We start from the raw sequence: 57,671 nt of genomic DNA, 5'->3' as shown, positions 1-57,671 counted from the left end.
TCACACATATTCATGATAATAAATAAAATAGTAAAGGAACTAGGTATTGCTGATTCAGGTTATAGAATTGTAAATAACTGCGGAGCTGATGGAGGTCAAACAGTAAATCATATACATTTTCATATATTAGGTGCAAGAGAATTAAAATGGCCACCGGGTTAATAGAAAAATAGTATAAATAATATTGACATTTTTGTGACCATTATTGTATAATACAATATGTGTTATTAAGCCCGTAGCTGAGTTAAAGATACTAATTTGAGCTAGCGGAGGGAGGGATAATAGATGTCAGAAATCAAAGTTGGAGAAAACGAAACACTAGAAAGTGCATTAAGAAGATTTAAGAGAAAATGCGCAAGAGCTGGGGTTCTTTCAGAAGTTAGAAAGAGAGAACATTACGAAAAGCCAAGCGTAAAGAGAAAGAAAAAATCAGAAGCTGCAAGAAAGAGAAAATTCAAGTAGTTTTTAATTTTTGAAAGAAGGTATTTAAGTATGCCAACAATAAAAGAAAGACTACAAGAGGACTGGAAAGAAGCATTAAAATCTAAAGATAAATTTAGAGCTAATGTATTAAGCAGTGCTAAGTCTGCTATATTGCTAGTAGAAAAAACCGATGGTGTTACGCTTGAGGACGATAAGGTTATAGAAATATTAGCAAAAGAAGTCAAGCAGCGTAAAGAAGCGATGCTTGAATTTGAAAAGGGAAATAGACAGGATTTGGTTGATCAGAATAAATCTGAGATCGAAATCTTGCTAGGTTACCTTCCTCAGCAATTAAGTGAAGAAGAAATTTTACAAATTGTAAAAGAAACAGCTACAGAAGTGGGTGCCGATAACATGAAAGACATGGGTAAGCTTATGTCAGCAGTTAGACCAAAGGTTGTAGGTAAAGCAGACGGAAAACTTGTTAGTCAGATTGTTAAAGAGTATTTAAATAGTAAATAATTAAAAGAACTCAATGTAAATTGAGTTCTTTTTTTATTTTTGTGATTTTCTTTAAAATAAAATCATAAAGTACATTGAGAGAGTATTATTTAAAGGAGAGAAACTATGGAAAGTAAAATTAATAGAGGTAAAGAAGTTTTAGTTGAAAAGCTGGATCTCCCTAAAGATGTAATATTAGATGTACCTAAGATTATTGTTATAGGAAGAAATGAAGTAACTATAGAAAATCATAAAGGGATAATGTTATTTGAGAGAGAAAAGATAAAGATAAATACAAATATGTCACCAATAGAAATAAAAGGGCGTGAATTTGAAATACTATATATCGCCGCATCAACTATAACTATTAAAGGTTATTTTGATTCAATTGAGTATGTGGGGTGAATAAAAAATGGCTTTTAATAAGATGAAAAAAGGAAAAATATTAGTTGAAATTAAAATATTAAATACTGAGAAGTTATTAAATTTATTTTGGACAAAGAACATAAGAGTCTATAAAGTTAAGAAAAGAGATTTCGCAACGTTAATATTAGAGATTGATTATTTAAATTATGCAGAAGTAAAAGATTGTGTAGAAGCTTTAGGTGGCAGAATAAATATTATAAAAAGCGCGGGGATTGTATTCTTCTTAGGTAATGTTAAAAAGAAATTATCATTAGTTGTTGGTGGATTTATATTTTTATGTATTATATATTATTTATCTACTTACATATGGGCTGTAGAGGTAGATGTTCAACAAAATATACCACCTTTTGAAATAAGAAAGCAACTAAATAGTATAGGTATTAAACCAGGAATTGCAAAAAAATCTATAGATGTAAAAGAAGTAGAGAAGCAGTTAGAAAATATGAGTTCTGAAATATTGTGGTTAAGGGTTAGAATTGAGGGGTCTACTTTAAAGGTTGTAGTAGAAGAAAAAATAAATCCACCACAAGAACAGAGTTATGAGTATGGAAATTTAGTTGCTACTATGGAAGGAGAAGTAAAGAGAATATATACCTTTGCAGGTAGAGCAAAAGTTAAGAGCGGGCAGTTAGTTAAAGCAGGTGATGTTGTAATAGAAGGAATAGATGGAAGTGAAGGAGGAGAATATATTTTACCACCAAGAGGAATAGTTATAGCCAATACATTTTATGAGAAATCTATGAATGTAAAAGTTAATGGAACTACACTTGAGAGAAGTGGAGAAAAGGATAGTGATATTTATATAAGTATTTTTGGTAAAAAAATTTATCTAAAAAAGGCTATAAAAGATTTTGAACATTATGATAAAATAGAAATGAGTGGCAAAATATTTAATAAGGTGTTATATTATGAAAGAGTAGAAAAAGATATAAATTTATCGGAAGATGATGCTATAGAAAATGCAGTTAATGATTTAGAAAAGTCTTTATTAAATGAGTTAAGTAGAGATGCAAAAATAGTTGATAAATTAGTTGATAAAGAAATGAAAGATCAAGAAAATATGTTAATAAATGTCGTGTTTGTTGTAGAACAAAATATAGTAAGTGAGGATACTGTAAGCTATTAGAGAATTAGGGTAAGATGAGAAGGTGAACAATATGAAAGATAAAAATGGTATAGATAAAAAGACACAAAAAGATAAATGGAAAAGAATATTTTTATTTACTGTAACAGCGTTCTTAGTCTATTTTATAATAATGACTGTAGTAACTCCTAAAAGATATAATTTCATTGAAGGGGACATTGCTAGCGTTGATATAAAGGCACCTAGAGATATTATTGATGAGGAAGCAACTAATGCAAAGGAACAAGAAGTAGCTGCTAAGGTAGAAAAAAAATTTACTTTAAAAAATGAAGTGAAAATTGAAGCAAGTCAGAATATAAAAACATTTTTTGATAAGTTAATTAATTTAAAGAGTAGTGAAATAGAAGAGAAAGATAAAATTAATGAGTTAAAAAAGATAGAGGCCTTTAAGCTTTCAGATAGTCAATATAAAATATTATTAGATCTGACTGTTGATAAAGATACGGAATTACAATGGATAGCACTAGCAGCAATTGATAAGGCATATGAAAATCAAATAGAAGAAGGAAATAATGAAGAAATAGAAGAAGCAAAGACTACTGTAGAAGATTATTTAGAAAGCCAGAATTTAGATAGTAATATTGAAGCTATTTTAAAGGATATGTGTGATAGTCAGGTACAGCCTAATTACTTTTTTGACCAAACAAAAACAGATGAAGCTGTTAAGGAAGCCTTAAAAAGTGTTTCAAAGGTTATGATAAAGAAAAATCAAACTATAGTAAAAGAAGGGGAACCAATTACACAAAAACAAATAACTATACTTACAGAGCTAGGGCTAGTAGGAGAAGGAATAAGTAAGGATTATATATATACTTATATAATAATAGCATTTTACGTATTATTTGTATTGATTTTGCAGTATATGTATTTGAAAAAAGAGAAAAAGGAAGTTCTGCATAATACTAAACTTGTATTTTTAATATTATTATTAAACTTACTATCGTTAGTAACAACGAGAATTTTTGCATTTGTATCGTTATTTTTAATTCCGATAGCATGCTCACCAATACTTATTACTGTGTTTTTAGATTATAAAGTTTCGGTTATAATTAGTTCTTTAAATTTAATGCTTATAGCAGTTATAGCAGGTTTTGATCCGCAAATTATTTTAGTAGGGATAGTTGGAACTATTGTAGCGTCGACTTCATTAAAGAAAGTTACCCAAAGAAATGATATATTATATTCAACTCTTTATGTTGCAATTTCTGTTTCTATTGTAGTTTTATCAAGTGGAATACTTCTGTCAAATAATGTGAAAAAGATATTATTTGATATGGCTTTAGCTGCATTAGGAGCTTTTATTTCAGGAATATTAGCTATGGGGTTATTACCATTTCTAGAATCTAGTTTTAGTTTAGTTACTAATATGAAATTATTAGAACTTTCAAATCCTAATAGTCCATTATTGAAAAGATTATTAATGGAAGCTCCAGGAACATATCATCATAGTGTTATGGTTGCAAATTTAGCTGAGGTTGCAGCAGAAGAGGTTGGAGCTAATCCTATGTTAGTTAGAGTTGGAGCTTATTACCATGATGCAGGTAAGATAAAAAGACCTTTTTTCTTTGGAGAGAATCAGTTAGGTGGAGTTAATCCTCATGATAAAATTTCGCCAGGTTTAAGTGCATCTATAATAATATCTCATGTTAAAGATGGATTGGAATTAGCGAAAGAATATGATATACCTAGTGCAATAAGTGATATGATGATTCAACATCATGGAACAACATTAGTTAAATATTTTTATTATACTTTAAAAAATAATAGTGATGATCCAGATAGTATAAAAGAAGAAGACTTTAGATATCCTGGGCCTAAACCTCAAAGCAAGGAAGCGGCTATAATTATGATGGCAGATAGTGTTGAAGCAGCTGTAAGATCTATTCAAGATCCTACATTCGATAAGATTGAAAATATGGTAAATAATATAGTAAAAGATAAGTTGAATTCAGATCAATTAAATGAATGTGATTTAACTTTTAGAGATTTAGAAACCATAAAGAGTTGTTTCTTGAAGGTTTTAAAGGGGATTTATCATCATAGAATAGAATATCCGAAAGAAAAGGGTAAAGAATAAAAAGGGAGGGCTACCTCCTTTTTTATCTAAATTGCGAAGTTTAAGAAAAAGCATTATAATTAATAAACGCTAATTTAAAATATACATAATTTAAATTATGAAAAAATGAAAGGAGAAATTATGTTATATACTGATAATAGACAGAATAAAATAGAAGTGAATGAGGAACTTATTAATATTATAAATGAAGTTTGTGAAAAAGCTTTAAAGGCTGAAGAGGTAAATATTCCTTATCAAATATCACTTTTATTTGTAGATAATGAAGAAATAAGAGATATAAATAGAGAAACTAGAGGAATAGATAAGGCCACTGATGTACTATCATTTCCTATGTTAGACTATCCTAAAGATAAGGTTTTTAAAGAGGTTTATAAGGAAACTAAATTTAATGAGATATATTTAGATGGTGAAGAGCTAGTATTAGGTGATATGGTTTTATCTTTAGAAAGAGCAAAAGAGCAAAGTATAGAATATAATCATTCCTTTAATAGAGAGGTATGCTACTTAGTAGTTCATTCTATTCTTCACTTATTAGGATATGATCATATGGAAGATGAAGAAAAGAAAAGGATGAGAAAAAGAGAAGAGGAAATATTGGGGGATTTAAATATAACTAGATAAATGTAGAGAGGGTGAGTAATTTATGGAGATGAAAAAATTATTAGAGAGCTTTAATCATGCAATTAATGGTGTAGTTGATGCTGTAAGAACTCAAAGGAATATGAAAATTCATATATTAGCATCTATTGGAGTTTTAATTGCTTGTTTTTTCTTTGATGTATCAAAGGCAGAATTTCTGGCATTGGCAATAACAATTACAATGGTAATAAGTGCTGAATTGGTTAATACAGCTGTAGAAGCAGCAGTAGATTTAAATACTAATTATTATCATCCTTTAGCAAAGGTAGCTAAAAATACAGCAGCGGGAGCAGTACTTGTAACAGCAATAAATGCAATATTAGTAGGATATATTGTATTTTGGGATAAACTTTCTAACTTTTCATTTGAAGTAGTTTATAAAATCAAACATTCAGAACCATATATGATATTAATAGCGTTAGTTATAGTTGTTTTGGCTGTTGTTATAATAAAAGCTATTTTTGGTGAAGGAACACCTCTAAAGGGTGGTATGCCTAGTGGACATAGTGCATTAGCTTTTTCTATTTCCACGGCTATAGCATTAATAACTGAAAAGCCTATTTGTATAATATTAGCTTATCTAATGGCTTTTATTACTGCTCAAAGTAGAGTTGACTCAGAGGTTCATACTGTATTTGAAGTTATAGTAGGAGGAATATTAGGAATATTATTAACCTTATTAATCTTTACTATATTTAAATTATAAAATTAATTAATGCTAAAAATTTAAGTAAGAGTCTATTTAATAAATAGATAGAGATTAATAATATAAGTTAAATCAACATTTTGAATTTTACTTATATGTGATATACTATTTAGATGGAGGAATTGAGAAGGGAATACAAAAAATTAATTATAGAAAAAACTTTTGAAGAAATATTGCCAGGTGTTTTTTCAAAAAAAAGACTTAAAAGGCTAGGAGGCTAATATGTATAAATCAGGATTTGTAACAATAGTAGGAAGACCAAATGTAGGAAAATCAACATTAACTAATCAAATAATGGGAGAAAAATTATCAATAGTTTCAAATAAACCGCAAACTACAAGAAACAACATACAAACAATATTAACTGGAGATGATTATCAATTAGTATTTGTTGATACTCCAGGAATACATAAACCAAAGAATAAATTAGGAGACTATATGGTTAATGCAGCAACTAGTTCTATAAAAGAAGTAGATTTAGTTGTATTTATAATTAATCCTTGTGATGAAATTGGAAGAGGAGATAAATTTATATTAGAAGCATTAAAGACACAAAAAGCACCAGTATTCTTGGTTGTTAATAAAGTTGACGAAAATAGTCATGAGAAGGTAGCTAAAACACTTGCTATGTATTCAAAGGAATATGATTTTGCAGAAATAGTACCAATATCAGCATTAAAAGGCAAAAATGTAGATACTCTTGTGAAATTAATGGTAGAAAAAATGCCAGAAGGGCCACAATATTATCCAGAGGATATGATTACAGACGTTAATGAAAGATTTATTGTTGCAGAGATAGTAAGAGAAAAAACATTAAAGAATTTAAGAGATGAAATTCCACATGGAATAGCTGTTGATGTTATTCAAATGAAACAAAAAGAAAATGGAACATATCACATTGAAGTAGATTTAATATGTGAAAAAGACTCACATAAAGGAATAATAATTGGAAAAAATGGAGCGTCTTTAAAGAAAATTGGAGAGACTGCAAGATACGAAATAGAAAGATTTTTAAAAGCTAAAGTTAATTTAAAGATATGGGTAAAAGTAAGAAAAGAGTGGAGAGATAATGGACTTTTACTTAAGGAATTAGGATATAAAAAGACAAAGTAGATAGGAGTTGAGTATTCTGTCTATTGAGAAGACTAAAGCAATAATAATTAAGGCTATAGATTATAAAGAGAATGATAAACTTATATGGGCTTATTGTGAAGAGCTAGGAAAAATAACCTTTATAGCTAGGGGGTCAAAGAAGAGTAAAAGTAAAAATTTAAGCTTGACTTTACCCCTATGCTTTGGGGAATATATATTTTTTAAAGGCAGAAATTTGTATAACCTTCAAGAAGGAAAAATTATAAACTCATTTCAGGGATTATTAAATAATTTAGATAAACTTACATATTCTTCATATGTGTGTGAATTAATAGATATATGTGTACAAGATGCTGAGGTAAACAAGACGTTATTTAGAGATTTTATAACTTGTTTATACTTGTTAAATACAGATGCTATGGATTATGAATTATTAATAAGAGCTTTTGAATTAAGGTTGTTGAATGCAACAGGATATGGGTTGGAGTTTGATAAATGTTCTATTTGTAAAAAAGCAATAGGAACAAGTGATTATATTTCATTATCACACTTTGGCGGTGTATGTGTAGAGTGTAATAAGGAACATGGCATTTACATTTCTAGAGCAGGATATAATGCTTTAAGATTTTTAAATAATACACCAATGGATAAAATTTATCGATTAAATGTAAATAAAGAAGTTAAAAAGCAAATAGAAAAAGTAACAACATTTATAATAAATTCAAATTATTCAAGAAAGCCAAAAAGTTTAGAAATGTTAAATTATATAAAGGAGTAGAGGTAATATGGATATTACATTGGAAAAAGTTGATCAAGTAAGAGAAAGAACTGGAGTAAGTTATGCAGAAGCAAAACAGGCATTAGAAGCGTCAAATGGAGATGTCTTAAATGCAATTATATTACTTGAAGAAAAATCAAAATATAATAACGTAAATGAAACTAAGCAATCTGAAACTATCGATGAGTTTAAGGTTTGGTTAAAAGATTTAATAAATAAAGGGAATATTACTAGAATCAAAATAACTAAAGATGGTAAAAAGTTAGTTGATGTTCCTGTTAATGCTGGAATAGCTGCAGGTGTTATAGCTGTAATAATTCCACCTATATTAGCATTTGTTGTAGTAGCAGCGGTAGTAACCCAAGTTACAATTGAAATAACAAAAGCAGATGGTACGGTAGAAGTTGTTAATAAGTATATATCAGCTGCTGTTAACGAAGCAAAGGATAAAGCAAGCGATTTTGCAGATAAGGTTAAGGAAAAAGTTCAAGATGTAAATTTAGATGGAATAAAAATGCCAAATAAATTTAAGGACAAAGAAGATGATGAAAATAATACTTTTACTTATACTGTAAATTTTGATGATGAATATGGTAAAAATTAGAAAATAAAAGAAAAACAAGGATATAACCTAGAAAAAAAAGGAAGAATGGGAATATTCAGCTGATATGAAGGATTTTTCAAAAAAATAAGTATAGTCAAAAAATGAGAAAATGTTATAATTATACTGTAAATAGAAAATATTCTTAATTGTCTGAATATTCCTTTAATAGTCGAAAAGAGGGGTAGCATTGAAGTTTACAAAAAGACAAGAGGCAATAATTAAGATAGTTAAAAATGAGCAGCCAATAACAAGTGAAGCAATAGCAGAAAAGCTTGGAGTTACAAGAGCTGCTTTAAGAGCAGACCTAGCAATACTTACAATGACTGGTACTTTAGATGCTAGACCTAAAGTAGGTTATGTGTATTTAGGGAAAAAGATTGACGGAGAAATTTTGGAAAATCTATCCAAGATAAAGGTTGGGGATATTATGTCTAAGCCTGTAACCGTTAACGATGATACTACTGTATATGATGCAATTGTTCATTTATTTTTACATGATGTAGGAACATTGTTTGTTGAAAACAATGGGAATTTAGTTGGGGCAGCCTCAAGAAAGGATTTTCTTAAGATAGCAATTGGAGGAACAGATATACATAGAGTTCCAGTAGGAGTTATCATGACAAGAATGCCTAATATAATTTATGGGTATCCAGAGGATAGTGCATATTCACTAGCTAAAAAAATAATAGAACATGAAATTGATAGTATACCGATAGTAGAAAAATCCTGCGAATCAGACAATGGAAAAGTTAATTTAAAGATAGTTGGCAAAATTTCTAAGACTAACATAACAAAACTATTTGTTAATCTTGGAGAAGCAAATTAAGGGTAATTTAAAGGGTAACTAGGGTAACTACGAGACAGAGTCTTGTTAGTATATATTATTGTATGAACGGAGGAGTATTGAGATGGAGAAGAAAAAGTATGTTTACCTTTTTAGTGAAGGTGATGGGTCAATGAGAAACCTTCTTGGAGGTAAAGGGGCAAATTTAGCAGAAATGACTAGAATAGGGATTCCTGTTCCTCAAGGATTTATAGTTACAACTGAAGCTTGTAACAAGTATTATGAGGATGGAAAACAAATTACAAATTCAGTTGTAGAAGAAATCCATGCAAACATTAAAGAATTAGAAAGAATAACAGGAAAAGAATTTGGAAGCAACACAAATCCATTGTTAGTTTCTGTAAGATCAGGGGCAAGAGTTTCAATGCCTGGTATGATGGATACAATATTGAATCTTGGTTTAAATGATGTTGCAGTAGAAGCTGTTGCAGCATCAACAGGAAATCCAAGATTTGCTTATGATTCATATAGAAGATTTATTCAAATGTTCTCAGATGTTGTTATGGGAATAGAAAAGAGATTATTTGAAAATTTGATAGATGAAGCAAAGGAAGCAAAAGGTGTTAAATATGACACAGATTTAGATGAGAATGACTTAAAGGAATTAGTTGTAAAGTATAAAGAATTATACAAAAAAGAAAAGGGAGAAGAATTCCCACAAGATCCAACAGCACAATTAACTGAAGCTATTACAGCTGTATTTAGATCATGGGACAACCCAAGAGCTATCGTTTATAGAAGATTAAATGATATTCCAGGTAAATGGGGAACAGCTGTTAATGTTCAAGAAATGGTATTTGGTAATAAAGGAAATACTTCAGGAACAGGTGTTGCATTCTCAAGAAATGCTGCAACTGGAGAAAAAGAAATTTATGGTGAGTATTTAATGAATGCACAAGGTGAAGACGTTGTTGCTGGTATTAGAACACCACTTCCAATAGCTAAATTAGAAGAACAAAATCCAGCTATCTATAAACAATTTATAGATATAGTTAATACTCTTGAAAATCATTATAGGGACATGCAAGATATGGAATTTACTATTGAAGAAGGTAAATTATATTTCTTACAAACAAGAAATGGTAAGAGAACAGCTCAAGCTGCTCTAAAAATTGCTGTTGATTTAGTTGAAGAAGGTATGTTAACAAAGGAAGAGGCAATTCTTAAAGTTGAACCTAAGCAATTAGATTCTTTATTACATCCAACATTCGATTTAACAGAGATGAAAAAAGCTACTGTTATAGCTAAGGGGCTTCCAGCATCTCCAGGAGCTGCTTGTGGTAAAGTTGCGTTTACTGCAGAAGAAGCTAAGGAAAGAGCTGAAAAAGGTGAAAAAGTTGTTTTAGTAAGACTTGAGACTTCTCCTGAGGATATTGAAGGTATGATAGCTGCTGAGGGTATATTAACAGTTAGAGGAGGAATGACTTCACATGCTGCAGTTGTAGCAAGAGGTATGGGTACTTGCTGTGTAGCTGGATGTGGAGATTTAAAGGTTAACGAGGAAGAAAAAACATTAGAAGCAAACGGTAAAGTTTATACAACTAATGATTATATTTCAATAGATGGTTCTACAGGAAGTGTATATGGAGAAGCAATTAAGACTGTTACTCCAGAGATTTCAGGTCATTTTGCAACATTCATGGGATGGGCAGATGAAATAAGAAAACTTAATGTTAGAACTAATGCTGATAATCCAAGAGATACAAAACAAGCTGTTGAATTTGGAGCAGAAGGTATAGGACTTTGTAGAACAGAGCATATGTTCTTTGAAGAAGATAGAATAATGGCAATGAGAGAGATGATCGTAGCTAAGAATGAAGAGGAAAGAAGAGCAGCACTTGAAAAATTACTTCCAATGCAAAGAAAAGATTTTATTGGAATTTATGAAGCACTTCAAGGAATGCCAGCTACAATAAGATTCTTAGATCCACCACTACATGAGTTCTTACCTCATAATGATGATGAGATAGCAGAACTTTCAAAGACTATGGGATTAACTTTTGAAGAGTTAAAATCTACAGTTGAAAGTTTACATGAATTCAATCCAATGATGGGTCATAGAGGATGTAGACTAGCTGTTTCTTATCCAGAAATTGCAGAAATGCAAACTAGAGCAGTAATAGAAGCTGCAATAGAAGTTAAAACTGCTAAAGGATATGATATAGTTCCAGAAATTATGATTCCATTAGTTGGTGAGGTTAAAGAATTAAAATTTGTTAAAGATATAGTTGTTAGCACAGCAGAAGAAGTTATGGATGAGAAGGGAGTTAAATTAGACTACCATGTTGGTACAATGATTGAAATTCCTAGAGCTGCTATAACAGCTGATGAGATAGCAAAAGAAGCTGAATTCTTCTCTTTTGGAACAAATGATTTAACTCAAATGACATTTGGATTCTCAAGAGATGATGCTGCTAAATTCTTATCAGACTATTATGAAAGAAAGATATATGAACAAGATCCATTTGCTAAGCTTGACCAAACAGGTGTAGGCCAATTAGTTAAAATTGCTGCAGAAAAGGGTAGAGTTACAAGACCAAATATTAAGTTAGGTATTTGTGGAGAACATGGTGGAGATCCATCATCAGTTGAATTCTGCCATAATGTTGGATTAAACTATGTATCTTGTTCACCATTTAGAGTACCAGTTGCAAGACTTGCAGCAGCACAAGCACAAGTAAAAAATCCAAGATAATATAAATCAAGGTAATAAAAAAAGGAACGCTTTAGCGTTCCTTTTTTTAACGAACAACTGAATAATATTGTGCACCACATGGAAGCGAAAAAATGAAATATTTATTTTCGGGTAATGGTGAAATTTTCACCTAGAATTTATATAATTGATTACGTAAAGTTTGCTAAAGTTTTTAAACTCGCTATTCACTCAAACAGTAAAAACTTTTTTACGCAACTTTACTCCATAAATTATTAAATTCTACGGCTTAATTTCAATGATACCTCCAAATAAATATTTCATTTTTTTCTTTTTACATGTGTTTGCTTATAACGCGCCACTTTATAGTTAATGTTTTGTGCTACAAATTTTTCTTATATTAAAGTTAATTTGTATATTAATATTCGTAGTTTATTTAAAAATATATATTTAGAAGTTAACAATTTAGTATATAAAATATAGCAGAAATCGTTAACTTTTAAGTTGGTTACCGCAGGAAATTGTATCTTTTAGCTTAAAAGCTAGTGATAGAGAAAAATTAATGATATTATCGGAAGGAATATTGTAATTGAGTTTTAGAATTTAATTGTTTTTGGAAGAAAAAGTCCGTTAAGAAGCTGAGGTAAACGATAGTGAACTTCGAAGCTTTAGGACTTTTTCTGGAAAAAATAATATAAATTCTTAACGAAAATTACACTAATTCCTGGAGGTAATATCATTAATTTTCGTCATCACGGTACTTAAGCTTTAACCAACAATTTAGTTAAAATTTGACGTTGTAGTAGGTTTCGAATATTTCGATCATGTTATTAATATAATCAAGTTGATCCGCTGATCTATCAAGGCCTTTAGTAAATAATGCAATAAAGGAATTCTTATTGCATTTATTTATGTTTTTATAATAATCTCTAGATATTTTCCAAAACTTTTGAGGGAAGGCTAAATAAGCTAAAATATATTTTAAATCAGAATCAGTTAAGTTATTAACCTTTAAATAAGTATTAATTATATCTACAGTTAGAGCCGGATTCCAATTTGTAGTAGATCTTTTTAGTAGTCTTCGTAAAAAGTAAGCTAAATCATGAGCACAATAATCTTTTTTGCATTTATCAAAATCTATTATCCAAACATCATTATTATTTATTAATATATTTTTATTTACGTAGTCACCATGACATAAAGATATATTTAAATTAGAATCATCTATTGAGGAAGCTATTTCAAGTGAAAGTTTTGCTAAAGATAAGTTACTATCTAAATTATTTAGATATAGTTTTGAAAATTTATCCTTATATGTTGACGCTAAATTTGCAGTTTCAAGAATATCGTTAAAATGTTTATTTATAGATAAATAGTAGTTTTCTAATCCAACTCTATTTGTGCTTCCTGGAATTGGTTTAAAGTTTTTTGAACATTTATGTAATTTAGCTAGAGTTTTAATTGAAAGCCTTATATCTGTAATGGAATCAAAATTGCATTTCTCACCTTCAACCCAAGGGTTTAATATAAATAACATATCTTCGTAATATATAAACCTATTATTATCTATAGAAGGCAATAACTTAGGAACCATTACATTGTTTCTATATAACCACTCCATTGCAGAGTAGACAAAAAGTAGATTTTCTTCATCATAGTAAACTTTTTTTAAACAATAATTTTTATTATTAGAAGTTACCTTAAAAACGGCTCTTTGTTTTTCTGTATCTTTAAACTTTACCATAGTAATATCAGCATCTTTCAAAAAAAATTTAGGTAATATATATTTTTTTATATTATCAATATCTATAAGCTTATTATCGTTACTCATTGTAAAACTCCTTGTATAAATTTCTTATTATAATAATATTATGAAAAACATATAAATATACATATGATAGAAATGAATTAGTATATAATACTTTATTATTAAATATATAAAATAGAGGTTTTTTGAGAAAGATATAGAATAAGTTATTTGGAGGTGAGATAAGTGAATATAAGAGAGAGAATAGAAAAAAATGAGAACTTGACATTAATTCCGGAGGCTATTCATAGCAATAAAAGTAGTGGAAGATTACTATATGAGGAGCCTGATAACATTAGGACATGTTTCATGGTAGATAGAGATAGAATAATTCATTGTAAATCTTTTAGAAGACTTAAACATAAAACTCAAGTATACATACGTACTTTTGGAGATCATTATAGAACTAGACTCACTCACACTCTAGAAGTAGCGCAAATAGCAAGAACCATTGGTGCAGGAATAGGCTTAAATGAGATGTTAATAGAAGCAATAGCTTTAGGGCATGATTTAGGACATGTAGCATTTGCGCATAATGGAGAAGAAGTACTTGATAGCTTTTTAGACAGTGGATTTAGGCATAATGAACAAAGTGTAAGAATAGTTGAAAAGTTAGAAAGAAATGGGAAAGGATTAAATTTAACAAAAGAAGTTATTGATGGCATATTAAATCACAGTGGATTAGGAAATAAAGATAATACTTCAAAAACATTAGAAGGTAGAATAGTTAAATATAGTGATAAAATAGCATATTTAAATCATGATATTGATGATTCGATTAGAGCAGGACTTTTAAGGGAAGAATATTTACCTAAAGAGGCTATTAGTGTTTTAGGAAATAGCCATTCTCAAAGAATTCAAGTTTTAGTTACAGATATGATAAATGAGACACAAAAAAATTTAAAAAATGGAATATATGATATAAAACAAAGTGATGAAGTTAAAGAAGCTATGATAGAGTTAAGAAAATATATGTTCTCGAATATATATTTAGGGAATGTATTAAAAGAGGAAAGGGAGAAGGCAAAGTTTATTTTAACTCATGTAATAGAATATTATTATAAACATAGTGAAGAATTACCAGAGTTATATCAAAGAATAGCAAGTGAAGAAGGTTTAAAAAGAGGTGTTGCAGATTATATTGCTGGAATGACGGATGATTATTGTCTTTCAACTTTTAATAAAATATATGTACCAAAGTTTGTAATATATTAGTAAAAAAGTTGTATAATACAAAAAAATTGGGAACAATAAATTTTGTAGAATAAAAAGGATTTTTACAAAAGAAATAGAATAAGTAATATTAGGGTAGAATTAAAATAGAAATCCAATAAGAGTGACATACTAAAATAAATTTAATTTAAAAAGCAAGAAGGAATTTATAATAATATGTCGAATTATATAGAATGGATAAATATTAGTATAGTAAGGAGGGATCTCCTTGCAGATTTCTGAAGAAATTTTAGAAAAGATAAAATCACAAAATGATATTGTTGATGTAATTTCAGAAAGGGTTAGGCTAAGGAAGTCAGGAAGAAACTTCACAGGACTATGCCCTTTTCATAATGAAAAGACACCATCTTTTTCAGTATCACAAGAAAAACAAATTTATAAATGTTTTGGATGTGGAGAGGCTGGAAATGTTATTTCTTTTGTGATGAAAGAAAAAAACTTACCTTTTATTGAAGCCGTAAAATATTTGGCAAATAGAGCCAATATTCCTTTAGAAATGAATAATGGAGAAAAAAGTAAATCAGCAAAGAAAAAGGATCTGCTATATAGGGTAAATGTTGAAGCAGCAAAATTTTTCTTTTCAAATCTTATGAATAATCAAAATGCAAAAGAATATTTTTTAAATAGAGGCATTAAGGAAGAAACAATTAAAAAGTTTGGTTTAGGCTTTGCTAATGATAGTTGGAATAGTTTAATGTTTTATTTAAGAAAAAAAGGTATTAATGATGTTTTATTAGAAGAAGCTGGACTTATTTCTGTAAATAAAGAAAAAGGTAGAAAGTATGATAGGTTTAGAAATAGAGTAATGTTCCCAGTATTTGATTATCAAGGAAGGGTAATTGGATTTGGTGGAAGAGTATTAGATGATTCAAAACCTAAATATTTAAATTCGCCAGAAACTTTAGTGTTTCAAAAAGGAACTAATTTATATGGTTTAAATTTTGCTTTAAAGCATAATATGAGTGAAAGGTATTTTGTAATTGTTGAAGGATATATGGATTTAATATCTTTACATCAATATGGTATTACTAATGTAGTAGCATCATTAGGAACTGCACTTACTATCAACCAAGCTAGACTGCTAAAAAGATATGCTGATAAAGTTATAATTTCATATGATGCAGATATGGCAGGACAAATGGCTACATTAAGAGGACTAGAAATATTAAGAACTGCTGGGTTCGATGTTAGAGTGTTAAATATTCCACAAGGTAAAGATCCAGATGAGTATGTGCGTAGTAATGGAAAAGAAGCATTTTTAAAATTGATTAATTCTGCAGAGCCTTTAATTGATTATAGAATGAAAAAAGCTGAAGAAGGAATTGATTTTAAAAACAGTCAATCTTTAATATTATATGCAAAAAGAATAATGGAAATTATTTCAGATTTGGATCCTGTGGAAAAAGATGTTTATATAAAAAAAGCATCTGAAAATACTGGTATAAAAGAACAAACTTTATATGATATTCTCAAAAGTAAGATGAAAGGCAATAGAGAAAATAATTTTAGGAATAATAAGGAAGAAGATAGGTCAAAATTATATGTAGAACCAGGATTTTTAAAGGCAGAAAGATCAATTTTGAAAATTATGTTAGAAAATAAGGAGTATCTACAGTATATAGAGGAAAGAATATCAGAAAACGACTTTATTTTGCTAGAACATAAAGAAATTTTCACTGTTATTATGTTGGCTAAAGGGGAAAATATAAATAATATAGATTCATTTATAGAGTCAAAGCTAAATAATACAAAATCTATTGGAGAATTAGTCAAAATTAGAGAAGAGAATATATTCTTTGCTGATGATGTTAAAGTTCAAATTAATGATTTCATTAATGAAATACATTCATATAAATTAAAGCAAAGGATAGATCAACTAAGAAAAGAACAAAAAGAGCTTGAAAATCAAGGTAAAATTGAAGAATCTATAAAATTAGCTATAGAGTTAGCAAGTATTACTAAAAAGTTGAAAGAAAGCAAGAGAGTATTATAGTTGGTCATATAACGAAAGGAGGTAGTCAGCTAGTGGAAGAAAAAACAAAAGTAAATAAGAATAAGCCTAAGGATAGTCAAGATAGAAATAGTAGAATGAATATTGTTAAGAATCTACTTGATAAAGGTAAAAAGAATGGGGTATTAACATATCAAGAAATATTAGATGAAGTAGAAAATATAGATCTAAGCCCAGAGCAAATTGAAAAAATCTATGAAGTTTTAGAATCAATGGGAATAGAAGTTCAAGGTGCTGCTAATGATATTGACATCGTTGAAGAGGAAATAGATTTATCAGTACCAGAGGGAATTGCAATTGATGACCCTGTTAGAATGTACTTAAAGGAAATAGGAAAGGTACCTCTATTATCTTCTGAAGAAGAAATGGAGCTTGCAAAACAAATTGAGGAAGGAAGTCAGTACGCTAAGAAAAAGCTTGCTGAAGCAAACCTTAGACTTGTTGTAAGTATAGCTAAAAGATATGTTGGTAGAGGAATGTTATTCTTAGACTTAATTCAAGAAGGAAATCTTGGCTTAATAAAAGCTGTAGAAAAGTTTGATTTTAGAAAGGGATTTAAATTTTCAACTTATGCTACATGGTGGATAAGACAAGCGATTACAAGAGCCATAGCTGATCAGGCTAGAACTATTAGAATACCGGTTCATATGGTAGAAACAATAAACAAATTAATAAGAGTACAAAGACAATTATTACAAGAGTTAGGAAGAGATCCATTCCCAGAAGAAATTTCTAAAGTAATGGATTTACCAGTGGAAAAGGTTAGAGAAATTCAAAAAATAGCACAAGAGCCTGTTTCTTTAGAAACACCTATAGGAGAGGAAGAAGATTCTCATTTAGGAGATTTTATTCCAGATGATGACGCACCTGCACCAGCAGAAGCAGCAGCATTTACAATGCTAAAAGAACAATTAATAAATGTATTAGACACTCTAACTCCAAGAGAAGAAAAAGTACTAAGATTAAGATTTGGTTTAGATGATGGAAGAGCTAGAACTCTTGAAGAAGTTGGTAAAGAATTTAATGTAACAAGAGAGAGAATTAGACAAATTGAAGCTAAAGCATTGAGAAAGCTTAGACACCCATCTAGAAGTAAGAAACTAAAAGATTACTTAGATTAGTGAATTAGCACCAACATTGGTGCTAATTTTTGCATTAGATAGGATATATTAATTAAATAAATTTTATAAAATAACATAACTTAATAGGGTAAATATAAATATAGAAAATAATAATTATATAAGTGTTATTTTTATTTAATAGCAAAAGATAAATAATTATAATATTAGAGGTAGTTAAAATGGATGTTAGCAAAAGAATTGAATTTATAATCGAAAATTTAGAAAAAGTTGATACAATTGCAGATATAGGTACTGATCATGGATATGTTCCTTTAATAGCACTAGAAAGAGAACTTTGTGAAAAGGCAATTGCTTGTGATATTAATAAGGATCCGTTAGATAAGGCAAGACTTAATGCTATTTTAGAAGGGGTTGGAGATGAACTTGAATTTAGATTAGGTGGAGGATTTGAACCGCTTAATTTAAATGAAGCAAATGAAGTTGTTATAGCTGGAATGGGAGGAAATTTAATAAGAGATATATTAGAAGCTGATATAGAAAAAGTAAAAGCAGTTGATTATTTAATTTTAGTGCCAGCTCAAAACCCAGAGGTATTAAGAGAATATTTATATACAAATAATTATGAGATTATAAAAGAAGATTTATGTTTTGATGAAGGAATATATTATGAATTATTTAAAGTAAGAAGTGCTGAAGGAAATGCAACTGAATTAGATAGCATATACTATGAAATAAGTCCTATATTATTAAGAAGTAGAAATCCATTAATGAAAGATTATCTACAATTTAAGTTAGATGAATATAATAGAATTTTAGGGTTTATAACAGAAGCTACTGTAAGTGCAAATAAGAGAAGAGAAGAGATAAAAGAAAAGATAAGTATAATTACTTCCATGTTAAATTATTTGTAAGGTGATTTTATGAGAATAGTAAATGATATAATTAAAGAAATGGAATCTTTAGCTCCAAGTTATTTAAAGGAAGACTTTGATAATGTAGGATTAATGGTAGGTGACAGAAATAAAGCTGTTAATAAAGTATTATTAGCTTTAGACTGTACATTGAAGGTTATAGAAGAAGCTAAGAGAGAAGATGTTGATTTAATAATAACTCATCATCCTTTAATTTTTAGAAAACCAAGCAATATAACTACGGATACGCTACAGGGGAAAAAGATTATAGAACTTATAAAAAATGATATTTCCTTATATTCAAGTCATACTAATTTAGATTCTGTTGAAAATGGTTTAAATCATACTATAGTTTCTATATTAGGATTTGAAGAGTCTAGTTTACTAGAAAAGAATAAAAATGTAAGTAGTGCAGGGCTTGGTAGAGTAGTAAAGTTAGATAAAGAAATTAAATTACAAAACTTAATAGAACAAGTTAAAAGAAAATTAAATATAAGTAATTTAAGAGTTGTTAAAGGTAATGATACAGTTTCTAAAATTGCTATAATAAATGGTAGTGGTCAAGATTTTATAGCTAAGGCTATGAAAGTAGGCGTAGATACAGTGATTACTGGAGATACTACATATCATTTTGCTTCTGATTATAAAGAAATGGGTATAAATATACTTGATGTTGGTCATTTTTCATCAGAGCAAATTGTATTCTTTAATGTTATGAAGCAAATAGAGAGTAAATTTAATGATATAGTATTTATAGAATCAAAGGTTGAAGAAGATCCATTTACATTTGAATAAAAAGTAATAGAAAATAAAACACTAGATATTATTTAGTGTTTTATTTTTTATTAAAAAAAGAAAAACATTAGGCTTAAACCTAATGTTTTTCATGTTGCGAGATGATCCGTAAGCGGAGTTCTGTATTAAGCAATCATCTATCTAGGCTTACTGTTGCCAGCAAGCTCAAGCGACACACCACATGGCGGGACGGGCAATCCCATAATGCCATTACTCGGTCTTGCTCCAGGTGGGGTTTACATAGCCATGATGTCACCACCATGCTGGTGAGCTCTTACCTCGCCTTTCCACCCTTACCAGTCACAAAAGTGAACTCAGTTAAATAATATAACTTCTGGCGGTATATCTCTGTTGCACTATCCTTCAAGTCGCCTTGACTGGCCGTTAACCAGCACCCTGCCCTATGGAGCTCCGACTTTCCTCTCCTAGCTTAAAAGCTAGCAGCGATTGCATGTATCACTCGCAGAATTTATAATAACATATATTTTTAAATATTACAAATAGTTTTTTTAAACAAAGGATAAAATAATAAACAACATTATAATTATTATCCAGCTATAGATGCCTATTCCAGAAAATAATAAAGTTATTCCTATAAGTATTAATATGCATATACGTGCTTTAGGATTAGGACATGATGGTTGCTTAGGTTTTGCTGAGGGGGTTTTAATGGCACATATTATATCATTAACAGTTTCTCTAAAGACTTTACCCCAATCTGTTTTTTTTGACATTCTTTCAACTCCAGAAATTATTATTATTATAATATATGCATTTATAATAAGATAAAGTAATAAAATTTCGAGTATATATTCTAGGAAGAGTGAAGGAAAATTAATAGAAAGTTAATAGAATTAATGTAAATTGTACAATTTTTTATTTTATAATAAATTAGAAGTTAACACAGAAATGGAGAAAGATAAAATGAAAAATAAAAAAATACTTTATAGTAGTATAGCAGTTGTAATAATAATTGTTATGACTTTGTGTATATTTTTATTTAAAGATAATATAACTGTAGATTTTAGTATAGAGAATTTAAGGGGATGGATTGAGGGTAAAAAATTTGCAGAAATATTTTTTATATTAATTTGGTCTTTGCGATTAGTATTATTTATACCGGGATTAACATTGATGGTATTAGGAGGATTGATTTTTGAACCACAAAAGGCATTTATTCTTTCATTAGTAGGAGTTGTTTTAAGTGACATATTAGTCTTTTTATTAGCGAAAAGTAAAGTGTTAGGTGGAATAAGAAATAAAATATCGTTAAAATACCCAGAAATAATAAGTATGATAGAAAGCTATAGTTATAAGATATTGGGAGTAGGAGTTTTGTGTCCAGTAGCGCCTACTGATGTAATAGTATTTTTATCATCATATGTTGGAATGAAGTTTAGCAAGTTTTTATTAATATTTATTACTGCTAATATACCTGCATTATTTTTATATAGTTATTTAGGTGAAAGCTTTCAAGAATCAAGTATAAATACTATATTTATAGTGATTACATTAGCTATTAGTGCGGTATTATCTATAAGATTATGGAATGATTTAAGAAGAAAAACAGTAAGTGATAGTTAGAAAGTAAATTGTAAATATAAAAAATAAAGTCTCACTAATAATTAAAAAAGTATATAATAAAATATGAACATAGGATAAGGAGAGAATAAGTGAGACATAGTAGGTCATTTAAAAAAAAGAATATTGATTTGGAAAATGATAATGATAATGAAAAAGAAAGATATTTTGAGCTTAGTGAAGATGACTTAAGAGAGTTATCACTATTAAATAGTGCATTAATTTCAATATATTTATTTATAATGTCAGATATAATATTTTATGATTCTACTATTAATGCAATTGAAAATATAGTTAACAAAAAGGATAATCAAAGAATAATTGCGGAAGTAGAAGCAATTGAATCTGGTTACTTAGAACTAATATCAAAGTTAATATTAATAAATGTTGATATATCTAGATATAATCATTTATATAAAAAATTTATAAATGGGAAAAAAGAAGATCTATTAAAACCAGAGTTAGATATAACAATAGGAGATGGATTTCAAGTATTAACATACTTTTTTATTGTCATTGGATTTGTAGGGACTTATAAAGTAAATAAGATTAAAAATATTTCTATAGATGCTAGCAAAGAATTAGTATTATTGCTCTCACAGTTAGATGCCATAAATATAAGGTTTTATGCAGATTATCTTGCATATATAAGTATTTTAGAGAGTATACAACTAGTTTGCAATAAATACCAAAAGGACAAAAATATAAAAGTAAATCCTGATATTCCTGCAATTCAATCTGCCATTTGTTATTTTTTATCTAGAGTTATACTTGCTAATGTAGCTTTTACTAGATACGATGAATTATATAAGAAATATGGAAAAACACAGTATAGGGATTTATTGCAACCTAATGTAGCTATAAATGTTGGAAATGTTTTTGGTGTAATAGGATGTATTTATATATTATTAGGTTTGATGGAACGTTATGAGAGAAATATTAATGGTCCTATATTTGGTATATAAAATTAAAAGAGGGAACTCAAAAATTAATATTAAATATTGGTATTTTGAGTTAACCTCTTTTTATTTAAAAGTTATTCTACAGTTGTTAATGAATCCATTAGTTCTCTAACTTTCCATTCATCTTTTAAGTCTGTCATTGTTAATATTGTATCACCAGCTCTAATAATTGTATTACCTTTTGGTACTATAGAATCTTCACCACGTTTAATAGATACTATAAGTGTATTTTCAGGCAAATTAAGAGAACTTAATGTAGTTTTTTCTATTTTTGAACCAAAATGTACTACGTTAGTTATAATCAATTTTTTATTACTATGACTATGATATTCATTAATATTATTTTTAAGTAGAAGATTTTCCAGTAGAGAATCATATATAGGAGCACTTTTTAATAAATCTGCAACTATATATGCTATTATTGAAACTATTGTAAGAGATAATAAATGGGTAAATGAACCAGTCATTTCAGTTATTAATATTATTCCAGTTATAGGAGCACGAACTATTGCAGTAAAATATCCTGCCATAGATAAAATTATAAAATTATTAAAAAGCTCAGGTTTAATTCCAAGATAATTTATTGCAATATACCCAAAAACAGCTCCAAAAGTTCCTCCTATTATAAGAAGAGGAAAAAATATACCTCCAGGTGCACCAGAACCAAAGCTTATCATCGAAAATAAAAATTTAGCAACTAAAATTAATAATAAAAGGCTTAAAGTTGTACTAAGATTAAGTTCATCTATAACTGCATGACCGCCACATAAAACAACTGGAAATAGTAGCCCTAATATTCCTGCAAGTAAGAATGGAATCATTAATTTAGTTGATGTGGAGCATTTTAATTTAGCATATAAATTCTGAGTCTTTAATGTAAACCAATTATAAAAAGCGCCAAATACACCTAATAAGATACCTAAAATTAATAAAAGCCAATAATTTTTTAATGGAATTGGTGTTGTGTCAGTAAAGTGGAATACTGGATCGAGCCCAAAAAATTGTTTAGAAATAAAATCAGCAGCTACGGCAGAAGTTATTGTTGCTAATAATACTAATGGAGAGAAATACTTATATATTTCTTCTAATGAGAATAATACCCCAGATAAAGGTGCATTGAAAGCAGCAGCTAAACCAGCGGTAGCTCCACTACTTATTAGGAGTCTTCTTTCTAATCTAGTACTATTAAACTTTTTACTTACTATGTCACCAGCACAAGCTCCAAGTTGAACTGAGGGACCTTCTCTTCCTAATGATAATCCAGAGATAATTGATAGAGTTCCACCTATAAATTTGTTAATAAGTATAGATAAAGGTCTGTTTTTTAAGTATCCACCCATAATACCTTTAACTTGAGGTATTCCACTACCACCAATATAGGGTTCTTTATCTATAAGTTTTCCAACTATAAAGGCTAGAGTTATTAGAATAATAAACCAAATTGGTATAACATACTTATGAGTTTTAATATAACTGTAAATAAAGAATGCAAAATCTTCAGCATATGATAAGGCAAACCTATATAGTACAACTATAAATGATGTTATTATACCAACTAAAAGACCTTTTAAAACTAGTTTTACATTCCTTTCTTCTACATGAGTAATTACATCGAAGTTTTTCATTTTGTTATCACCTCAAAAGATAGTATATTAATAGTATAGCTTTTTTATAAAATATAGGAAAGTATAAGTATAGGAGAAAAATAATATATAATTAAATGATATAATAGAATAAAGATTAGTAGCAGGGGGATAAAAATGAGGAAGTTAAGTCATGGATGTACATTAGATTGTGCTGATTGTTGTAAGTTTAATGTTTATGTAGAAGATAATAAAATTATTAAAATTGAAGGTGATAAAGATCATCCTTATACAAAAGGATTTATATGTAAAAAAGGTTTAGCTCATTTAGATAGATTAAATCATAAAGATAGAATATATAAACCACTTTTAAAAGAAGAGGGACAGTGGAAAGAGATATCTTTTAATGAAGCTATAGATATTATGGCTGAAAAATTAAATTTATATAAAAAAGAATTTGGGAATAAATCTATTCTTTATTATGAACAGTATGGAAATGGCTCTCTTTTAAAAAGTATTGGAGAAAAATTTTTAAACTTTTATGGTGGAGCAAGTTTCTCTAAAGGAGGACCATGTTGGAGTGCTGGAATTGCAGCTCAAAAATTAGATTTTGGTGAATCTAAAAGCCATTCATTAGAAGATATGTTAAATAGTAAAAATATTTTTGTCTGGGGGAAAAATCCAGCTAATACTACAATACATACTATGCAAATGATTAGAAAGGCAAAGGCAAATGGAAGTAAAATTATAGTTATAGATCCAATTGAAACGGCAAGTGCTAAATTAGCAGATATATATATAAGAGTTAATGTAAATGGAGATTTACCATTAGCTCTTGCTATGGCAAAAGTAATAATAGATGAAAATAGTTATGATCAAGAGTATATTGATAAATTTGTTAATGGATTTGATGATTATAAGAAGTATGTATTATCATTAAAAATGGAAGACTTAAGTGATGCTAGTGGAGTAGCTATAGAGGATATTATAAAATTAGCAAAATTATATGGTGAAAAATATTCTACTATACTATTAGGTTTTGGGATGCAGAAGTATAAAAATGGAGGAAATACTATTAGAGCAATAGATGCATTAGGGGCTATTACAGGACAAATAGGATTTAGTGGTGGTGGAATAAATTATGCCAATAAAGTATATCCTAAGATATTGAACTCAGATCCTTATAATAGTGAAAACTTTGCAAATAATAGATATTTTTATACTAATGAAATAAGTGATTTTATAGATAGTTGTAATAATGGAAAAACATATTATAAAGATAGTATTTTTATAAATGATAATAATATTAATAATAGTATTGAACTTGATATACCAATAAAAATGGCAATAATCACAAAAAGCAATATTTTAAATCAGCTTGCAAATTTAAATAAATTAAAGGAAAGCTTATCTAAAGTTGAATTTAAGGTTTGTTTTGATATGTTTATGACTGATACAGCTAAAGAATGTGATTTGTTTATTCCTACAACAAATACATTAGAAAGTGAAGATTTATTATTTAGTTCGATGATGAATCCATATTTAGTTTATAATGAAAAGTTAGTAGATATTGATGAAAAGTTAATGGATGAGTATTATTTCTTTATGGAATTAGCAAAAAGACTAAACATAAATGAATATCCTTTCGTAGATAAAAAATCTTATTTAGAAAAAGTAATAGAACCGTTAAATGATAAATTTAAAAATATTAGCTTAGACTTTATTAAAGATAATTATATTACTATTCACAATAGTATTGCATGGGAAGATAAGAAGTTCCTAACTAACAGTGGTAAGTTTGAGATATTAAAATGTGATGGATTAAAATATAAAAGAAATGATTTAGATAAAATAAAAGAAGAAAAACTTTTTAGGTTATTAACTAACCATGGAAAAGATAGTTTATCAAGTCAACATTTTATGGATGAAGTTAATATTTCAAAAGCTTATATAAATAGTAGAATGGCAAATGAATTAGAGCTACAAGGAAATGAAGTAGTAACTTTAAAATCAAATAATGGACAAATAAAGGTTCAAATTGTAATAGATGATTCTATTAGTAATTATGTTGTAATGATGTATGTAGGTTGGTGGAAAAAGCATGGGAATCCTAATTACCTTACTAATAGTGGTGCATCTGATATAGGTGGACAAATAACTTATAATGAGACTTTTGTAAATATAATAAAATAATATTTTAAAGACTAGGTTAACTAGTCTTTATTTTTTAGGATAAGCACTTAAAAACAAACATAACAATAAAAAGTTTATAAATAAATAGACATAAATTGAATATATCTATATAATATTATTAATGAAGTAAAAGGGGTTGAAGAAAATGAGTAATAATAAAAATGAGTTTTGGAATACAAGTATAGAAAACATTAAGAATGGATATGTAGAAAGTAAAGAGCATTATAAATGTTTAATTTGTGATGAAGTATTTATAAAAGGAAGGATTTATGATATAGATTCATATTTATATGATGCAAAGAAGGCAATAGAACTTCATATAAAAAATACTCATAATTCTATGTTAGATTATTTATTAAATATGAATACATCATATACAGGAATAACAGAAGTGCAAAGAGAGTTAATACTTTTAATTACACAAGGGTTAAATGATAAAGAAATAGCAAGTAAATTAGGTGTTGTTGCATCTACAGTAAGAAATCATAGATATAAATTGAGAGAAAAAGAAAAACAGGCAAAGCTATTTTTAGCTATGATGGATTTATTATCTGAAAATACAAGTAAGAGTATTTCTAAAATGGATAATGAGGAGATATGTGATGCTCATAATAGTGCGACTACTTTAGATGATAGATATAATATTACAGATAAAGAAAAGATTCAAACAATTAAAAATTATATGACTGAAGAAGGAGCTCTTAAAAATTTCCCTTCTAAGGAAAAAAAGAAAATTATAATATTAGAGGAAATAATGAAGAATTTTTCAAAGAGAAAAATTTATTCAGAAAAAGATATAAATAAAATATTAAAAAGAATATATGATGATAATGCAACTATAAGAAGATATTTAATTGAATATGGCTTTTTCGATAGATCAAAAGATTGTAGTAAATATTGGGTGAAAGAGTAGTTATAAGGTATTTAAAAGGGTGTAATAAATATGGGGAAAACTTTAATAAAAAATAAATACAAAAAATATACTGAAATGAATAACTTTGAAAAACAGTTAGCATTTAAGTTTATTAATATCAATAATAAAGATATCACTTCAATAGATAAGCTTGATGAGATGTTCTGTGGAAAAATATATGATAAAGGTAATGGAGTAATATTTTGTTTTAATAATAAAGAGATAATAGGAAAAGTTGCAGTAGTATTAGAATGTGTAGAGCCATTAAAAACTTCATTTATACATGGAATAGAAGTGAAAGAAGAACTTAAGGATAATATAGATATTCTAATAGGGTTAATTGATGAAGGTAAGAATATTGCCATAGAATACGGAGCAAAAAATATTAAGCTAGGAATAAGAGATGAAAAAATATTAATGACTCTAAAAAAGATAGGAATTAGTACAGTATATTGTGCAATTAAAATGAATTTAGGTGATAGAAGCATAAAAGAAAAAACCTTAAATTTAGAAAAGTTAACAAAAGAAAATTCAAAAAAATATAAGGAAGTTTTTAATGATTCATTTAGCGATATGCCTCATGGTACTTGGTTAGATGATGAAAAACTTAATGAATATCTAAATTGTGAAGAGGAAAATAAATATTACTTCATAGTTAATAATGGGAATGAAACAATAGGTTTTATGAATTCTGTAATAGAAAATGAGGAAGGGATATTTGATATTGGATTATGTAAAGAATATAGGAGTAAAGGGTTTGGTAAAAGACTTTTAGAAACTGCTATACACTTTTTAAATAGTAAAAATGTTGAGAAAATATCATTAATAGTAATTGAAAAAAACAAGGTTGCACATGAAATGTACAAAAAGAGAGGATTTTCTAAAGAGAATATCATAAGTTATTGGATTGAATTATAATAAATGTAAAATAAAAGCCAAAGATGTAAGTATGACATTTTTGGCTTTTATTTATTATAAACAGAACTAATTAAAATTAGTAATCTGGGGAAATATATTAATGTATCATTTAAGTGAGATTATAGATTGAAATTTAGTTAATCGAACTTTATAGAAGGAGGGAACCAAATGAAAATAACATTCAATGGGGATCCAATTACTCTTGTGGAGAATCAAGTAAAAGTTGGAGATACTGCACCAGACTTTTTAGTTGTGGATAATACTTTAAAGGATTTAACACTAAGTGATACAAAGGGAAAAAGAATATTTGTAACAGTACCATCATTAGATACTTCAGTTTGTGATATGGAAGTAAGAAAGTTTAATGAAGAGGCCTCAAAGCTTGATGATGTTACAGTTTATGTAGTATCTATGGATTTACCTTTTGCACAAGTAAGATGGTGTGGAAATGCTGGAGTAGATAGAGTAAAAACAGTCTCAGACTATAAGCAAAAAAGCTTTGGTAAAAATTACGGAGCACTAATTGAAGAATTTTGTTTTTTGACAAGAGCTATATTTGTAGTAGATGAAAACAATAAAATTACATACGTTGAATATTGCAAAGATGTTATAAATGAACCAGATTATGAAAGTGCTTTAAATGCTGTAAAATAAATTTTATTGTAAGGAGAGATAACAATGAGCATAAAAGAGAGAATAGATGAAATGAAGATACACCATGAAGAAAGAAAAGAAGAAAGACATGAAAGACATGAAGAAAAGAAATTTGCTCATGAAATAAAGCATCAAATGAAGGAAGAAGTAAAAGCTGAAAGAAGAGAAGAAAGACATGAACAGCATGAATTAAATAAAGAAAATAGAGAGTTAAATCATGAAGCAAAGCATCAATTAAAACAAGAAAAAAAGGATTATAAAGAAGAAGAAAAAGGTGCAAAAAAGATGGCCAAAGAAATAGATAATGATATAAGGGAATTAGAAAAAAGAAGATAGAAAAGAACAAAAAGAGTTTGCAAAACAATTAAAAAAGCAAATGGAGAAGGAAAATTATTAATTATATAATAGTTAATATTAAAATAATTTAGTAACTCATAAGAAGTGGTTTAAAAAGTTATATTAGATAAGGATAAATGTAACTTAATCTTAAACTTATTTCTTATGAGTTGTTTTTTTGAAAGAATTTATTATTTAATAAGTAGAAGTTATCTAAAAATTTATAGTATAATATAGATATAAATTCTTTATTTAGATAATATTACAAAAAATAGGTTTCATATTTGGAAATATTACATATAGATGAAAACAGTTACAAAGTGTACAATAAATATATCAAGTGAAGTTAATTTATGGGAGGAATAAAAATGGCAAATTTATCATTACAACATATTTATAAAATATATCCAGGTGACGTAACAGCAGTTAAGGATTTTAATTTAGAAATTGAAGATAAGGAATTTATTGTGTTCGTTGGACCTTCAGGATGTGGTAAATCAACAACATTAAGAATGATTGCAGGTCTTGAGGATATATCAAAAGGGGAATTATATATTGGGGACAAGCTAGTAAATGACGTAGAACCTAAAGAAAGAGATATAGCAATGGTATTCCAAAACTATGCTTTATATCCACACATGACAGTTTTTGATAACATGGCATTTGCTTTAAAATTAAGAAAGGTTCCAAAAGCTGAAATAGAACAAAAGGTTACAGAAGCAGCAAAGATTCTAGATATTGAACATTTATTAAAGAGAAAACCAAAAGCTTTATCTGGAGGACAAAGACAAAGAGTTGCTTTAGGAAGAGCTATTGTTAGACATCCAAAGGTATTCTTAATGGACGAGCCTTTATCAAACTTAGATGCTAAATTAAGAGTTCAAATGAGAACTGAAATTATAAAGCTATATAGAAAATTACAAACTACATTTATATATGTAACACATGACCAAGTAGAAGCTATGACAATGGGTACTAGAATAGTTGTTATGAAAGATGGTGTTATTCAACAAGTTGATTCACCACAAAACATTTATAATTACCCTGCAAATCTTTTCGTTGCTGGATTTATAGGAAGTCCACAAATGAACTTCTTAGAGGGTAAAGTTGAAAAAGAAGGTAATGAAGTTGTTGCAGTATTTGGTGATAACAAAATAGTATTCCCTAAAGAAAAGGCTGAAACTTTAGTTAAAGAAGGATATATTGGAAAGACTGTAACATTTGGTATAAGACCAGAACATTTAAGTGATGATGCAGAGCTTATTGAAGCAAATCCAAATAGTATAGTTAAAGGAAAAGTTGAAGTGATAGAACTTATGGGAGCAGAAAGTTACATTTATACTAGATGTGGAAAAGATCCATTAAATGTAAGAGTTGAAGGAACAACTAACTTAAAGATTGGAGAAGTTGCAAAACTTCATTTAAGAGCAGAAAAGTTACATGTATTTGATAAAGAAACAGAAATAAGAATCGTATAATAATTAACTTTCTGGGGGAGATATTGTGAAGTGTATTGAGAAGCTGGTAAATGAAATATATATTAGTTGTAAAATACCCTTCCAATTAATAATTAATGAAGTAGGAGAATTTTCTACACCGAAATTTGATTTAGTACAAGATTGTATAGAAAAACATTTTTGTTATGATAACACTGTGTGCTCCATAAGGATAGATGTAGCACACAGTGTTACAATTGATTTATTACAGTTTTGTATAGAGGAAAAATTAAAGGATGTATATTTAAGTAGAAATAGTATAATTTCATTATTATTAACTGGTAAGGAAGTAGAGGATGGAGTAATAAAAGCAAGTTGGCCAGTTATTACAAGAGAGTTTAACTTAATTAATATATATGTAGATAATTATAGTGATGAATTATTATCATATATTAAGCAAGGCTATTTAGATAGTGATATTGAAATATTATTTTATAAGGGTAGTATACTTATGATCGGCAGCTTTGAAGATGTATTAGAGCATGCACAAAGTATAAAAGATACAATAGAAAGTATAGTATCAGGAAAATGTTACATAAGTTATTGTGAAGTTGATAATTATTTCAATTTGAAAAAATATTATGAAGATACGTATTATAAAATTGAATTAGCAATTAAATATAATATTATTGAAAGTATCTTTGATGCAAATAGACTTATATTAGAAGGGATAATAGATTCTGTATCAGATAAAATGAAACAGGATATTTATGATAAATTTAAAAATGGTATATCAAAATTAGATAATGAAATGATCAGAACTATGGAAGTGTTTTTTAAATGCGGATTAAACATAAGTGAAGCAGCAAAAGAATTATACATTCATAGAAACACTTTAATATATAGATTAGATAAAATTCAAAAGTATACCAATTATGATATAAGAGATTTTAATGAAGCAGTATTATTAAAAATAATTTTCTTTATTTGGAAAGAAAAAAATGAAAAAAATGAAAAAAATACTTGAAAATGTTTTCAAAGTAGTATATAATTGTATTGGAAACGATACCGACACACTTAAGCAAAGAAGAAATTTTCCATATTTCTTCAATTTCTACCAAGATTTTTAGTACTGAAATCTTGGTAGAAAAAATTTTTCAAAAAAAACGGAAACGATACCGGAAATATATTTATTTTGAAGGAATTTTATTATATAATATTAGTATAAATATGGTTTTTTAGGGGGTATATGGTGAACTTTATAGATCGGATGGGAAATGATGTATACTACGAGTTTAAAATAGAATTTCAAGTAATTATAGATGGAGTAGGGGTATATTCTTCTCCAGAATTTAAAATTCAAAAAAAGTATATTAGAAAAAAATTAGAGTACAGGGGGATTAAGTACACTATAGTAACAGATGAAAAGTATATGAATGTTATTAATTCATTAAAACATTTTTTTGAAAATAGACTTAATGAAATAACAATTAAGAAAGGGGCTTTAATAATTTCTTTATTAGATGGAAAAAAAATTGAGAGTGAAATTGTTAATATAGTTTGGCCAGAAATAAATAAATCATTTAAAATAATAAATATTTATTTAAGCGAATATTCTAGCAAAATTTACGAGTGTATAAAAGATGAATATTTGAATAGCGGAATTGAAGTTATATCTTATAGGAATAATATACTTGTAATTGGAAGTATTGAGGATGCTTTAAAAGATTCAGAGATAATTAAAGAAAAAATAAATAATTTATATTGGAACAGTCATTATATAACCTATTGTGATGTTTATAATTATACTGATTTAAAGAAAGCTTATGATAAAACTTTGGAAGAGCTACAATTAGCAGTTAAATATGACAGTAAAGAAACAATATGTGATGAAAAAAAGCTTATATTAGAGGGGTTAATAGATTCTATATCAGAAGATATGAAAAGTAAAATAGCTGATGATTTTAATTCTAAAATAGCTAAACTAGATAATGAAATGATACGGACAATAGAAGTTTTCTTTGAATGTGGGTTAAATTTAAGTGAATCTGCAAAGGCATTATATATTCATAGAAATACATTAATATATAGATTAGATAAAATACAAAAGGTGACATCTTATGATATAAGAGAATTTAATAATGCAATGATATTTAAAATAATTTTTTTATATATTGGAAGAAAAAAAAGTAATTTAACTGTTGAAAAAGTATAATGGATAAGATACAATTATATGGAAACGGTACCGAAAATTGATAAAAATAAACTTTGATTTTATGCGATTTACAGATAGACATAAGTGACTCATTAGTGTAATATTTACTAAGATTAATGAATCATTCCAATGAAAAGGATATTCTGGAAGTGATCCATATAGTAATATTTTATTGATTGGATAAGGATATAAGATAACTATTCAAAATGTTTTTTTTAGGGGAGTTTTATATGAATATAAGAGATATTGCAAGAATTTCAGGAGTTGGAGTTAGTACAGTATCACGTGTATTAAACAATCATCCTGATGTAAAAGAGAGTACTCGTGAAAATGTTTTACGTGTAATAAAAGAAAGTAACTATGTACCTAATAACAGTGCAAGAATATTAAAGCAAAATAATACTAAAAATATAGGAGTTTTAGTTAAAGGTGTTTTTAATCCATTTTTTTCAGAGTTGATAAATGTTATAGGAAATAAAATAAACGAAAATAAATATACAATGATACTTCAACAAAATGATTATGTATTAGAACATGAAGTTGAAAATATCATTTCATTTGTAAAAGAAAAGAGACTTCAAGGAATAATATGTCTAGGGGGAAACTTCATAGATTTAGATGAAGATAGTTTTAAAAATATTGATGTTCCTGTTATCTTAACATCTGTTAATACAGTATCACCATCAGGGAGAGATAAATATTCTACAGTTGGAATCAATAACTTACAATCAGCATATGATGCTACTGATTATTTAATAAAAAAAGGTCATAAAAATATAGCTTTAATGATTGGTGAAGAAAATGACTTTTGTGTTAGTTGGTGGAGATATAAGGGGTATATTAAAGCTTTAAAAGATAATAATATTGAGCCAAATGATGAGAATCTTATTATAGGAGACTATGATAGTAATATTGCCTATAAAGTAACTCTAGATTTTTTGAAAAAACGTAAAGATATTACTGCTATATTTGCAATTTCTGATATTATGGCAATGGGTGTAGCTAAAGCTGTAATAGATAGTGGATTAATTGTTGGAAAAGATATATCAATAGTTGGATTTGATGGTATGAATATAAGTCGTTATTATAATCCAGGAATCACTACTATAAAACAGCCAATGGAAGAAATGGCAATAAAAAGTGTAGAAATTTTATTTGATCTTTTAAAAAATAAATGTGAAAATCAACATGTTTTGTTAGATACAGAATTAATAGAAAGAGAATCTTGTGCAGATTTAAATTAATTAGAAATCTTTAGTGTGTGTAAAATAGTTTATATATAATAAAATATATTGTTATAAAAGGAGCAGAGGTATATGGAAAGAAGTGCAGGAGTTATAATGCATATTGCATCACTACCAGGAAAATTTGGTATTGGAACTTTTGGAAAAGAAGCGTATGAATATGTAGAATTTTTATTTAAGTCAGGATTAAAATATTGGCAAATACTACCATTGGGACAAACAGGATACGGGGATTCTCCATATCAATCATTTTCAGCATTTGCTGGGAATCCATATTTTATTGATTTTGATATTTTAAATAATGAAGGGCTTTTAAATAAAGATGAATATATTCATGAAAATTATGGAGATAATCCTGAGTATATAGATTATGGTCTTTTATTTAATGTTAAATATACAGTATTAAGAAGAGCATATAACAATTTTAAAAGTATAGATAATGTATCTTTAAAGGAAGAGTTTGATAAGTTTATTGAAGATAGTAAAGAGTGGCTAGATGACTATTCTTTATATATGGCGGTTAAAGGAAAATTTAATCTTGTAAGTTGGCAAGAATGGGATGAAGATATAAAGAAGAGAGAGCCTGAAGCAGTAGAAAGATATAGAAAGGAACTAGCTGATGAAATTGCATTCTGGTCATTTATCCAATTTATGTTCTTTAAACAATGGAATAAATTAAAAACTTATGCAAATGAAAAGGGTATAGAAATTATAGGAGATATGCCAATTTATGTAGCAGAAGATAGTGCTGATGTTTGGAGTAATCCAGAGGCGTACTTAATATATAGTGATACTTTAAAACCAATTTCAGTTGCAGGATGCCCACCAGATGCATTTTCTGCAACAGGGCAATTATGGGGTAACCCTTTATATGATTGGAATTATATGGAGAAGACAGGGTATAAGTGGTGGATAAAAAGAGTTGAAGAAAGTTTAAAACTTTATGATGTTGTAAGAATAGACCACTTTAGAGGCTTCGAAAGTTATTGGGAGATACCTTATGGTGAAGAAACTGCTATAAAGGGTAAATGGGTAAAAGGTCCAGGTATTAAGTTATTTAATGCTATTAGAGAAGAACTAGGAGAAATTAATGTTATAGCTGAAGATTTAGGATTTTTAACAGATGAGGTTAAGGAATTTTTAGAAGAAAGTAGATTCCCAGGAATGAAGGTATTACAATTTGCATTTGATGCTAGGGAAGAAAGTAATTATCTACCTCATACTTATACAAATAATTGTATAGCATATACAGGAACTCATGATAATGATACTTTCAGAGGATGGTTTGAAGTAACAGGAAGTAAGACAGATGTAGAGTACTGTAAAGAATATTTAGCTTTATCTGAAGAAGAAGGTTATAATTGGGGCTTTATAAGAGGTGCATGGAGCAGTGTAGCTGATGTATCAGTTGCTTTAATGCAGGACTTTTTAAATCTAGGGAATGAAACAAGAGTGAATTTCCCATCAACATTAGGTGATAATTGGAAATGGAGAGCTAAAGAAGGTAGCTATACAACTGAATTATCAGATAAGATATATAAATATACTAAAATGTATGGAAGATGTAAATAGGATAAAAGGCTGTTGCTAAAAAATGCAGCAGCCTTTTTTGAACAAGTACAATTAAACTTTAAACAAAATAAGTTATTTAATAAGTAAGATTGAAAATTTTATTAATGAAATTTATACCTAAAAATGTAAGTTAGTGATGTGTCTCATAAATTCAAAATATCTTACATAAATATAGATATATCAATCAATATTTATAAGGGATACGATTTTTATGAGTAAGAAAAGTATATATGATTTTTTTATAGGATTATTAGCACTTATGCTCTCACTAATGTTAGTAATTGAGATATTTATTAATATACCAGTTGAAGTTAGATGGACTTTTTACTATATAGATAATATAGTAAGGTTAATCTTTATAGGAGATTATTTTACTAGATTAGTAATAAGTAAGGGAAAAAAACAATTTATAAAGGAAAATATAATAGATTTATTTTCAATTTTTCCTATAAAATTTTATATAAGGATATTGGGTTTTACAATTTTACCTAATGTGATTAATCCAGCATATTGTATAAAGATAATTAAATTTATAATGCTTGCAATATGTGCTATAAAATTTAAAATTAGAGTTAAAGATGAAATACGTAAAAATAGATTAAATTTTTTATTAGTGATTTCTACAATATTTATTGTTATAGGTGCAGTATTGATTTCGCTTGTAGAAGGAATGCCTTTAGGTGATGCATTATGGTGGAGCTTTGTAACATTTACAACAGTTGGGTATGGAGATGTTTTATTGAAAACACAGTTGGGAAGAACTATTGCCGTATTATTAATGATAATAGGAATAGGGATTATAGGTGTTATAACAACTAGTTTAACATTATCCATTATAGGAGGAAGAAAAGGATTTAAAAAGACCTATAAAGATAGAGTTATAGATGATGTAAAAAGTATGCTAGATAATTATGATGAGTTAACCTCTGAAGATATTGATAATATCGCTAAGATTTTGAAATCATTAAAGGATTAGATGGAAAAAAATTCTTGAAAATGACTCTAAAGTAATTTAAAATTAAATTAATAGTTAGTTATGCAGGTGTGCTGGAATAGGCAGACAGGATAGATTGAGGGTCTATTAAGGGAATCCTTGTGTGGGTTCAAGTCCCACCATCTGCACCAATTTATTATATTAAAGACTATTTCAAAGAAAAGATGCAGAATTCAATAGCTAAATTACAAAAGGTAAGCTGTTTTCTTGTATTTATTTTTAGAAATAGTCTTTTTGTTATATATTAAGTAAAGAGAGGAAGTAGTGAATGAAAAAAATAGTAATATTAGATGGTAAAACATTAGGAGAGATAAGCTTAGAAAAGTTAAGTGAAATTGGTGAAGTTAGATATTATGATACTACTGATATTAGTGAAGTGAAGGAGAGAGTAAGAGAAGCCAATATAGTATTAACTAATAAGGTAATTTTAAATAGAGAAAATTTAAGTGAGGCAAATAATTTAGAATTTATAGCAGAGGTAGCTACTGGGTTTAATAATATAGATATAGAGTATGCTAAAGAAAAAGGGATAGGAGTAGCAAATGTTGCGGGATATTCTACTAATGCAGTTGTTCAACATACATTTGCAGCAACTTTAGCTCTGTTAGATGAGGTCGCTTATTATGATAATTATGTTAAGAGTGGAGAGTATTCAAAATCAGGATTATTTACATGCTTAGATAGACCTTATTATGAAATTGAAGGTAAAACTTGGGGGATAATAGGTCTTGGTAATATTGGTAAAAAAATAGCTAAGATAGCGGAAGCTTTTGGAGCTAAAGTAGTGTATTATTCTACAACTGGCATTAATTCTAATAGTGACTTTAGTAGAGTATCCTTTGATGAGCTATTAAGTAAGAGTGATATTATTTCTATACATGCACCATTAAGTAAAAATACTTTAGGATTGATAAATTATGAAGCATTATGTAAAATGAAAAATTCAGCTATATTAGTTAACATGGGTAGGGGTCCTATTGTTGTAGAAGAAGATTTAGCAAGAGCTATTGATGAAGATAAAATTAGAGGAGCAGCTTTAGATGTATTTGAAGTAGAACCAATAAAAGTAAATAGTCCTCTTTTAACGATGAAAAATAAAGATAGGATAATATTATCTCCTCATATAGCTTGGGCAAGTGTAGAGGCGAGAGAGAGGTTATTTAATGAAGTTGTAGAAAATATAACAGCTTTCTATAATGGTGAAATTAGAAATAGAGTAGATAAATAAAAATATAGCATAGTTATTGACAGAAATATACTTTTATAGTAAAATTATAAAAAAGTTTATAAAACAAGCAAAGATTGAGAGTAGTAGAAAATGAGTAATTTTTCAGAGAGTAGACGGGGCTGTGAGTCTATAAATTAATATTTTTGAACTCGCTCATGAGCTATAGGGATGAAATTTTAGTAGTCTTTATCGGAATAATACCGTTATTTTAATTAAGTGAAATTTTGGATGGTACCGCGCAAACACGCTCCAATATAAGGTGTGTTTGTGCGTTTTTTTGCTTTGTTTTAAATAATATATTACAAATCTATTATATTTAAATTTAAAGGGGGCTTTTATAAATGTTAAATTACAATAAGTATAGAAGATTTGAAACAATAAATTTTAAGGAAAGAACTTGGCCAAACAATAGTATTGAAAAAGCACCAATATGGTGTAGTGTAGATTTAAGAGATGGAAATCAAGCACTTATAAATCCAATGAATATAGATGAAAAGATAGAGTTTTTTAATTTGTTAGTTAAATTGGGGTTTAAGGAAATAGAGGTTGGTTTTCCATCAGCATCTCAAATAGAATATGATTTCTTAAGAAGATTAATTGATGAAAATTATATTCCTGATGATGTAGTAGTTCAAGTATTGACACAAGCAAGACCACATTTAATAGAAAAGACTTTTGAGGCATTAAAAGGAGTTAAACAAGCTATAGTGCATATATATAATTCTACATCTGTACTACAGAGAGATGTTGTTTTTAATATGAGTAAAGATGAAATAAAGGAAATTGCTATAGAGGGAGTAGAACTTGTAAAGAAATATGCTTCAGATTTTGAAGGAAAAATATTTTTAGAATATTCGCCAGAAAGTTTTACTGGTACAGAAGTAGAGTATGCTCTTGAAGTATGTGATGCAGTTGCAGATGTTTGGGGAGCATCACAAGACAATAAAATAATAATAAATCTTCCATCAACAGTTCAAATGGATACACCAAATATTTTTGCTGATCAAATAGAATATATGTGTAGAAATTTTAAGAATAGAGATAGAGTTATAGTAAGTGTTCACCCTCATAATGATAGAGGAACAGGGGTAGCAGATGCGGAGTTAGCTCTTTTAGCTGGAGCTGATAGAGTAGAAGGAACTTTATTTGGTAATGGAGAAAGAACAGGTAATGTTGATATACTTACTGTTGCGTATAATATGTTTTCACATGGTGTAAATCCTATGTTAAATCTTGAAAATATAAATGATATAATTGAAATATATGAAAGATGTGTTAAGATACCTGTTCATGTAAGGCATCCTTATGCTGGTAATTTAGTATTTACAGCATTCTCAGGGTCTCATCAAGATGCTATAAATAAGGGAATGAAGAAGTATGAGGAAAGGGGATCTAAATTATGGGAAGTACCTTACTTACCTGTTGATCCAAGTGATTTAGGAAGAGAATATGAACCTTTAGTAAGAATAAATAGCCAATCAGGAAAAGGAGGAGTAGCTTTTGTAATGGATCATTGCTTTGGATATAAGTTACCAAAGGCAATGCAACAAGAATTTGCAGAAGTAGTGCAAAAGATTTCTGAAGTTAAGGGAGAAGTTCAGCCAAATGAAATTTTAGAAGCATTTAAGAAAGAGTATTTGGATCTAGATGAACCATTTAAATTAATAAATATGTCTATATCTGATGTAGATCATGGAAGTAATGAGACTACTAAAGTTAAGGCTAAAATTAAATACAATAATGTAGAAATTGATATAGAAGGTGTTGGTAATGGACCTATAGATTCTTTAGGGAAAGCTTTGTATAATAGTAAGTTAATAAATGTATCTATTATGGATTATAAGGAACATGCGTTAAGTAAGGGCTCAGAAGCAGAAGCGGCAGCTTATGTATATATGAAGAGAAATGATATAGATAAGAAAACATTTGGTGTTGGTGTTGATAGCAATATAACACGAGCATCTATAAAATCTATAATTAGTGCAATAAATAGATTGTATAAACTGTAAAAATACGTTGATTTTATTTTAATTAATGTATATAATGACTTTATAATTTAATATGTTCGGATGAAGGTAATGGGAGAGCGATTTGAATCCACCGAAGAAGTAAATCTTTCAGGTATTAGGACCGTTACTGGACGAGCCTCTGGAGAGACTCATATTAGAGCACCGAAGGAGCAAGGTTTAATTTAAATTAAACTGAAACTCTCAGGTAAAAGGACAGGGGATAAAAGTAATCTACACAAAAAATTAATAGGAATAATTAAATAATATTACTAAGTAATATTTTAAATTAAGAAATTAAGTTTTGAACAGCGCTTCGCTGGTTCAAGTAATTAAGGATTGCTGTTGGTAAAATTAATAATCTTAATTTTTTAATTCTAAATTCCTTTGAAATTTAATCAATATAGCCATATGATTTTTTGTTTACAGTTACTTTTAATCTCCTCCTATAAATTTATTTTTAAGGGGGATTTTTTTATGGAAATTTTTAAATCAATTGAACAAATATTAAATGGTATTAATGATATAGTATGGGGACCACCTTTACTTATATTATTAGTTGGGACAGGAATTTATTTTACTTTTAAGTTAAAATTATTACAAATATTTAAGCTACCATTAGCTATAAAATATTTATTTTCAAAAGATGATGAAGAATATGATGATGATGCAAAAGGTGATGTATCAAGTTTTGCTGCACTTTGTACTGCTTTATCAGCAACTATAGGAACTGGTAATATTGTAGGTGTTGCAACTGCAATAGCAACAGGTGGGCCAGGAGCTCTTTTATGGATGTGGATAGCAGCGTTTTTTGGGATGGCAACTAAATATGCAGAAGGTGTTTTAGCAATTAAGTATAGAGAAGTAGATGAAAATGGTCAAATGTCTGGTGGACCTATGTATTATATAGAAAAAGGAGTAGGAAATAAGTTTTTAGCTAAGATGTTTGCTGTTTTTGGTGTTGGAGTAGCACTTTTAGGGATAGGAACATTTGGACAAGTAAATTCTATAGCATCAGCTGCTAAGATAATATTTAATGTTCCATCATGGATTACTGCAGTAATTATTACTGTTTTAGTAGCATTAATTACATTAGGTGGTATAGAGAGAATATCAAAGGTTGCAGAAAAAATAGTTCCAACAATGGCAATTTTATATATATTAGGAGCGTTGATGGTATTAGTCTTTAATTTTAAAGCAGTACCAGGAGCTATTGGGTTAATAATTTATAGTGCTATTAATCCTAGAGCGGCATTAGGTGGTGCAGTAGGTATAACTGTGGCAATAGCAATTCAAAGAGGTGTAGGAAGAGGTGTATTTTCCAATGAGGCTGGTTTAGGAAGTGCACCAATAGCAGCAGCCGCAGCTAAAACTAAGTCTCCAGTTAAACAAGGATTAATTTCAATGACTGGAACATTTATAGATACAATAATAATTTGTACAATGACAGGATTAGCTATAGTTTTAACAGGAAGCTTTAATAGTGGGCTTGAAGGAGCTGAAATGACAACAGTAGCTTTTCAACAAGGTTTACCTTTTGCAGTTTTAGGAAAATATATAGTAAATATAGGGTTAATATTTTTTGCATTTACTACTATTATAGGATGGAATTATTATGGTGAAAGATGTGTTGAATATTTAACTGGCGTAAAAGGTATAAAGTTATATAAATTTGTATTTATAGCATTTGTAGGGGTAGGACCTTTCTTATCATTAGATTTAGTTTTTATAATAGCAGATATAGTAAATGGATTAATGGCATTACCTAACTTAGTTGGCTTAATAGCGTTAAGACATGTAGTTATAAATGAGACTAATGAGTTTTTTGAGAAGTTAAAGAAGGAAAAGAAAATAGCAAAAGATAATAAGTTGCAAGTTAATTAGAGAATAAAGGATCCATATATATTATTAGAATATATATGGATTCTTTTGTTTTTCACAAAAGTAAAATAAGTAATAAACATTTAATAAATTCATATTATTAAATGTAATAAAAAAATATAGATAAAGGCAAAATAAATACAAAAAGAAATTAATTTAAAGATATTAAAACTATAAGGTGTATTTTAAAATTTATAGGAGAGTTGAGAATGAAAAAAAATATTAAATACAATGGGCTAGGGAGCTATACTCAAAGAAATAAAAAAATAAAGTTAGAGAAAATATGTATAGCTAGTATATTTACAATTATTATATTATATATAATGGTTTTAAATTTAAGAAGTAATATTTCGCAAGAAATAACTGATTTACAGGAAGTGGCTGCCGTGGAAAGTAAAGAGCAAGAAAATACTGTAGAAGAAAATAGTAGAGAAGAAAGTGAGATAGATACTACTAATGAAGAGGTATATTCTAATACATATATAGATAGTGAAAAGATGGCTTTTATAGAAACTATATCCGATGGAGCTATTAGCAATTATAATAAGTATGGGATATTACCATCAATAACTATGGCACAAGCAATATTAGAATCAGGGTGGGGAAATTCTGAATTAGCAGTTACACATAATAACTTATTTGGAATAAAAGCAGACTTAAGATGGAATGGAGCTGTTGCTACTATAGCTACAAGTGAAAACTATAATGATTCTACAATAGCTAATTTTAGAAAATATGACAGTATTGACGAATCAATTGAAGATCACGGAAAGTTTCTATATGAAAACTCGAGATATGCTGAATATGGATTATTCAATGGAAAGGATTATAAATCTCAAGCACAAGCTTTAGAAGATGCAGGGTATAGCACAGTTAAAGATGAGAATGGAGATCCAATATATGCTGATAAGCTAATATCACTTATAGAAAAATACAACCTAATGCAATATGACTAAATTGTTCGTTACGTGGAAGCGAAAAAATGAAATATTTATTTTCCAGTAACCGTGAAATTTTCACCTAGAATTTATATAATTGATTCCGTAAAGTTTGCTAAAGTTTTTAAACTCGCTATTCGCTCAAACAGTAAAAACTTCTTTACGCAACTTTACTCCATCAATTATTAAATTCTACGGCTTAATTTCAATGGTCCTTCCAAATTAATATTTCATTTTTTCTTTTTTCACGTAACTACTTATAGCATAACACCCTAAAGCTAATGTTTTTTGCTACATACTGTATGACAAATCGTTAACTTTATAGGCATTTCATCTTTAAATTGTAGACCTAGGCTTTAAATCTAGTGATAGAGAAAAATTAATGATATAACCGGAAGAAAGTATTATATAATAAGCTTTAGAATTTAATTATTATTGTAATAAAATTAGCGTTAAGAAGCTGAGGTAAGCGATAGCGAACTTCGAAGCTTTAGCTAATTTTATGGAAATAATAATATAAATTCTTAGCGAAATTATATGACTTAATGGAGGTTATATCATTAATTTTCGGCATCACGGCATTAACGCTTTGGTTCGGAATATTATTCAATAGCGTTCTGTGAAGGTGTTTTCTTGAGGGCGTATTTCTATTTTCTTTTGGTAAAGTTCATCAACTCTGATAAAGCGATTACCTTTTTTGATATTTTTAATAAATTTTTCAATGGAACTTTCTTCGCCTTGGACTTCCATCTCTACCATACCATTATCCATATTTCTAACCCAGCCAGTTAAATCTAATGTACGAGCATTCATTGTACAGAAGAATCTGAACCCTACACCCTGGACACGACCATCAACAATTATGTAGTATCTAATCATAAGCTCCTCCTTTTATAAAAAAATTATATATTTAGAATTATATCATATATAAAAATAGTAGATACAACATATAATGTTATAAATTAAAAATTAAAATTGGGGGAAGTATGGAGAGAACATTAGTGTTAATCAAACCTGATGCAGTAGAGCAAAACATAATTGGAAATATAATAAGCTGTTATGAAAGTGCTGGATTAAAGGTTACTGCACTAAAAATGGAGCAAGTAGAAAAAAGAGTAGCAGAAGAACATTATAAAGAACATTATGGAAAAAGTTTTTATAATTCGTTAATAGAATTTATTACAAGAAGTCCGTTATGTGCCTTAATATTAGAAGGAAAAGATTGTATTGATAAGGTTAGAGAAATAAATGGTGCTACAAATCCAAAAGAACAAAAAGAAGGAACCATAAGAAAAAAATATGCTAAAGGAATAACAGAAAACTGTGTACATGCATCAGATTCTGTTGAAAGTTCAGAAAGAGAAATAAAAATATGGTTTCCTAATTTAAATAATAAAAAATAGAAAAAATAATGCAGAAACTATTTAATAAGTTTCTGCATTATTTTTTATTGAGAAAGCACTTCTGTGAAAGCAGCCTCATATAGTTTTAATGTTTCAGGATCTAAATTTGTAAATAACACACATTTAGATAATGTTTCTTCAGATGGATATGCAGCAGGATTATTTTTAGTTTCTTCATCAAGTAAATCATAAGCTGCAGTATTAGGTGTAGAGTATCCAATATAGTCTACATTTTCTTTAGCATTTTCAGGATCACATAAGAAGTTTATGAAAGCTTCAGCACCAGCTTTATTAGGTGCATCCTTTGGAATACATAATGCATCTACCCATTTATTAGAGCCTTCTTCAGGTACAACGTATTTCATGTCAGGGTTTTCATTCATTATATAAATTGCATCACCAGACCAAACTGTAGCAAGCATTTTTTCGCCTGAAATCATATTATCTTTAACTTCATCAACAACGTAAACTGGATTAGTTAATTTTCTTTGATTTAATAGTTCTTCTTTAGCGGCTTCTATTTCACTAGGATTTGTAGAATTTATAGAGTATCCAGCTTTTATTAAAGCAATAGCTAAAGAATCTCTAAGAGAGTTGAACATATAAACTTCATCTTTATATTTAGAATCCCAAAGTATATCCCAGCTAGTTACTGGTTCTGTAATTCTTGTGCTATCATAAATTATACCTATAGTTCCCCACATATATGGTACAGAATATTCATTGCTAGGATCATAAGATAAATTCTTATAATCATCTCCTATATATTGATAATTAGGAATATTATTAAAGTCTATCTTTTCTAATAAATCTTCTTCAATCATTTTTTCAACCATATAGTCAGACGGTACAACTAAGTCATAAGTACCAGGATTAGTTTTAACTTTTTGATACATTATTTCATTAGTATCATAAGTTGAATAGTTTACTTTAATTCCTGTTTCTTTTTCAAATTTTCTGATAAGAGCTTCATCGATGTAGTCACCAACGTTAAAGAAGTTTATTGTTCCATTTTCTCCAACATTACTACCTCCACACCCAACGAAAAGAGAAGTTGTTAATAATGCTGTTGTAATTAATGCTGCTAATTTTTTAAATCTTTTCAATTTATTCACCCCTTGAAGTAAATTCTTTTCTATTTACAATTAATAATAAAGTTAATACTGTTATAAACATTAAAGTAGATAATGCGTTAATTGAAGGGTTAATTCCCTTTCTAGCCATAGAGTAAATTTCAATAGAAAGATTAGTTACTCCAGGACCTGTTGTAAAGAAACTAATTACAAAGTCATCAATTGACATTGTAAATGCCATTAATAAACCAGCAAATATACCAGGTTTTATTTGAGGTAAAATTATTTTTCTCATAGCATATCCTGGTGTTGCACCCAAATCTAAGGCCGCTTCAGTTATATTAGAAGGTAGTTGCCTTAATTTAGGTAATACAGATAATACAACATATGGAATATTAAATGTAATATGTGCTAAAAGCATTGTAGTAAAACCAAATTGAGCATTTATTCCTATTTTGTTTAATAGAGGAAAGATAAATATAAATAAACTCATTATAGATATACCTGTAACAATATCAGGATTTAATACAGGTAAGTTATTTATATTCAATAATGTTTTTTTAGGAAGTCCTTTCATTCTATGGATTCCTATTGCTGCTAATGTCCCTATTATTGTAGCAACCACAGATGAAATAACAGCTATTATTATTGTGTACTTTAATGCTTCCATTATTCTAGCATTTTGAAAAAGTTGGCTATACCATCTTAAAGTAAAACCGCTCCATTTTCCCATAGATTTCGAATCATTAAAGGAGAATACCATTAAAGTAACTATTGGTGTATAAAGAAATATAAAAATTAGTATTAAATAAAATCTTTTAATAAAAGATTCAAGTTTTCTTATCATAGTATACCTCCTCCTTATTTATCATCTGTACCTTCAAATTTATTCATGAAGGCCATTGAAATTAATATTATTATCATCATAAATATTGCAATAGCAGAACCGAAGTTCCAATCGCCCATTGTTGTATATTGTGTTTCAATTAAATTACCAAGTAGCATATATTGACCGCCACCTAGTATTCTAGAAATAACAAATGTAGAAACAGCAGGCATAAATACCATTGTAATTCCTGAAATAACACCAGGCATACTTAAAGGTATAATTATCTTAGTGAATATTTTCTTTCTATCTGCACCTAAATCTGCAGCCGCATTAATTAAATCCTTATCCATTTTTGTAAGAACAGTATATATAGGTAATATCATAAATGGTAAAAAGTTATATATCATACCTAAAAGCACTGCAAAATCATTATAAAGAATATCAACACGGGAAAATCCTAAAGCAACTAAAAAGTTATTAATAAGTCCATTTTTACCTAAGATAGGAAGCCAAGCATAAGTTCTAAGTAAGAAATTCATCCACATTGGAACAATAAAAAGCATAATTAATATATTTCGCTTTCCTTCTCTCATTTTAGAAATTAAATATGCAACAGGATATCCAAGGATAAGACAGCCTAATGTAGCCTCAGCAGCTAAAAGTAAACTTCTCCAAAATACTTTTAAATAATTAGGATCAAGTAATCTTTTAAAATTTTCAAGAGAAAAGCTATAATTATCTCCAGATTTTACTGTAAAACTAAAAAAAACTACAATTAAAAGTGGAATAACAATAAAAAGAGCACTCCAGACAATATAAGGTGATGCTGGAAGTATACCTTGATTATTTTTATTTTTCATAATCCTCAACCTTTCTCATTATATGAATTGCTTCAGGATCTATGATTAATCCCACAGTGCTACCAACATTTGCACTTTTTGTATTATGTACTATCCAATTATTATCTTTAGTTTCTACCTCTATTTCATAATGAACACCCTTAAAGGTTACTGAATTAACTTTTCCGGTTAACATTCCTTTATCGACAGTTGTGATTTCAATATCTTCTGGTCTGATTACAACATCTATATCTTCATTTTTATTAAACCCACTATCTACACAAGTGAAAACATTATTAGAAAATTTAACTTTGTAATCTTCTATCATAATTCCATTTAATATATTACTTTCTCCAATGAAGTCTGCAACAAAAGCATTAGCAGGTTCATTATATATATCTTCTGGTGAACCCATTTGTTGAATTACTCCTTTATTCATTACAACAATAGTATCTGACATTGTTAAGGCTTCTTCTTGGTCATGAGTTACAAATATAAATGTTATTCCAAGTCTTTTTTGAATTTTCTTAAGTTCTAACTGCATTTCTTTTCTAAGTTTTAAATCTAATGCACCAAGAGGTTCATCAAGCAAAAGAACTTGAGGTTCATTTACTAATGCTCTAGCAATTGCAACTCTTTGTTGTTGACCACCACTTAATGATTCAACAGATCTTTTTTCAAAACCTTCAAGAGCAACCATTTTTAGCATCTCACGAACCTTTTTATCAATTTCTTCTTTAGGAAGTTTTTTTATTTTTAATCCAAATGCAATATTTTCATATATATTCATATGAGGAAATAATGCATACTTTTGGAATACTGTATTTAATTGTCTTTTATAAGGTGGTAAATTAGATATATCACTTCCATCAAAGATAACTTTTCCACTATCAGCAGTTTCAAAGCCTGCTATGATTTTAAGAGTAGTTGTTTTACCGCATCCACTAGGACCAAGTAAAGTTAAAAATTCATTTTTACGTATATTTAATGAAAGGTTATCTAAAACAGTATTATCACCATAGACTTTAGAAATACCTTGTATTTCGATAATATTTTGACTCAAAAAAAACACCTCTTTCTTTAATGTTAACACTTTCTTATAGTTAGCCAATTAAGTAAGTTCTATTAGCTAAATTGAAAATTTACAATATCACTTAAAATGATGGTGGAGTAGAAATCCAAATAACTTTAGCTGATGTCTTTCCACTGTTGCTTATATAATGATTTGATCTTGGTTTAAAATAAAAACTTTCATTTTTTTTAACTTTGTAAGATTTATCGCCAAGATGTAAAGTTATTGTTCCCGATAAAACATAACCAAATTCTTCACCTTCATGAGGTTCTTCTTCTGTATACTTTCCACCTGGATCTAATGTTATCATTATAGGTTCCATTTCATTTTTTTGTGCGTTTGGAACTAACCACATTAATTTATATTTTAAATCATGATTTTCGGTTTCAAACATATCTTCATATTTATAAGTTATTTTTTCATCTTTATCATCACTAAAGAATTCTTTCAAGTTTGTCCCCAGTATTTCAAGAATATCTATTAGTGTGGCAATAGATGGTGAAGTTAAATCATTTTCAACTTGAGATATAAAACCTTTAGATAATTCACATCTATTAGCAAGTTCTTCTTGTGTTAGTCCTTTTTCAATTCTCATTCGTTTTATTTTGTCACCAATTTGCACAATTTCACCTTGCCTTTCAATTAGTTTAATAATAACTATTACTAAACTAAAGGTTTAAAATTACTAAACAAACAATGTTATTATATAGACTTGTAAATGAAAAATCAATATTTTTTTCAAAAAAATATTTAAATAAAAATTCTTTATATAACCTTATAAATAAAGGGTTTGAAGAAAAAGATATAAAAAAAGTTTAACATTTATACATTAAAAGTTTAGTATAACTAAGAAAAGTTTGAATTGTAGAAAAAAATAAAATACTTAATTTAAGGGAAAATAGCAAACTATAGATATAAATTTCCTTATATAATTAAAATAAAAAATTCTATATAAATTTATAATTGGTAAACAACAGAAAAAAATACATATAAAATTATTAAATATAAAATTAGGTTTAATATGATTATAAAAAATATAAATTCATAAAATTTAATTATTAAAATATCATTTTTAATATTAATTTAAATAATAATTATTATGAATAGATAATGATTACATTAAAGTATTAACAAATTTAAAGTTAAGGTGTATAATAATCTCTGGTAAACAAAATATAAATAATTTTATGAAGAAAAATATACTTTTATTTATTATTTGATAAAACTAAAGAATATCTAACATAAACTTATAGATAATATGGAGGAGAGACAATGTTAAAGGGAACAGTACATTCAATAGAAACAATGGGATTAGTAGATGGACCAGGTATTAGAGTTGTAGTATTTATGCAAGGATGTGCATTAAGATGTCAATACTGTCATAATCCAGATACATGGAGTGATAAAGGAGAAGAAACATTAGAATTTACTCCTGAGGAACTAGTAAATAAGATTGCGAGATTTAGAAGTTATTTTGAAAGATCTGGAGGGGGAGTTACTTTTTCAGGTGGTGATCCATTAAGACAGCCAGAATTTTTAAAAGAATGCTTAAGACTTTGCAAAGAAAAAGGAATACATACTACATTAGATACATCAGGAGTAGGTTTTGGAAACTATGAGGAGATATTAAAGTATACAGATTTAGTTCTTTTTGATGTAAAACATATTACTCCAGAAGGATATAAGGAAATGACTGGACTTAATATAGAGGAAAGTTTAAAGTTCTTAGAAGCATGTAAGAAGTGTAATACTAAAATATGGATAAGACAAGTTGTTGTTCCTGGAATGACTGATAGTGAAGAATATATAACTTCATTAGGAGAGTTTATTAAATCTTTAAATAATGTTGAAAAAGTAGAGTTACTTCCATATCATTTACTTGGAGTAAACAAATATGAGAATATGGGGATAAAATACAGATTAGATGGTGTTCCTGCAATGGATAAGGATAAATGTAAAGAGTTATATAAATTACTTAATTTATAAAATAAAAAATAGTAGCAAACTTTGCTACTATTTTTTATTTAATTTAAGTTAAAGCTGGCTTGAGAAAAAACCAGGTTTTATTAATTTCTTTTTCATACCTTCAATGACTAAAAGGTAAACTGCAGCAGTATCAAATCTAGCATCATGATAATTTCCACTACCTTGGAATAACTCATCAGCTTTTTTTGCAATAGCATCATCAGTAATTCCTAAATATTCAATTGTTTCAGAAAGTTTTGGATTTTTAATTCCATTGCCATTTGGTGAAGGAATTTTACATATATTTTTATAATATGCCATAGTACAGAATGTTCTTTTTGGTTCCCAAGTTTCATCTATCATTCCAGCTTCATATAAAGAATTAACTTCATGTTTTAAAAATTTAACATCAAATTGAACATTATGGCCAATAACGAAATCTGCATCAAAAAAATCACTCATAAAATCTTGGATTTGTTCTAAAAATTCTAAGCCATTAGATAATTCATAAAGTTTTTCAAGAGAAAATCCATGAACTTCTTGAGCTGCAGGATCCATTTCATCAACTGTAAAGAAGAAGTTTTTACCTATAGTTGTTTGTGGTTTTGTAGATGTATCTACAGTTATATAACTTAACTGGCATATATGACCAGGACGTACGCTAGTTGTTTCAGTATCGAAAAATAATAATTTCATCTTTACCTCCAAAAATTTAATTTATTCATTTTATAATATCATAACTTATGTTAATAAACAAATTAATAGTAAGAAAATCACCTTTATATAATTATATAAAGGTGATTTTCTTACTTTAATGTATTAGATATAAGTTTTAATAATTCTATACAAGTTTCTTTAGTTCTATTATTTTTATCTAAATCAGGATTATATTCTACAAAATCTATAGATTTTACCAAGCTTGTACCTAAAATGGACTCTAATAAAGCTTTGCTTTCATTATAAGATAATCCGTGATTAACTGGAGTTCCAGTACCTGGAACATATTCTGGATCTAAACAATCTATATCATAGGAAAGATGAATATTTTTTATATTCTTTTCTTTTATTAGTGATAATAGTTCATTAATAACTACAGTGGTTCCCTTATCATTTATATCCTTATTTGTCCATACGTTCATGTTTAATTCGTCTATTAAAGCTACTTCACCAGCATCTAAATCACGACAAGCTAAAATAAAAACATTTTCTGGTTTTATTTTAAAGTCATCAAAGAAAATAGAAGTTAATTTATTATATCCAATGCCCATTGATGCAGCTAAAGGCATTCCATGAATATTTCCAGATGGTGAGGTCTCATCAGTATTTATATCTCCATGAGCATCTATCCAAATTACAGCTAAGTCATTTCCTAAAAATTTACTAGCACCAGCAATTGATCCTAAAGCTAATGAGTGGTCACCACCAATAATAAGAGGTAAGGTATTATTTTCTAATGCAGTTAAAACTTTTGCAGCTAGTCTATTATTTGCAGTAACAACTTGATCTAAATATTTTAATTTTGAATTGCTTAAGAACTTAGCTTCAGCATTTACTTTTTCAACTTCAATATCTCCTAAATCATAAACAGTATGATTTTCTTGAAAAATATCTATAAGGTTGTTTTTTCTTAATTCTTCGGGTCCCTTTTCTACACCAGGTTTATCACAACCATAAAAAAGAGGCATTCCAATAATACTTATATTCATAAAAAGACCTCCATCTATTATCTAAATTTTGCATAATACTTATATATAATAATACTTTAAATAATATAAGTAAATAATAAATTTCTTTTTTATTTAATAAAATTTGTCAAAATATATGAATACCTTATTTATATTATATCCAATATAATATAAAAGATGTTTTCTTTTAAAGGGGAAAATGTATAAAAATGAATTTCTTTGTTGATAAAATAATAAATTTAAGAAAAAAACAACTATACTAATATGGAAAATTTACAATGATTAGATAGAATTTTAACAAATTACAAAAATATTATTAAAAATTTAAAATTTATTGTAAAATGTGATATTATTATATTGGTTAATTTATAATTATAAAATTTAAATTACATAAACTATATTTGAAATAATAATGCATATAATTAACTTTTAATATTAAAATTAATATTTTTGAAGGGATGGCACAGAGATGAGTGAACCAAATGGAAAAAGAAAAAAACGTTCTAGAAGAAAAAAATGGTCAACTAAAAAGAAGGTTATAGTATCTACAGTTATTGTTTTTGCTTTATTAATATGCACTCTTGCAACAGGATATATGTATATTAGAAGTAAAATATATTCAGGATTAAATCCTTCAGAAACAATATCAGATACTGAATATAAGGAAGTTGAAGGAATAACAAATGTTCTATTAATAGGAACTGATGCAAGAACATTAGATGAAGCGTCAAGAGCAGATTCTATTATTATTGCTACATTAGATAATAATAAGAAACAAATAAGATTGACTTCATTATTTAGAGACACACTAGTTAATATTCCGGGGCATGGAGAAGGAAAATTAAATGCAGCATTAGCATATGGAGGCCCAGAGCTTTTAATTGAAACTATAAAAGAAACTTATGGCATTAGCCTTGATAAATATGTAATTATTAATTTCTGGGGATTTGAAGCAATTATTGATCAAATGGGTGGACTAGAGTTAAATGTAGAAGATTATATGCTAGATGAATTAAATAAGTACATTGGTGAGTCTACAGGTGGAAATGATTGTCCAGTTACAGAAGCAGGATTACAAGTTTTAAATGGAAAACAAGCTTTATCTTATGCAAGAATAAGAAAAGGTGTTGGAGATGAATATGCAAGAACTGATAGACAAAGAGAGGTTTTAATAAAAGTAGCAGAAAAGTTAAAGGAAACTAAGCCAAGCAAATACTTAGGAATAATGAATAATATGTTAGAGTATATAAAAACCAATATTGAGCCAATACAAGCTTTAAATATGGCATATACTATATATAAATTCCCAAGTTTAGAGATTGAGCAACTTCAAGTACCAATTCCAGAATTAGCTGATGGTGGTTTATATAAAAACTTAGGCTGGGTATTCTTAATGGATAGAGAGCAAAATGCTAAGTTCTTAGATGAATTTATATTTGAAGGTAAGGTTCCAAATCCAGATGAATATGATTATGATTCATTTAATGAAGCAATGTCTAATTATAAATCAGAGTCAGAAGAGTATAGTAATAAACATAATATTAATCCAGAAGACTATATAGATAATAGTGAGGATATTGTTACTCCGCCATCTAGCAATGATAGTAGTTATGATAATACAGATGAAGGTACAAGTGGAAGCACAGGTGGAAGCACAGGCGGAAACACAGGTGGAAGTACAGGCGGAAACACAGGTGGAAGTACAGGCGGAAATACTGGTGGAAGTACAGGTGGAAGCACAGGCGGAAGTACAGGTGGAAGCACAGGCGGAAGCACAGGTGGAAGCACAGGTGGAAGCACAGGTGGAAATACAGACGGAAGTACGGGTGGAAACACAGGTGGAAGTTCGGATGGAAATACAGGTGGAAGTTCGGGTGGAAACACAGATGGAAGTACAGGTGGAAACACAGATGGAAGTACAGGTGGAGAAAATACTGATAATGGAAATGTGGATGATGGAAATATAGAAGGTGAAGAAAACCAAGGAAATGAAGGAATACAAAATATAAATCCTAATATATTAAAGTCAATTGAATAAATATAAAATAAAAGCGATGTATTCATCGCTTTTATTTTATTAAATTATTATTAATATAATAATTTAATAACAATATGTGGTATAATAATCAAAGAAATAATAGAGAGGAGATAAATAATGAGCTCATTTAGAATGCAATTACTAGTAATTATCTTAAAAATACCAGCTATATTAATAGCTTTTACTGCTCAAGGTTATGCAAAGGCATTAGTTGCAGATAAATTAGGAGATAAAACACCAAGATTTCAAGGTAGATTAACTTTAAATCCATCAGCTCATATTGATTTAATTGGTTTTTTAATGATTTTGATAGCTGGATTTGGATGGACTAAACCATTAAATACTAATCCAAGTGCATATAAAAGAGGTTATAAAGATGCAATAAAAGTTTCTGTTGCAGCACCATTAGCTAATTTACTAGTTGGTTTTTTAGGAACAATATTATATGTATTTACATATAAATTCTTATCTAATATTTTATCAGATACAATATACTTTATATTAATTAATATGATATGGCTAATTGCAACTATAAATATAAGTTTATTTGTATTTAATTTATTACCTATACCAGGATTAGCTGGATTTGAAATATTTAGAGATTTATGGCCAAAAACATTTTATAAGGTTTCAGATAAGATATATCAATATCAATTTTTAATACTTATTGCAATTATATTTATTGGTGGAACTATTTTATCAATACCAGTTAACTTTATTTTAAATGGATTTATGGCTTTTGCAAGATTAATATTTGGAATTCTTTAAAAGGTGGCAATTAATTTTGCCACCTTTCCTTTTCTATAAATAAATCTCTATTATATATTTCTTTAAAAAAGTCTTTACCACGCATTGCTTGATGTATTTCTACATCCAAGTTGCTAGGGGATGATACTGTAATAACAACTTTTTCATCGTCAAAATAAACTTTTAGTTTCTTTACAATACCTACAAGGCTTCTATCTAACCCTTCAGCAATTTTTACTAATGCACCAATTTTATTAATTATATCAATATCTAGTTTATTAATTAAATAAGAAAATTGTGCTAAAGGTAAATGATAATTATTAAATCTATGAGAAGCTGCAATAGCGGCGCTCATTAGATGTTCTTTATGTGTAAGTTCATTAATAATTGAATTTAAAATAATATATAAAGAATGTTTATGATGGTTTTGATAATTTATACTAACTCCACAATCATGAAGCATTGCTCCAGTTTTTAATATATTTAGATATTTATCATCTAATCTATGAAGAGGCTTTAGTTCATTGAATAAGACAGATGATAAAAAGTATACTTGTTGTGCATGAGGTATATTAGCATTTAAAGAATTTAATATTCCATAAATACTATAGTCTAAAATATTATCTATTACATCATAATTTTTATAAAGATAATCATAAAGAAGTCCTTCTCTAATTGAGTTATTAGATACTCTTATACTATTAGAAGATGCTATTTTTATTATCTCATTAAGTATAAGTAAACAGCTAAATATACTATCTACCATATCTAAATCGATACCCTCAACCTTACGACGAAGTTTTAAATCCTTACACTTGATAATATTATAAAGTTCATGAATTCCAACTGCAGATAATTCATAATTATTAATTAGTTCTAGAGGATAATGTGTTTTAAATTTATCCATTTTAACAAGTGCCTTAGCGAAATCACCTACAACAACTATAGATTCATATTCACTATTTAGCCAAGAAATATCATTTAATTTATCTTTTAAGAAAGATATAGACTCATCTAAATTTGAATTTAGTATTCTATCAGCTATGTTGAATGTATAAGCTAAATTAATTCCACCAAAAGGTAAAGACACCCAATTTGTAATTTCTTTATTTTTCATAGATATTAAATTAGTTGATGTTCCAGTTATTTCAACTATAAGAGAATTAGTTATATTTAAGCTTCTATTTACACTTAAAGCTGTAAATTTAACTTCTTCTTCTGGTGATAAAACCTTTAAATCTAGATTAAGATTATATTTTATCATAGATATAATAGATTCACTATCTTTAAGATCCTTAAAGAAACTAGTTGTAATAGTAAAGATTTCTTTTGTGCCAGAGGCCTCGCAAAGGGATTTATAGGTTCTTAATGTAGATAGAATATAATTGAGTTTTTCATTACATAAAACACATTCCTTTGATAATTCATAACAAACTTTAAAAGGTGTTTTAAGCTCATCTATAATCTTAAAATATCCTACATCTTCAACTTCTGCTAACATTAATCTAATTTTACTAGAACCTATATGAATTATACCGACTCGAATCATATAACACCATTCCTATCATTAATACTTAATATAATTACTATGATATATAAAAGTAAGAGAAAAATAAAGGTTTGTTGACAAAAAATATTTGTTTTAGTTATAATAAATTAAATAATAAGTAAATAATTGGAGTAGTATTGAGAATATATCCGTCTTTTTGTTTTTCAAAGGGGCGTTTTTTTATTATTAAAGTAAAATATAAAAAAATAGGGGAATAAATAATGGATTACAAGAAGAAAGTTGTTGAAGTTATTAAAAATAAGGTTGATATAGAGTTGGAGACGATAGAAAAATTAATAGAAATTCCACCACAGGCAGAAATGGGGGATTATGCATTTCCATGTTTTCAATTAGCTAAAATTTTTAGAAGAGATCCTAATATAATTGCTAAGGAGCTAAAGGATAAAATAAATCAAGATAGTTTTGAAAAAGTAGAAAATTTAGGAGCATATATAAACTTCTTTATTGATAAAAGTGGATTTATAAAAAATACTTTAGAAAAAATATTATCAGAAGGAGATAACTATGGAAGCTCTAATATTGGAGAGGGTAAAACTATATGTATTGAATATTCATCACCTAATATAGGAAAGCCATTCCATGTTGGAGATTTATTTAGTACTTTAATAGGTAACTCCCTTTATCAATTATTTACAAAAGAAGGATATAAGGTTCAAAGGTTAAATCATTTAGGGGATTGGGGAGGTAAATTTGGCAAATTAATATCTGCATATAAAAGGTGGGGAAATGAAGAAGCTTTAGAAAGAGATGCCATATCAGAACTTTTAAGAGTATATGTTAAGTTCCATGAAGAAGCACAAAAAGATTCATTATTAGAATATGAGGGAAGAAAATATTTCAAAAAATTAAAGGATAAAGATGAAGAAGCAGAAGCTTTATGGATGAAGTTTAGAGATTTAAGTTTAAGAGAATTTGAAAAGATTTATGATATATTTAATATAAACTTTGATTCATATTTAGGAGAATCATTTTATGATGATAAAATTGAAGAGGTATTTAATGAATTAAGAGAAAGAGATATATTATCTGAAAGTAATGGAGCACAAGTTGTAATGCTTGATAAATATAATATGCCACCATGCATTCTTTTAAAAGATGATGAGGAAATAATATATGCAGCAATGGATTTAGCTACTGCCATTTATAGAAAGAAAAACTATGATTTCTATAAATGTATATATGTTACTGAAGTACCTGAATCATTATATTTTAAACAAATATTTAAAGTTTTAGAGTTGTTAGAATACCAATGGGCAAAGGATTGTATAAATGTTGGATTTGGATTAGTTAAATTTAAAGATAGAAGAAATTTTACAAGAAAAGGTGAAGTTGCAATTTTAGAAGATTTAATAAAAAAATCTGTAGATAAGATTTTAGAAGGTATAAATGAAAATAATCCAAACTTAGAAAATAAGGAAGAGGTTGCTGAAAAGATAGCTGTAGGAGCATTAATATTCACTTATTTAAGAAGTCCAAGAGAAAAAAATATAATATTTGATTTGAAAGAAATTCTTTCATTTGATGGCGAAACTGGTCCATATGTACAAAAGTTATATGGAATAGCAAAGGGTATGTTAAAAAGAGGTAGAGATATTGATATAGATCCCAATTTTGGCAAATTAAATTCCAAAGAGGAATTAGAGTTAGTTAAAATTCTTGAAGAATTTACTACTGCAATTCATAATGCCACAGATAAATTAGAACCATCAATAATGACAAGATATATAATAGAAGTTGCTAATAAGTTCAATAAGTTTTATAGTATTCATTCATTATTAAATTTAGAGGATAAAGAGGTGATAAAAGCGAGATTAGTTTTAGTTGAAGCTACTTGTCAGGTTATGAAGAATGCGTTAGCGTTAATAGGGATAGAAGTAGTGGAAGAAACTTAATAATTGTTTATTATAAATTTAGTTAAAACATAAGGGAATTTTAATACATAGTTGACAATATTTTTGATATAATAAATGTAACAAAATATGGTAAAGTTGAGGTGAAAAGTTAGTGTTTTTAAAGAATAATAAATATAAGAGTTTGATAGTAGCTGTATTAATTACTATAGTAGTAGCA

The 57,671-nt window shown here is 27.9% G+C and carries 53 protein-coding genes, 1 tRNA gene, 1 other RNA gene, 2 riboswitches and 1 other annotated feature (2 of these 58 cut by a window edge); of the genes, 42 read left to right on the top strand and 13 right to left on the bottom strand.

Annotated elements, in window-relative coordinates:
• From EJJ37_RS06410 to ppdK, 13 genes are all read left to right on the top strand, one after another.
• A protein-coding gene (locus tag EJJ37_RS06410) for a histidine triad nucleotide-binding protein (protein ID WP_133014768.1) crosses the window boundary here: on the top strand, positions 1-162 show its 3' portion. The gene continues 183 nt to the left of window position 1, outside the view; only the last 162 of its 345 coding nucleotides appear in the window; its start codon lies off the left edge, out of view; it ends in the stop codon at positions 160-162.
• A 123-nt stretch (positions 163-285) separates the two neighbouring features.
• Positions 286-462 (top strand): 30S ribosomal protein S21, encoded by a 177-nt coding sequence (gene rpsU, locus EJJ37_RS06405; protein ID WP_003441547.1) that lies wholly within the window; start codon positions 286-288, stop codon positions 460-462.
• 30 nt (positions 463-492) lie between these two features.
• On the top strand, positions 493-945 hold the full coding sequence (locus tag EJJ37_RS06400; protein ID WP_133014767.1) for a GatB/YqeY domain-containing protein: 453 nt from the start codon (positions 493-495) through the stop codon (positions 943-945).
• Between the two features lie 105 nt (positions 946-1,050).
• Entirely contained in the window at positions 1,051-1,329 is a 279-nt protein-coding gene (yqfC, locus tag EJJ37_RS06395; RefSeq protein ID WP_133014766.1) for a sporulation protein YqfC, read from the top strand.
• 7 nt (positions 1,330-1,336) lie between these two features.
• Positions 1,337-2,476: a sporulation protein YqfD gene (yqfD, locus tag EJJ37_RS06390; RefSeq protein ID WP_133014765.1), complete on the top strand. Its 1,140-nt coding sequence runs from the start codon at positions 1,337-1,339 to the stop codon at positions 2,474-2,476.
• A gap of 31 nt (positions 2,477-2,507) precedes the next feature.
• Positions 2,508-4,571, top strand: coding sequence for an HD family phosphohydrolase (locus EJJ37_RS06385; protein WP_133014764.1), 2,064 nt, complete (start codon positions 2,508-2,510; stop codon positions 4,569-4,571).
• A gap of 120 nt (positions 4,572-4,691) precedes the next feature.
• The gene (gene ybeY, locus EJJ37_RS06380; protein ID WP_133014763.1) at positions 4,692-5,192 is read left to right on the top strand and encodes an rRNA maturation RNase YbeY; all 501 of its coding nucleotides are present in this window, start codon (positions 4,692-4,694) and stop codon (positions 5,190-5,192) included.
• A gap of 22 nt (positions 5,193-5,214) precedes the next feature.
• Complete coding sequence (locus EJJ37_RS06375) at positions 5,215-5,916, top strand: diacylglycerol kinase (protein ID WP_133014762.1); 702 nt, start codon at positions 5,215-5,217, stop codon at positions 5,914-5,916.
• A 222-nt stretch (positions 5,917-6,138) separates the two neighbouring features.
• Positions 6,139-7,029 carry a GTPase Era gene (era, locus tag EJJ37_RS06370; protein WP_133014761.1) on the top strand — a complete coding sequence of 297 codons (891 nt, stop codon included), beginning with the start codon at positions 6,139-6,141 and terminating at the stop codon, positions 7,027-7,029.
• 7 nt (positions 7,030-7,036) lie between these two features.
• Positions 7,037-7,786, top strand: coding sequence for a DNA repair protein RecO (gene recO / locus EJJ37_RS06365; RefSeq protein WP_133014760.1), 750 nt, complete (start codon positions 7,037-7,039; stop codon positions 7,784-7,786).
• Positions 7,787-7,793: 7 nt separating this feature from the next.
• Entirely contained in the window at positions 7,794-8,390 is a 597-nt protein-coding gene (locus EJJ37_RS06360; protein ID WP_133014759.1) for a DUF4342 domain-containing protein, read from the top strand.
• Between the two features lie 187 nt (positions 8,391-8,577).
• On the top strand, positions 8,578-9,216 hold the full coding sequence (gene ccpN / locus EJJ37_RS06355) for a transcriptional regulator CcpN (protein ID WP_133014758.1): 639 nt from the start codon (positions 8,578-8,580) through the stop codon (positions 9,214-9,216).
• An 82-nt stretch (positions 9,217-9,298) separates the two neighbouring features.
• A complete protein-coding gene (ppdK, locus tag EJJ37_RS06350; protein WP_133014757.1) occupies positions 9,299-11,929 on the top strand; it encodes a pyruvate, phosphate dikinase in 2,631 nt (876 codons plus the stop codon).
• Positions 11,930-12,671: 742 nt separating this feature from the next.
• Here the strand turns inward: ppdK and EJJ37_RS06345 are convergent.
• A complete protein-coding gene (locus EJJ37_RS06345) occupies positions 12,672-13,718 on the bottom strand; it encodes a CotS family spore coat protein (RefSeq protein ID WP_133014756.1) in 1,047 nt (348 codons plus the stop codon).
• 162 nt (positions 13,719-13,880) lie between these two features.
• On the opposite strand from EJJ37_RS06345, the gene EJJ37_RS06340 reads away from it, so the two are divergent.
• The 5 genes from EJJ37_RS06340 (at position 13,881) to EJJ37_RS06320 (ending at position 19,726) form a co-directional block, all read left to right on the top strand.
• Positions 13,881-14,909, top strand: a complete 1,029-nt coding sequence (locus EJJ37_RS06340; RefSeq protein ID WP_133014755.1) for a deoxyguanosinetriphosphate triphosphohydrolase — start codon at positions 13,881-13,883, stop codon at positions 14,907-14,909.
• A 226-nt stretch (positions 14,910-15,135) separates the two neighbouring features.
• Positions 15,136-16,920 carry a DNA primase gene (dnaG, locus tag EJJ37_RS06335; RefSeq protein ID WP_133014754.1) on the top strand — a complete coding sequence of 595 codons (1,785 nt, stop codon included), beginning with the start codon at positions 15,136-15,138 and terminating at the stop codon, positions 16,918-16,920.
• 8 nt (positions 16,921-16,928) lie between these two features.
• Entirely contained in the window at positions 16,929-18,059 is a 1,131-nt protein-coding gene (gene rpoD / locus EJJ37_RS06330) for an RNA polymerase sigma factor RpoD (protein WP_133014753.1), read from the top strand.
• Between the two features lie 179 nt (positions 18,060-18,238).
• On the top strand, positions 18,239-18,931 hold the full coding sequence (locus EJJ37_RS06325) for a tRNA (adenine(22)-N(1))-methyltransferase (RefSeq protein WP_133014752.1): 693 nt from the start codon (positions 18,239-18,241) through the stop codon (positions 18,929-18,931).
• Positions 18,932-18,940: 9 nt separating this feature from the next.
• Positions 18,941-19,726 (top strand): Nif3-like dinuclear metal center hexameric protein, encoded by a 786-nt coding sequence (locus tag EJJ37_RS06320; protein WP_133014751.1) that lies wholly within the window; start codon positions 18,941-18,943, stop codon positions 19,724-19,726.
• 93 nt (positions 19,727-19,819) lie between these two features.
• Here EJJ37_RS06320 and rnpB read toward each other — a convergent pair.
• Both rnpB and EJJ37_RS06310 read right to left on the bottom strand, forming a co-directional pair.
• Positions 19,820-20,189, bottom strand: an RNA gene (gene rnpB / locus EJJ37_RS06315) — RNase P RNA component class A.
• Between the two features lie 46 nt (positions 20,190-20,235).
• Positions 20,236-20,460, bottom strand: a complete 225-nt coding sequence (locus EJJ37_RS06310) for a hypothetical protein (RefSeq protein ID WP_133014750.1) — start codon at positions 20,458-20,460, stop codon at positions 20,236-20,238.
• A 190-nt stretch (positions 20,461-20,650) separates the two neighbouring features.
• Here EJJ37_RS06310 and EJJ37_RS06305 point away from each other — a divergent pair, with 190 nt between their 5' ends.
• Positions 20,651-21,310, top strand: a complete 660-nt coding sequence (locus EJJ37_RS06305) for a TVP38/TMEM64 family protein (protein WP_166484675.1) — start codon at positions 20,651-20,653, stop codon at positions 21,308-21,310.
• 89 nt (positions 21,311-21,399) lie between these two features.
• Positions 21,400-22,272 (top strand): hypothetical protein, encoded by an 873-nt coding sequence (locus tag EJJ37_RS06300; RefSeq protein WP_133014748.1) that lies wholly within the window; start codon positions 21,400-21,402, stop codon positions 22,270-22,272.
• A 71-nt stretch (positions 22,273-22,343) separates the two neighbouring features.
• On the opposite strand, the gene EJJ37_RS06295 is transcribed toward EJJ37_RS06300, so the two are convergent.
• A complete protein-coding gene (locus EJJ37_RS06295; RefSeq protein WP_133014747.1) occupies positions 22,344-23,894 on the bottom strand; it encodes a ClC family H(+)/Cl(-) exchange transporter in 1,551 nt (516 codons plus the stop codon).
• Between the two features lie 135 nt (positions 23,895-24,029).
• Between EJJ37_RS06295 and EJJ37_RS06290 the strand changes: the two genes are divergently transcribed.
• The 16 genes from EJJ37_RS06290 (at position 24,030) to EJJ37_RS06215 (ending at position 42,398) form a co-directional block, all read left to right on the top strand.
• On the top strand, positions 24,030-26,045 hold the full coding sequence (locus EJJ37_RS06290; protein WP_133014746.1) for a molybdopterin-dependent oxidoreductase: 2,016 nt from the start codon (positions 24,030-24,032) through the stop codon (positions 26,043-26,045).
• A gap of 145 nt (positions 26,046-26,190) precedes the next feature.
• Positions 26,191-26,958: a DUF2087 domain-containing protein gene (locus EJJ37_RS06285; RefSeq protein WP_133014745.1), complete on the top strand. Its 768-nt coding sequence runs from the start codon at positions 26,191-26,193 to the stop codon at positions 26,956-26,958.
• A gap of 30 nt (positions 26,959-26,988) precedes the next feature.
• Positions 26,989-27,876 (top strand): GNAT family N-acetyltransferase, encoded by an 888-nt coding sequence (locus tag EJJ37_RS06280; RefSeq protein WP_133014744.1) that lies wholly within the window; start codon positions 26,989-26,991, stop codon positions 27,874-27,876.
• 168 nt (positions 27,877-28,044) lie between these two features.
• On the top strand, positions 28,045-28,530 hold the full coding sequence (tpx, locus tag EJJ37_RS06275) for a thiol peroxidase (RefSeq protein WP_133014743.1): 486 nt from the start codon (positions 28,045-28,047) through the stop codon (positions 28,528-28,530).
• 24 nt (positions 28,531-28,554) lie between these two features.
• Entirely contained in the window at positions 28,555-28,866 is a 312-nt protein-coding gene (locus EJJ37_RS06270; RefSeq protein WP_243124845.1) for a hypothetical protein, read from the top strand.
• Positions 28,867-29,234: 368 nt separating this feature from the next.
• The gene (locus EJJ37_RS06265) at positions 29,235-30,344 is read left to right on the top strand and encodes an ABC transporter ATP-binding protein (protein ID WP_133014742.1); all 1,110 of its coding nucleotides are present in this window, start codon (positions 29,235-29,237) and stop codon (positions 30,342-30,344) included.
• A 25-nt stretch (positions 30,345-30,369) separates the two neighbouring features.
• On the top strand, positions 30,370-31,329 hold the full coding sequence (locus EJJ37_RS06260) for a PucR family transcriptional regulator (RefSeq protein WP_133014741.1): 960 nt from the start codon (positions 30,370-30,372) through the stop codon (positions 31,327-31,329).
• Between the two features lie 225 nt (positions 31,330-31,554).
• Positions 31,555-32,517, top strand: coding sequence for a PucR family transcriptional regulator (locus tag EJJ37_RS06255; RefSeq protein ID WP_166484674.1), 963 nt, complete (start codon positions 31,555-31,557; stop codon positions 32,515-32,517).
• Positions 32,518-32,747: 230 nt separating this feature from the next.
• Positions 32,748-33,761, top strand: a complete 1,014-nt coding sequence (locus EJJ37_RS06250) for a LacI family DNA-binding transcriptional regulator (RefSeq protein ID WP_133014739.1) — start codon at positions 32,748-32,750, stop codon at positions 33,759-33,761.
• 72 nt (positions 33,762-33,833) lie between these two features.
• On the top strand, positions 33,834-35,333 hold the full coding sequence (malQ, locus tag EJJ37_RS06245) for a 4-alpha-glucanotransferase (protein ID WP_133014738.1): 1,500 nt from the start codon (positions 33,834-33,836) through the stop codon (positions 35,331-35,333).
• Positions 35,334-35,544: 211 nt separating this feature from the next.
• The gene (locus EJJ37_RS06240; RefSeq protein WP_133014737.1) at positions 35,545-36,309 is read left to right on the top strand and encodes a potassium channel family protein; all 765 of its coding nucleotides are present in this window, start codon (positions 35,545-35,547) and stop codon (positions 36,307-36,309) included.
• 62 nt (positions 36,310-36,371) lie between these two features.
• Positions 36,372-36,458: transfer RNA gene (locus EJJ37_RS06235), tRNA-Leu, on the top strand.
• A 137-nt stretch (positions 36,459-36,595) separates the two neighbouring features.
• Complete coding sequence (locus EJJ37_RS06230; RefSeq protein ID WP_133014736.1) at positions 36,596-37,555, top strand: D-2-hydroxyacid dehydrogenase; 960 nt, start codon at positions 36,596-36,598, stop codon at positions 37,553-37,555.
• Between the two features lie 61 nt (positions 37,556-37,616).
• Positions 37,617-37,810 (top strand) — a binding site (T-box leader).
• 86 nt (positions 37,811-37,896) lie between these two features.
• Positions 37,897-39,564 carry a 2-isopropylmalate synthase gene (gene leuA, locus EJJ37_RS06225; protein ID WP_133014735.1) on the top strand — a complete coding sequence of 556 codons (1,668 nt, stop codon included), beginning with the start codon at positions 37,897-37,899 and terminating at the stop codon, positions 39,562-39,564.
• Positions 39,565-39,624: 60 nt separating this feature from the next.
• Positions 39,625-39,698: riboswitch (glycine riboswitch) on the top strand.
• A riboswitch (glycine riboswitch) is annotated at positions 39,699-39,791 on the top strand.
• A 247-nt stretch (positions 39,792-40,038) separates the two neighbouring features.
• Positions 40,039-41,445, top strand: coding sequence for an alanine/glycine:cation symporter family protein (locus EJJ37_RS06220; RefSeq protein ID WP_193553914.1), 1,407 nt, complete (start codon positions 40,039-40,041; stop codon positions 41,443-41,445).
• Positions 41,446-41,651: 206 nt separating this feature from the next.
• The gene (locus tag EJJ37_RS06215; protein WP_133014734.1) at positions 41,652-42,398 is read left to right on the top strand and encodes a glycoside hydrolase family 73 protein; all 747 of its coding nucleotides are present in this window, start codon (positions 41,652-41,654) and stop codon (positions 42,396-42,398) included.
• Between the two features lie 588 nt (positions 42,399-42,986).
• On the opposite strand, the gene EJJ37_RS06210 is transcribed toward EJJ37_RS06215, so the two are convergent.
• Entirely contained in the window at positions 42,987-43,259 is a 273-nt protein-coding gene (locus EJJ37_RS06210) for an acylphosphatase (protein WP_133014733.1), read from the bottom strand.
• 107 nt (positions 43,260-43,366) lie between these two features.
• Between EJJ37_RS06210 and ndk the strand changes: the two genes are divergently transcribed.
• Complete coding sequence (gene ndk, locus EJJ37_RS06205) at positions 43,367-43,783, top strand: nucleoside-diphosphate kinase (RefSeq protein WP_133014732.1); 417 nt, start codon at positions 43,367-43,369, stop codon at positions 43,781-43,783.
• Between the two features lie 44 nt (positions 43,784-43,827).
• Here the strand turns inward: ndk and EJJ37_RS06200 are convergent, their stop codons facing one another.
• The 5 genes from EJJ37_RS06200 to EJJ37_RS06180 all read right to left on the bottom strand — a co-directional run bounded on the left by EJJ37_RS06200 (position 43,828) and on the right by EJJ37_RS06180 (position 48,218).
• The gene (locus EJJ37_RS06200; protein WP_133014731.1) at positions 43,828-44,889 is read right to left on the bottom strand and encodes an ABC transporter substrate-binding protein; all 1,062 of its coding nucleotides are present in this window, start codon (positions 44,887-44,889) and stop codon (positions 43,828-43,830) included.
• Between the two features lies 1 nt (position 44,890).
• A complete protein-coding gene (locus EJJ37_RS06195) occupies positions 44,891-45,703 on the bottom strand; it encodes an ABC transporter permease (protein WP_133014730.1) in 813 nt (270 codons plus the stop codon).
• A 14-nt stretch (positions 45,704-45,717) separates the two neighbouring features.
• Positions 45,718-46,545 (bottom strand): ABC transporter permease, encoded by an 828-nt coding sequence (locus EJJ37_RS06190; RefSeq protein ID WP_133014729.1) that lies wholly within the window; start codon positions 46,543-46,545, stop codon positions 45,718-45,720.
• Positions 46,535-47,587, bottom strand: coding sequence for a spermidine/putrescine ABC transporter ATP-binding protein (gene potA / locus EJJ37_RS06185; protein WP_133014728.1), 1,053 nt, complete (start codon positions 47,585-47,587; stop codon positions 46,535-46,537). The genes EJJ37_RS06190 and potA overlap by 11 nt, the downstream gene beginning before the upstream one ends.
• Positions 47,588-47,678: 91 nt before the next feature.
• Positions 47,679-48,218 carry a helix-turn-helix domain-containing protein gene (locus tag EJJ37_RS06180; protein WP_133014727.1) on the bottom strand — a complete coding sequence of 180 codons (540 nt, stop codon included), beginning with the start codon at positions 48,216-48,218 and terminating at the stop codon, positions 47,679-47,681.
• A 650-nt stretch (positions 48,219-48,868) separates the two neighbouring features.
• Here EJJ37_RS06180 and pflA point away from each other — a divergent pair.
• Complete coding sequence (gene pflA, locus EJJ37_RS06175; protein ID WP_133014726.1) at positions 48,869-49,582, top strand: pyruvate formate-lyase-activating protein; 714 nt, start codon at positions 48,869-48,871, stop codon at positions 49,580-49,582.
• Positions 49,583-49,630: 48 nt separating this feature from the next.
• On the opposite strand, the gene EJJ37_RS06170 is transcribed toward pflA, so the two are convergent.
• Both EJJ37_RS06170 and rocF read right to left on the bottom strand, forming a co-directional pair.
• Positions 49,631-50,257, bottom strand: a complete 627-nt coding sequence (locus EJJ37_RS06170; RefSeq protein ID WP_133014725.1) for a 3'-5' exonuclease — start codon at positions 50,255-50,257, stop codon at positions 49,631-49,633.
• A 110-nt stretch (positions 50,258-50,367) separates the two neighbouring features.
• The gene (rocF, locus tag EJJ37_RS06165) at positions 50,368-51,267 is read right to left on the bottom strand and encodes an arginase (RefSeq protein WP_133014724.1); all 900 of its coding nucleotides are present in this window, start codon (positions 51,265-51,267) and stop codon (positions 50,368-50,370) included.
• Positions 51,268-51,715: 448 nt separating this feature from the next.
• Here rocF and EJJ37_RS06160 point away from each other — a divergent pair, with 448 nt between their 5' ends.
• Both EJJ37_RS06160 and EJJ37_RS06155 read left to right on the top strand, forming a co-directional pair.
• Entirely contained in the window at positions 51,716-53,284 is a 1,569-nt protein-coding gene (locus EJJ37_RS06160; RefSeq protein WP_133014723.1) for an LCP family protein, read from the top strand.
• A 117-nt stretch (positions 53,285-53,401) separates the two neighbouring features.
• On the top strand, positions 53,402-54,052 hold the full coding sequence (locus EJJ37_RS06155; RefSeq protein ID WP_226891359.1) for a site-2 protease family protein: 651 nt from the start codon (positions 53,402-53,404) through the stop codon (positions 54,050-54,052).
• A 10-nt stretch (positions 54,053-54,062) separates the two neighbouring features.
• On the opposite strand, the gene EJJ37_RS06150 is transcribed toward EJJ37_RS06155, so the two are convergent.
• Positions 54,063-55,580: a Ppx/GppA phosphatase family protein gene (locus EJJ37_RS06150; RefSeq protein WP_133014722.1), complete on the bottom strand. Its 1,518-nt coding sequence runs from the start codon at positions 55,578-55,580 to the stop codon at positions 54,063-54,065.
• A 221-nt stretch (positions 55,581-55,801) separates the two neighbouring features.
• Here EJJ37_RS06150 and argS point away from each other — a divergent pair, with 221 nt between their 5' ends.
• Both argS and EJJ37_RS06140 read left to right on the top strand, forming a co-directional pair.
• Positions 55,802-57,493 carry an arginine--tRNA ligase gene (gene argS, locus EJJ37_RS06145; RefSeq protein WP_133014721.1) on the top strand — a complete coding sequence of 564 codons (1,692 nt, stop codon included), beginning with the start codon at positions 55,802-55,804 and terminating at the stop codon, positions 57,491-57,493.
• A 112-nt stretch (positions 57,494-57,605) separates the two neighbouring features.
• Positions 57,606-57,671, top strand: the start of a protein-coding gene (locus tag EJJ37_RS06140; RefSeq protein ID WP_243124844.1) for an AI-2E family transporter. Its footprint extends 1,035 nt past the window's final position; only the first 66 of its 1,101 coding nucleotides appear in the window; its start codon is at positions 57,606-57,608; its stop codon lies beyond the right edge, outside the window.

This window comes from Clostridium cuniculi, assembly GCF_004353185.1.
GTDB classification, from domain to species: domain Bacteria; phylum Bacillota; class Clostridia; order Clostridiales; family Clostridiaceae; genus Clostridium; species Clostridium cuniculi.
The sequence above is the reverse complement of the archived record's forward strand: the minus strand, read 5'-3'. Positions and strand labels throughout refer to the sequence as shown.

What these genes read in the sequence shown, in the direction of transcription:
- rpsU (WP_003441547.1), top strand. Translation starts at nt 286, where the DNA reads ATGTCAGAAATCAAAGTTGGAGAAAACGAAACACTAGAAAGTGCATTA.
- EJJ37_RS06400 (WP_133014767.1), top strand. Translation starts at nt 493, where the DNA reads ATGCCAACAATAAAAGAAAGACTACAAGAGGACTGGAAAGAAGCATTA.
- yqfC (WP_133014766.1), top strand. Translation starts at nt 1,051, where the DNA reads ATGGAAAGTAAAATTAATAGAGGTAAAGAAGTTTTAGTTGAAAAGCTG.
- yqfD (WP_133014765.1), top strand. Translation starts at nt 1,337, where the DNA reads ATGGCTTTTAATAAGATGAAAAAAGGAAAAATATTAGTTGAAATTAAA.
- EJJ37_RS06385 (WP_133014764.1), top strand. Translation starts at nt 2,508, where the DNA reads ATGAAAGATAAAAATGGTATAGATAAAAAGACACAAAAAGATAAATGG.
- ybeY (WP_133014763.1), top strand. Translation starts at nt 4,692, where the DNA reads ATGTTATATACTGATAATAGACAGAATAAAATAGAAGTGAATGAGGAA.
- EJJ37_RS06375 (WP_133014762.1), top strand. Translation starts at nt 5,215, where the DNA reads ATGGAGATGAAAAAATTATTAGAGAGCTTTAATCATGCAATTAATGGT.
- era (WP_133014761.1), top strand. Translation starts at nt 6,139, where the DNA reads ATGTATAAATCAGGATTTGTAACAATAGTAGGAAGACCAAATGTAGGA.
- EJJ37_RS06360 (WP_133014759.1), top strand. Translation starts at nt 7,794, where the DNA reads ATGGATATTACATTGGAAAAAGTTGATCAAGTAAGAGAAAGAACTGGA.
- ppdK (WP_133014757.1), top strand. Translation starts at nt 9,299, where the DNA reads ATGGAGAAGAAAAAGTATGTTTACCTTTTTAGTGAAGGTGATGGGTCA.
- EJJ37_RS06345 (WP_133014756.1), bottom strand. Translation starts at nt 13,718, where the DNA reads ATGAGTAACGATAATAAGCTTATAGATATTGATAATATAAAAAAATAT.
- EJJ37_RS06325 (WP_133014752.1), top strand. Translation starts at nt 18,239, where the DNA reads ATGGATGTTAGCAAAAGAATTGAATTTATAATCGAAAATTTAGAAAAA.
- EJJ37_RS06320 (WP_133014751.1), top strand. Translation starts at nt 18,941, where the DNA reads ATGAGAATAGTAAATGATATAATTAAAGAAATGGAATCTTTAGCTCCA.
- EJJ37_RS06310 (WP_133014750.1), bottom strand. Translation starts at nt 20,460, where the DNA reads ATGTCAAAAAAAACAGATTGGGGTAAAGTCTTTAGAGAAACTGTTAAT.
- EJJ37_RS06305 (WP_166484675.1), top strand. Translation starts at nt 20,651, where the DNA reads ATGAAAAATAAAAAAATACTTTATAGTAGTATAGCAGTTGTAATAATA.
- EJJ37_RS06295 (WP_133014747.1), bottom strand. Translation starts at nt 23,894, where the DNA reads ATGAAAAACTTCGATGTAATTACTCATGTAGAAGAAAGGAATGTAAAA.
- EJJ37_RS06290 (WP_133014746.1), top strand. Translation starts at nt 24,030, where the DNA reads ATGAGGAAGTTAAGTCATGGATGTACATTAGATTGTGCTGATTGTTGT.
- EJJ37_RS06285 (WP_133014745.1), top strand. Translation starts at nt 26,191, where the DNA reads ATGAGTAATAATAAAAATGAGTTTTGGAATACAAGTATAGAAAACATT.
- EJJ37_RS06280 (WP_133014744.1), top strand. Translation starts at nt 26,989, where the DNA reads ATGGGGAAAACTTTAATAAAAAATAAATACAAAAAATATACTGAAATG.
- tpx (WP_133014743.1), top strand. Translation starts at nt 28,045, where the DNA reads ATGAAAATAACATTCAATGGGGATCCAATTACTCTTGTGGAGAATCAA.
- EJJ37_RS06270 (WP_243124845.1), top strand. Translation starts at nt 28,555, where the DNA reads ATGAGCATAAAAGAGAGAATAGATGAAATGAAGATACACCATGAAGAA.
- EJJ37_RS06265 (WP_133014742.1), top strand. Translation starts at nt 29,235, where the DNA reads ATGGCAAATTTATCATTACAACATATTTATAAAATATATCCAGGTGAC.
- EJJ37_RS06250 (WP_133014739.1), top strand. Translation starts at nt 32,748, where the DNA reads ATGAATATAAGAGATATTGCAAGAATTTCAGGAGTTGGAGTTAGTACA.
- malQ (WP_133014738.1), top strand. Translation starts at nt 33,834, where the DNA reads ATGGAAAGAAGTGCAGGAGTTATAATGCATATTGCATCACTACCAGGA.
- EJJ37_RS06240 (WP_133014737.1), top strand. Translation starts at nt 35,545, where the DNA reads ATGAGTAAGAAAAGTATATATGATTTTTTTATAGGATTATTAGCACTT.
- EJJ37_RS06230 (WP_133014736.1), top strand. Translation starts at nt 36,596, where the DNA reads ATGAAAAAAATAGTAATATTAGATGGTAAAACATTAGGAGAGATAAGC.
- leuA (WP_133014735.1), top strand. Translation starts at nt 37,897, where the DNA reads ATGTTAAATTACAATAAGTATAGAAGATTTGAAACAATAAATTTTAAG.
- EJJ37_RS06220 (WP_193553914.1), top strand. Translation starts at nt 40,039, where the DNA reads ATGGAAATTTTTAAATCAATTGAACAAATATTAAATGGTATTAATGAT.
- EJJ37_RS06215 (WP_133014734.1), top strand. Translation starts at nt 41,652, where the DNA reads ATGAAAAAAAATATTAAATACAATGGGCTAGGGAGCTATACTCAAAGA.
- EJJ37_RS06210 (WP_133014733.1), bottom strand. Translation starts at nt 43,259, where the DNA reads ATGATTAGATACTACATAATTGTTGATGGTCGTGTCCAGGGTGTAGGG.
- ndk (WP_133014732.1), top strand. Translation starts at nt 43,367, where the DNA reads ATGGAGAGAACATTAGTGTTAATCAAACCTGATGCAGTAGAGCAAAAC.
- EJJ37_RS06195 (WP_133014730.1), bottom strand. Translation starts at nt 45,703, where the DNA reads ATGATAAGAAAACTTGAATCTTTTATTAAAAGATTTTATTTAATACTA.
- EJJ37_RS06190 (WP_133014729.1), bottom strand. Translation starts at nt 46,545, where the DNA reads ATGAAAAATAAAAATAATCAAGGTATACTTCCAGCATCACCTTATATT.
- pflA (WP_133014726.1), top strand. Translation starts at nt 48,869, where the DNA reads ATGTTAAAGGGAACAGTACATTCAATAGAAACAATGGGATTAGTAGAT.
- EJJ37_RS06170 (WP_133014725.1), bottom strand. Translation starts at nt 50,257, where the DNA reads ATGAAATTATTATTTTTCGATACTGAAACAACTAGCGTACGTCCTGGT.
- rocF (WP_133014724.1), bottom strand. Translation starts at nt 51,267, where the DNA reads ATGAATATAAGTATTATTGGAATGCCTCTTTTTTATGGTTGTGATAAA.
- EJJ37_RS06160 (WP_133014723.1), top strand. Translation starts at nt 51,716, where the DNA reads ATGAGTGAACCAAATGGAAAAAGAAAAAAACGTTCTAGAAGAAAAAAA.
- EJJ37_RS06155 (WP_226891359.1), top strand. Translation starts at nt 53,402, where the DNA reads ATGAGCTCATTTAGAATGCAATTACTAGTAATTATCTTAAAAATACCA.
- EJJ37_RS06150 (WP_133014722.1), bottom strand. Translation starts at nt 55,580, where the DNA reads ATGATTCGAGTCGGTATAATTCATATAGGTTCTAGTAAAATTAGATTA.
- argS (WP_133014721.1), top strand. Translation starts at nt 55,802, where the DNA reads ATGGATTACAAGAAGAAAGTTGTTGAAGTTATTAAAAATAAGGTTGAT.